This is a genomic window from Paraburkholderia bannensis (assembly GCF_014200455.1).
Lineage (GTDB): Bacteria > Pseudomonadota > Gammaproteobacteria > Burkholderiales > Burkholderiaceae > Paraburkholderia > Paraburkholderia bannensis_A.
Map to the genome: position 1 here is coordinate 229,116 of NZ_JACHBW010000006.1, position 55,477 is coordinate 284,592.

General features: G+C 63.1%; 58 protein-coding genes (1 of these 58 running past the window's edge). 23 read left to right on the forward strand and 35 right to left on the reverse strand.

The annotated features are described in order from the left end of the window. Window positions 1-33: 33 nt before the first annotated feature. Both F4827_RS12420 and F4827_RS12425 read right to left on the reverse strand, forming a co-directional pair. A complete protein-coding gene (locus tag F4827_RS12420) occupies window positions 34-2,436 on the reverse strand; it encodes a TonB-dependent receptor (protein WP_183724229.1) in 2,403 nt (800 codons plus the stop codon). Between the two features lie 221 nt (window positions 2,437-2,657). Then, the gene (locus F4827_RS12425; protein WP_183724230.1) at window positions 2,658-3,023 is read right to left on the reverse strand and encodes a DUF2946 domain-containing protein; all 366 of its coding nucleotides are present in this window, start codon (window positions 3,021-3,023) and stop codon (window positions 2,658-2,660) included. A 248-nt stretch (window positions 3,024-3,271) separates the two neighbouring features. Here F4827_RS12425 and F4827_RS12430 point away from each other — a divergent pair, with 248 nt between their 5' ends. After that, window positions 3,272-3,595: a hypothetical protein gene (locus F4827_RS12430; RefSeq protein WP_183724231.1), complete on the forward strand. Its 324-nt coding sequence runs from the start codon at window positions 3,272-3,274 to the stop codon at window positions 3,593-3,595. Window positions 3,596-3,600: 5 nt separating this feature from the next. Here F4827_RS12430 and F4827_RS12435 read toward each other — a convergent pair whose 3' ends face one another. From F4827_RS12435 to F4827_RS35825, 14 genes are all read right to left on the reverse strand, one after another. Continuing rightward, the gene (locus tag F4827_RS12435; protein WP_183724232.1) at window positions 3,601-6,924 is read right to left on the reverse strand and encodes a hybrid sensor histidine kinase/response regulator; all 3,324 of its coding nucleotides are present in this window, start codon (window positions 6,922-6,924) and stop codon (window positions 3,601-3,603) included. A gap of 144 nt (window positions 6,925-7,068) precedes the next feature. Next, window positions 7,069-8,106, reverse strand: coding sequence for a site-specific integrase (locus F4827_RS12440; RefSeq protein ID WP_183724233.1), 1,038 nt, complete (start codon window positions 8,104-8,106; stop codon window positions 7,069-7,071). A 186-nt stretch (window positions 8,107-8,292) separates the two neighbouring features. Next, window positions 8,293-8,724 carry a hypothetical protein gene (locus tag F4827_RS12445; protein ID WP_260175151.1) on the reverse strand — a complete coding sequence of 144 codons (432 nt, stop codon included), beginning with the start codon at window positions 8,722-8,724 and terminating at the stop codon, window positions 8,293-8,295. Then, on the reverse strand, window positions 8,681-9,298 hold the full coding sequence (locus F4827_RS12450; protein WP_183724234.1) for a hypothetical protein: 618 nt from the start codon (window positions 9,296-9,298) through the stop codon (window positions 8,681-8,683). The genes F4827_RS12445 and F4827_RS12450 overlap by 44 nt, the downstream gene beginning before the upstream one ends. Continuing rightward, window positions 9,298-10,263 (reverse strand): phage recombination protein Bet, encoded by a 966-nt coding sequence (gene bet / locus F4827_RS12455; protein ID WP_183724235.1) that lies wholly within the window; start codon window positions 10,261-10,263, stop codon window positions 9,298-9,300. Before bet ends, F4827_RS12450 begins: the two co-directional genes overlap by 1 nt. Before the next feature lie 18 nt (window positions 10,264-10,281). Continuing rightward, window positions 10,282-10,485 carry a hypothetical protein gene (locus tag F4827_RS12460; RefSeq protein ID WP_260175169.1) on the reverse strand — a complete coding sequence of 68 codons (204 nt, stop codon included), beginning with the start codon at window positions 10,483-10,485 and terminating at the stop codon, window positions 10,282-10,284. Window positions 10,486-10,785: 300 nt separating this feature from the next. Continuing rightward, on the reverse strand, window positions 10,786-10,977 hold the full coding sequence (locus F4827_RS12465; RefSeq protein ID WP_183724236.1) for a hypothetical protein: 192 nt from the start codon (window positions 10,975-10,977) through the stop codon (window positions 10,786-10,788). Continuing rightward, window positions 10,974-11,306, reverse strand: coding sequence for a hypothetical protein (locus F4827_RS12470; RefSeq protein WP_183724237.1), 333 nt, complete (start codon window positions 11,304-11,306; stop codon window positions 10,974-10,976). The genes F4827_RS12465 and F4827_RS12470 overlap by 4 nt, the downstream gene beginning before the upstream one ends. Window positions 11,307-11,323: 17 nt before the next feature. After that, a complete protein-coding gene (locus tag F4827_RS35220; RefSeq protein WP_260175152.1) occupies window positions 11,324-11,446 on the reverse strand; it encodes a hypothetical protein in 123 nt (40 codons plus the stop codon). Continuing rightward, window positions 11,446-11,667 (reverse strand): hypothetical protein, encoded by a 222-nt coding sequence (locus F4827_RS12475; RefSeq protein ID WP_183724238.1) that lies wholly within the window; start codon window positions 11,665-11,667, stop codon window positions 11,446-11,448. The genes F4827_RS35220 and F4827_RS12475 overlap by 1 nt, the downstream gene beginning before the upstream one ends. Then, entirely contained in the window at window positions 11,660-11,881 is a 222-nt protein-coding gene (locus F4827_RS12480) for a hypothetical protein (protein WP_183724239.1), read from the reverse strand. The genes F4827_RS12475 and F4827_RS12480 overlap by 8 nt, the downstream gene beginning before the upstream one ends. Next, window positions 11,874-12,038, reverse strand: coding sequence for a hypothetical protein (locus F4827_RS12485; protein ID WP_183724240.1), 165 nt, complete (start codon window positions 12,036-12,038; stop codon window positions 11,874-11,876). Before F4827_RS12485 ends, F4827_RS12480 begins: the two co-directional genes overlap by 8 nt. Before the next feature lie 135 nt (window positions 12,039-12,173). Beyond that, window positions 12,174-12,455 carry a hypothetical protein gene (locus F4827_RS12490; protein ID WP_183724241.1) on the reverse strand — a complete coding sequence of 94 codons (282 nt, stop codon included), beginning with the start codon at window positions 12,453-12,455 and terminating at the stop codon, window positions 12,174-12,176. Window positions 12,456-12,494: 39 nt separating this feature from the next. After that, a complete protein-coding gene (locus F4827_RS35825; protein ID WP_311673265.1) occupies window positions 12,495-13,457 on the reverse strand; it encodes a S24 family peptidase in 963 nt (320 codons plus the stop codon). A 72-nt stretch (window positions 13,458-13,529) separates the two neighbouring features. Between F4827_RS35825 and F4827_RS12500 the strand changes: the two genes are divergently transcribed. Further along, window positions 13,530-13,736: a hypothetical protein gene (locus F4827_RS12500; RefSeq protein ID WP_183724242.1), complete on the forward strand. Its 207-nt coding sequence runs from the start codon at window positions 13,530-13,532 to the stop codon at window positions 13,734-13,736. Window positions 13,737-13,754: 18 nt separating this feature from the next. On the opposite strand, the gene F4827_RS12505 is transcribed toward F4827_RS12500, so the two are convergent. Together F4827_RS12505 and F4827_RS12510 are read right to left on the reverse strand one after the other, a co-directional pair. After that, window positions 13,755-14,027 (reverse strand): hypothetical protein, encoded by a 273-nt coding sequence (locus F4827_RS12505; RefSeq protein WP_183724243.1) that lies wholly within the window; start codon window positions 14,025-14,027, stop codon window positions 13,755-13,757. 87 nt (window positions 14,028-14,114) lie between these two features. Further along, entirely contained in the window at window positions 14,115-14,432 is a 318-nt protein-coding gene (locus tag F4827_RS12510) for a hypothetical protein (RefSeq protein WP_221303665.1), read from the reverse strand. Between the two features lie 152 nt (window positions 14,433-14,584). Here F4827_RS12510 and F4827_RS12515 point away from each other — a divergent pair, with 152 nt between their 5' ends. The 7 genes from F4827_RS12515 to F4827_RS12545 all read left to right on the forward strand — a co-directional run bounded on the left by F4827_RS12515 (window position 14,585) and on the right by F4827_RS12545 (window position 18,635). Then, window positions 14,585-14,860: a DNA-binding protein gene (locus F4827_RS12515; RefSeq protein ID WP_183724245.1), complete on the forward strand. Its 276-nt coding sequence runs from the start codon at window positions 14,585-14,587 to the stop codon at window positions 14,858-14,860. Between the two features lie 86 nt (window positions 14,861-14,946). After that, window positions 14,947-15,120 (forward strand): hypothetical protein, encoded by a 174-nt coding sequence (locus tag F4827_RS12520; RefSeq protein ID WP_183724246.1) that lies wholly within the window; start codon window positions 14,947-14,949, stop codon window positions 15,118-15,120. Then, window positions 15,117-16,271, forward strand: coding sequence for a hypothetical protein (locus tag F4827_RS12525; protein ID WP_183724247.1), 1,155 nt, complete (start codon window positions 15,117-15,119; stop codon window positions 16,269-16,271). Before F4827_RS12520 ends, F4827_RS12525 begins: the two co-directional genes overlap by 4 nt. After that, the gene (locus tag F4827_RS12530; protein WP_183724248.1) at window positions 16,268-16,513 is read left to right on the forward strand and encodes a hypothetical protein; all 246 of its coding nucleotides are present in this window, start codon (window positions 16,268-16,270) and stop codon (window positions 16,511-16,513) included. Before F4827_RS12525 ends, F4827_RS12530 begins: the two co-directional genes overlap by 4 nt. Continuing rightward, the gene (locus F4827_RS12535) at window positions 16,510-17,136 is read left to right on the forward strand and encodes a hypothetical protein (protein WP_183724249.1); all 627 of its coding nucleotides are present in this window, start codon (window positions 16,510-16,512) and stop codon (window positions 17,134-17,136) included. The genes F4827_RS12530 and F4827_RS12535 overlap by 4 nt, the downstream gene beginning before the upstream one ends. 437 nt (window positions 17,137-17,573) lie before the next feature. Beyond that, the gene (locus F4827_RS12540) at window positions 17,574-18,164 is read left to right on the forward strand and encodes a YSC84-related protein (protein WP_183724250.1); all 591 of its coding nucleotides are present in this window, start codon (window positions 17,574-17,576) and stop codon (window positions 18,162-18,164) included. Between the two features lie 15 nt (window positions 18,165-18,179). After that, window positions 18,180-18,635, forward strand: coding sequence for a thioesterase family protein (locus tag F4827_RS12545; protein ID WP_183724251.1), 456 nt, complete (start codon window positions 18,180-18,182; stop codon window positions 18,633-18,635). A gap of 7 nt (window positions 18,636-18,642) precedes the next feature. Here the strand turns inward: F4827_RS12545 and surE are convergent, their stop codons facing one another. Beyond that, window positions 18,643-19,443: a 5'/3'-nucleotidase SurE gene (surE, locus tag F4827_RS12550; RefSeq protein WP_183724252.1), complete on the reverse strand. Its 801-nt coding sequence runs from the start codon at window positions 19,441-19,443 to the stop codon at window positions 18,643-18,645. Window positions 19,444-19,645: 202 nt separating this feature from the next. On the opposite strand from surE, the gene ydiK reads away from it, so the two are divergent. Both ydiK and F4827_RS12560 read left to right on the forward strand, forming a co-directional pair. Next, entirely contained in the window at window positions 19,646-20,716 is a 1,071-nt protein-coding gene (gene ydiK, locus F4827_RS12555) for an AI-2E family transporter YdiK (protein ID WP_183724253.1), read from the forward strand. A gap of 283 nt (window positions 20,717-20,999) precedes the next feature. Next, complete coding sequence (locus tag F4827_RS12560) at window positions 21,000-23,663, forward strand: ATP-dependent Clp protease ATP-binding subunit (protein ID WP_183724254.1); 2,664 nt, start codon at window positions 21,000-21,002, stop codon at window positions 23,661-23,663. Window positions 23,664-23,890: 227 nt separating this feature from the next. Here the strand turns inward: F4827_RS12560 and F4827_RS35230 are convergent, their stop codons facing one another. Beyond that, on the reverse strand, window positions 23,891-24,025 hold the full coding sequence (locus tag F4827_RS35230; protein ID WP_409258787.1) for a hypothetical protein: 135 nt from the start codon (window positions 24,023-24,025) through the stop codon (window positions 23,891-23,893). Between the two features lie 406 nt (window positions 24,026-24,431). On the opposite strand from F4827_RS35230, the gene opgC reads away from it, so the two are divergent. Next, window positions 24,432-25,520, forward strand: a complete 1,089-nt coding sequence (gene opgC / locus F4827_RS12565; protein ID WP_183724255.1) for an OpgC domain-containing protein — start codon at window positions 24,432-24,434, stop codon at window positions 25,518-25,520. Between the two features lie 18 nt (window positions 25,521-25,538). Here opgC and F4827_RS12570 read toward each other — a convergent pair whose 3' ends face one another. After that, complete coding sequence (locus F4827_RS12570; protein ID WP_183724256.1) at window positions 25,539-26,312, reverse strand: SDR family oxidoreductase; 774 nt, start codon at window positions 26,310-26,312, stop codon at window positions 25,539-25,541. Between the two features lie 331 nt (window positions 26,313-26,643). On the opposite strand from F4827_RS12570, the gene F4827_RS35830 reads away from it, so the two are divergent. Beyond that, a complete protein-coding gene (locus F4827_RS35830; protein WP_183724257.1) occupies window positions 26,644-27,636 on the forward strand; it encodes a ProQ/FINO family protein in 993 nt (330 codons plus the stop codon). Between the two features lie 107 nt (window positions 27,637-27,743). On the opposite strand, the gene F4827_RS12580 is transcribed toward F4827_RS35830, so the two are convergent. The 3 genes from F4827_RS12580 to F4827_RS12590 form a co-directional block, all read right to left on the reverse strand. Continuing rightward, window positions 27,744-28,481, reverse strand: coding sequence for a transglycosylase SLT domain-containing protein (locus F4827_RS12580; protein ID WP_183724258.1), 738 nt, complete (start codon window positions 28,479-28,481; stop codon window positions 27,744-27,746). 141 nt (window positions 28,482-28,622) lie between these two features. Continuing rightward, a complete protein-coding gene (locus tag F4827_RS12585; protein WP_183724259.1) occupies window positions 28,623-29,519 on the reverse strand; it encodes a fructose bisphosphate aldolase in 897 nt (298 codons plus the stop codon). Between the two features lie 173 nt (window positions 29,520-29,692). Then, window positions 29,693-31,108: a PLP-dependent aminotransferase family protein gene (locus tag F4827_RS12590; protein ID WP_183724260.1), complete on the reverse strand. Its 1,416-nt coding sequence runs from the start codon at window positions 31,106-31,108 to the stop codon at window positions 29,693-29,695. A gap of 172 nt (window positions 31,109-31,280) precedes the next feature. Between F4827_RS12590 and cyoA the strand changes: the two genes are divergently transcribed. Genes cyoA through cyoD form a run of 4 tightly spaced genes read left to right on the forward strand, consistent with a single transcriptional unit; the run spans window position 31,281 to window position 35,319 of the window. Then, window positions 31,281-32,303, forward strand: coding sequence for a ubiquinol oxidase subunit II (gene cyoA, locus F4827_RS12595; RefSeq protein WP_183724261.1), 1,023 nt, complete (start codon window positions 31,281-31,283; stop codon window positions 32,301-32,303). An 8-nt stretch (window positions 32,304-32,311) separates the two neighbouring features. After that, entirely contained in the window at window positions 32,312-34,315 is a 2,004-nt protein-coding gene (cyoB, locus tag F4827_RS12600) for a cytochrome o ubiquinol oxidase subunit I (RefSeq protein ID WP_183724262.1), read from the forward strand. A 3-nt stretch (window positions 34,316-34,318) separates the two neighbouring features. Next, window positions 34,319-34,927, forward strand: a complete 609-nt coding sequence (gene cyoC, locus F4827_RS12605) for a cytochrome o ubiquinol oxidase subunit III (RefSeq protein WP_183724263.1) — start codon at window positions 34,319-34,321, stop codon at window positions 34,925-34,927. After that, a complete protein-coding gene (cyoD, locus tag F4827_RS12610; protein ID WP_183724264.1) occupies window positions 34,924-35,319 on the forward strand; it encodes a cytochrome o ubiquinol oxidase subunit IV in 396 nt (131 codons plus the stop codon). Before cyoC ends, cyoD begins: the two co-directional genes overlap by 4 nt. A gap of 56 nt (window positions 35,320-35,375) precedes the next feature. Here the strand turns inward: cyoD and F4827_RS12615 are convergent, their stop codons facing one another. The 3 genes from F4827_RS12615 to F4827_RS12625 form a co-directional block, all read right to left on the reverse strand. Then, window positions 35,376-36,629, reverse strand: coding sequence for a helix-turn-helix domain-containing protein (locus F4827_RS12615; RefSeq protein WP_183724265.1), 1,254 nt, complete (start codon window positions 36,627-36,629; stop codon window positions 35,376-35,378). A 209-nt stretch (window positions 36,630-36,838) separates the two neighbouring features. Next, complete coding sequence (locus tag F4827_RS12620; protein WP_183724266.1) at window positions 36,839-37,954, reverse strand: NAD(P)-dependent alcohol dehydrogenase; 1,116 nt, start codon at window positions 37,952-37,954, stop codon at window positions 36,839-36,841. 10 nt (window positions 37,955-37,964) lie between these two features. Next, the gene (locus tag F4827_RS12625; protein WP_183724267.1) at window positions 37,965-39,437 is read right to left on the reverse strand and encodes a benzaldehyde dehydrogenase; all 1,473 of its coding nucleotides are present in this window, start codon (window positions 39,435-39,437) and stop codon (window positions 37,965-37,967) included. 264 nt (window positions 39,438-39,701) lie between these two features. Between F4827_RS12625 and F4827_RS12630 the strand changes: the two genes are divergently transcribed. Next, window positions 39,702-39,890 carry a CsbD family protein gene (locus tag F4827_RS12630; protein ID WP_183724268.1) on the forward strand — a complete coding sequence of 63 codons (189 nt, stop codon included), beginning with the start codon at window positions 39,702-39,704 and terminating at the stop codon, window positions 39,888-39,890. A gap of 201 nt (window positions 39,891-40,091) precedes the next feature. Here F4827_RS12630 and F4827_RS12635 read toward each other — a convergent pair whose 3' ends face one another. The 5 genes from F4827_RS12635 to F4827_RS12655 form a co-directional block, all read right to left on the reverse strand. Beyond that, window positions 40,092-41,426, reverse strand: coding sequence for a type II toxin-antitoxin system HipA family toxin (locus F4827_RS12635; RefSeq protein ID WP_183724269.1), 1,335 nt, complete (start codon window positions 41,424-41,426; stop codon window positions 40,092-40,094). Continuing rightward, the gene (locus F4827_RS12640; protein WP_183724270.1) at window positions 41,427-41,822 is read right to left on the reverse strand and encodes a helix-turn-helix transcriptional regulator; all 396 of its coding nucleotides are present in this window, start codon (window positions 41,820-41,822) and stop codon (window positions 41,427-41,429) included. A gap of 163 nt (window positions 41,823-41,985) precedes the next feature. Further along, window positions 41,986-42,924, reverse strand: a complete 939-nt coding sequence (locus F4827_RS12645; protein ID WP_183724271.1) for a phosphatidate cytidylyltransferase — start codon at window positions 42,922-42,924, stop codon at window positions 41,986-41,988. A 2-nt stretch (window positions 42,925-42,926) separates the two neighbouring features. Then, entirely contained in the window at window positions 42,927-43,541 is a 615-nt protein-coding gene (locus tag F4827_RS12650; RefSeq protein WP_183724272.1) for a lysophospholipid acyltransferase family protein, read from the reverse strand. Further along, entirely contained in the window at window positions 43,534-44,004 is a 471-nt protein-coding gene (locus F4827_RS12655; protein ID WP_221303666.1) for a hypothetical protein, read from the reverse strand. The genes F4827_RS12650 and F4827_RS12655 overlap by 8 nt, the downstream gene beginning before the upstream one ends. Here F4827_RS12655 and F4827_RS34925 point away from each other — a divergent pair. Continuing rightward, window positions 44,003-44,263, forward strand: coding sequence for a hypothetical protein (locus tag F4827_RS34925; protein WP_221303667.1), 261 nt, complete (start codon window positions 44,003-44,005; stop codon window positions 44,261-44,263). The genes F4827_RS12655 and F4827_RS34925 overlap by 2 nt on opposite strands. 236 nt (window positions 44,264-44,499) lie before the next feature. Here F4827_RS34925 and F4827_RS12660 read toward each other — a convergent pair whose 3' ends face one another. After that, window positions 44,500-45,453 (reverse strand): hypothetical protein, encoded by a 954-nt coding sequence (locus tag F4827_RS12660; RefSeq protein ID WP_183724274.1) that lies wholly within the window; start codon window positions 45,451-45,453, stop codon window positions 44,500-44,502. Between the two features lie 141 nt (window positions 45,454-45,594). Between F4827_RS12660 and F4827_RS12665 the strand changes: the two genes are divergently transcribed. From F4827_RS12665 to F4827_RS12680, 4 genes are all read left to right on the forward strand, one after another. Next, window positions 45,595-46,452, forward strand: a complete 858-nt coding sequence (locus F4827_RS12665) for a M15 family metallopeptidase (RefSeq protein WP_183724357.1) — start codon at window positions 45,595-45,597, stop codon at window positions 46,450-46,452. A gap of 323 nt (window positions 46,453-46,775) precedes the next feature. Further along, window positions 46,776-50,669, forward strand: a complete 3,894-nt coding sequence (tssM, locus tag F4827_RS12670; protein WP_183724275.1) for a type VI secretion system membrane subunit TssM — start codon at window positions 46,776-46,778, stop codon at window positions 50,667-50,669. Continuing rightward, a complete protein-coding gene (gene tagF, locus F4827_RS12675; RefSeq protein ID WP_183724276.1) occupies window positions 50,666-51,676 on the forward strand; it encodes a type VI secretion system-associated protein TagF in 1,011 nt (336 codons plus the stop codon). The genes tssM and tagF overlap by 4 nt, the downstream gene beginning before the upstream one ends. After that, window positions 51,660-52,622: an OmpA family protein gene (locus F4827_RS12680; RefSeq protein WP_183724277.1), complete on the forward strand. Its 963-nt coding sequence runs from the start codon at window positions 51,660-51,662 to the stop codon at window positions 52,620-52,622. Before tagF ends, F4827_RS12680 begins: the two co-directional genes overlap by 17 nt. A gap of 68 nt (window positions 52,623-52,690) precedes the next feature. On the opposite strand, the gene tssA is transcribed toward F4827_RS12680, so the two are convergent. Both tssA and tssH read right to left on the reverse strand, forming a co-directional pair. Continuing rightward, window positions 52,691-53,836 carry a type VI secretion system protein TssA gene (gene tssA, locus F4827_RS12685; RefSeq protein ID WP_183724278.1) on the reverse strand — a complete coding sequence of 382 codons (1,146 nt, stop codon included), beginning with the start codon at window positions 53,834-53,836 and terminating at the stop codon, window positions 52,691-52,693. Between the two features lie 2 nt (window positions 53,837-53,838). Next, on the reverse strand, window positions 53,839-55,477 hold the 3' portion of the coding sequence (gene tssH / locus F4827_RS12690; RefSeq protein WP_183724279.1) for a type VI secretion system ATPase TssH. 1,028 nt of this gene lie beyond the right edge of the window; 1,639 of the gene's 2,667 nt are visible here — the last part of the coding sequence; its start codon lies off the right edge, out of view — the gene reads right to left on this strand; its stop codon occupies window positions 53,839-53,841.

Genomic DNA, 55,477 nt, shown 5'->3' on the forward strand with positions numbered 1-55,477 from the left:
GGTTGATTCAATACGGCGAATACAAGCGATCGCTCAAATGCCGATCTTCGCTTCGACATAAAACGTGCGGCCGGGATAGGGGTGATAGACGAAGTAGCGCGCGTCGAACAGATTGTCGATACCCACGCCAATCTCGCTCTTTTTAGTGGGCCGATACGTGTACTTCAGATCGGCGACCGTATAGGTGCTGGTACCGCCGAATACGTTCGGATTCGTGTCGGTATTGGTGAGCGTGTTGTACTGCCGCCCCGAATAGCGGGCGGCGAGCGTCAGCGCGCTATGCGCGTCGAAGCGGTACGTCGCCACGGCATTCACGCGCCACAGCGGAATGCGATAGAAGTATTTGCCGACGCTTGCCGGGTTCTGCGCGTTCTCCAGGATCTTCGACTGCGTATAGGCCACGCTCGCCGAAAGATCGAGGCCATGCAGTACGACGTCCTCGCCCTGATAGCTCGTTTCCACGCCGCGCGAGCGCACCTTGCCGATATTCTGGAAGTTGGTGACGTTCGGAATCACCGTGGTATCGGTCTGGCTGAAGATGGTGTTCTTCACGTCGTCCTGGAACAGCGTGAAGCGGAACAAGCCGTTCCAGTGCGCCCATTCCGCCGTGAGCTCTTTCGATAGATCGTTTTCGGCCTTCAGATTGGGATTGTTGTTGACGATCGACGAGCCGTTTATCTGCCCCTGGAACAATTCGCCAACCGTGGGGAAGCGGTACGCGCGCGCAACAGAGGCACGTAGCGTGAGATCGTCGGTAACGTCGAAGGAGAGCGAAGCCTTCGGCGAGAAGTGGCGGTCGCCAACGCCCGCATAGGGCACTGTCGACGCGCCCAGAGACTGATAACCGTCGTAGGCGTGCCAGTCTTCGTAGCGCACGCCATAGACGAGCTTCCAGCGCGGCAGGAAACGCCACGCATCCTGCGCGTAGAAGGCCTGCGTTTCGGTCTTGCCTGCAAAGGCGTTGGCGAAGCTGCCCGCCGGGCCGTCGCGCCACGCAAGCGTTTGGTAGGTGCGGTTATCGACGGTGTAGTTGTCGTAGTGATAGCCGAAGGTTAACCAGTGCGCGCCCAGTCCCGCGTCGGGCCGTGGAGGCGTCCACGTGGTCTTGAGATCGAGCGTCTTCCAGCCGGTGCCGTCGCCGAGCGTCATGGTGCCTGCGCCATTGCCCGGGCCGCCCGAACTCGCCGTGCGCGCCACGCTGTTGCTAACGTCGTAGTACGAAGCAATTGCTTCGCCGTTCCAGCCGGTGGCCTGATGCGTACGCAGATTCACGCCGTAGAGCCAGTTCTCGCTCCAGCCGCGGCTTGGGGCCATGGCGGCAGCGGGAATGGTGTACTCGTAGCCGCCGATATTGACCTTGCCGCTGTAGACCGGGTTGCCGTGATCGTCGTAGAGAAAGGTCGAGGTCTGGCTGTTGTAGGTCTGATGCCAGTAGCCGAGCGTGAAGCCGCCCTGTACCGTAGGCGTGAAATCGTACTGCGTGCGCAACTTGAACTGGTCCTGCACCGTGTGCTCGATGCCCTCGCCGTTTACGCCCAGCACCACCGTACGCGCATTGGTCTGGTTGTTATAGAAATACGCACCGTGTACGGGCGTGTCGCCTGCCTTAGCGAGCGTGCTCGACTGCGCAAGCGTGGCGAATTGCAGCGGTTGGCTGGTGTTTTCCAGGTGATTGACGCCCAGCAACCACGAGAACTTGCCGATGCGGTCGCCAATCGACGCGCTCATTTCGCTGCCGTTGAAATTCTGGTTCACGCCGTAGAGGCTGAAATGCTGCGTGAACGCCTTGACATCGGCGTTGGCTTCGAATTTCGACGGCATGCGCGTGGTGATCAGCACAGTCGCGCCAAGCGAGTTGCCCGGATAGAGCGCCGAATACGGTCCATAGATCACATCGACCTGCTGGATCTGATCGGGGAACACCATCGACCAGCGCGGCGGAAACGCATAGCCGTTGCCCAGCAGATTCGACAGCAGCAAACCATCCGAATAGACAAGACCACGCGCACTCTGCGTATTGCTCGTGCCGCGCACCGCGATGATCGAATTCAGATCGCCGACAAAGCGCTTGCGCACCGCGAGATTTGGCAGGTACTTGAGCACGTCTTCGGTATTGACGACGTTCCAGTTGTTGAATTGCGCGGGCGTTACCGTTTCGACCGTGGCCGGCAGATTCGGATCGACGGCGGGTGTGGTGGCACTTTTCGTATCGGCGTTCGAGGCGCTCACGGTGACCGTGGGCAGCGTCGTGGTGGCCGTGCTGGCCGCATCTGCATCGGCGGCATGGGCCGATGCGGCGGCGAAAGTGGCGAAAGTCGCAAATGCGGCGACTGCAATTGGCGCCAGCAGGGACAGCGGTGCCAGACGGTGACGGATGTGCGGATACAACCGCGAGGACGAGCGCGGGCGCGCGCCGCGCGAGGCGGGCGTGAACATGTAAAGGTTTCCCCAGAGCGATAGACGTGCGGCCGCACGCATCTGCGCAGCAGGCATGTGCGAGTGCAAGGCGCGTCGTGATCCTGATGGCGCCGACGGGCTGATGAACCGTTGGACTCAGCCTTCGATCGGGCGGCCGTGCGCGCGAGCCATCAAAGGCACAGGCGAGCGCAGGCGATCATGCGAAACAGACGCAAACGGGCGGCCGGTGAGAGCTGCTATCAGGCCAGTACGGGTGGGGCGCGTGGACGGCCCGAAGGGAAGGCCCCGAAGGGCGTATGACGCGTGGAAAGCGGCGCGATGCGATCGACGGCAGCCACGAGCGCGCGTTGCGGTTCGGGTACCGCGATGCTGGGCATCGCGACGTGATGTTCGAGGAGATGGCAGTAGCCGCAGGCGCCGAACGCATCGTCGTGCGAAAGATGCGGGGCCGAAGATGCGGGCTGGAGCGCCGAGCAAAGTTCGGCGGTGGGCTCGTGCGCGTCATGCGCGGCAATCAGCTGACTCGCGAGCGGCGCAAGCACGATGAGCCACATCGCGACGAGGCCAAGCCATGCGGTCAGCAGAATGTGCTTGCGTAGTTTCATATTGGTGTGAGCGATTGCGCGGCGCAGTCTACCATGATGCGTCGCATTTGCGCACCCGTCCTCGCAGGCTGAAACTGGTCATAAGCAGTCCGGTATTGCTCGCGACGCGCAACGCCCGAACGCAATAAAGCGGCCTCAAACAAGGGCTTTCGAACTATTCCGATGGGCCGCTGGGACGGCGTGCGCGATCATGCTCGGCGTGTGCAACCCAACAATCGTGAGGGCCGCGTTCGCCGCGGCACGCCATCATGTCCGTTTCCCCTCTACGCCCTTCGCCCAGCCTGCGCTGGCTGGCCCGCACTACCGAACCCTGCGGGCAACGCATCAAGCACAGGACCTGTGACGGCACGCCGCAGGGGCATGTGCCGCTCGCGCGCGGCAGCGGCATCGATACGACGCGTTGCGGTCTGGAATTGCCGGTGGAGTTCGCACTGAAGCTCGCTGCGCGCACGCATGCCACGCCGCGCAATCCCGTGCTCTGCCCATTGAGCGACAGCGCGTTGCGGCAGTGGTGCGTGCACCTGCAAAGCGGGGCGTGCCCCAATCGCGCTCGCGAGGGCGAAACACCGTAAGCGGTTCAGGCGGAAAGCTGGCTCGCGGCCTGTTCGCGCAGCGCTTCCAGCTCGTGCGCGAGGGCGTGTGATAACGCTTCGACATCCTCGTTCCACTCGTCGCTTTCGCGTAGTGTCGCGCGTAGTTCGAGGCTCGTTTCATAGAGCATCGAAGCGCCGAGCACGGCGAGCCCGCCCGATACGCGATGCGCCCAGGCGCGCAGCTGTTCGAGGTCGCGCGTGGACTGGATGCGCGCGTAGTCGGCGATGTCGTGATCGGCCTGCTCGATGAAGATCGGTGCGATTGGGGGCGCCAATGCCGGAAAACGCGGTGCGTCGGTTTCATCGTCGGCGTCGGCGTGGTCCGGGGTTTCTGGCGGCATGGAGGCCTGCGTTTGCGCCGCCACGTCCGCCAGCACGCGCGCGAGCGCGGCGAGCGGCACCGGCTTGCTCAGATAATCGGTAAATCCCGACTGGCGTCCCTCGGCAATCTGCTCCGGCAAGGCGTTGCCGCTGATCGCGTAGACCGGCAGGGTGGCATGTTTTGCGCGCGCGGCGTGCAGCAATTGCTGGCCATTCATGCGCGGCATGTTGAGATCGGTGAGCACCGCGTCGATATGCGCTTCATCCAGCCGCGCAAGTGCTTCTTCGCCATCCCTGGCTTCGATCACGTTCGCGCCAAGCGTACGCAGCTGGTCGCGCAGCAGGCTGCGATTGAGCAGGTTGTCCTCGGCGATCAGCACATTGAGGCGCTGGAAATCGCTGGCTTGCGGCGGCTCGCGCGCGGCCGCTGGAGCGGGCGGCGTTGGCTCGGCGTCATCGCGCCCGGGCTGGGCGCGTAACATCTGCGTGGCGGTGCGGATGCCCGCGAGACTATAGAGGCTCACTTCCACGCTGCCGTCCGCGCGTGCGAGCGGCACGAGCGGACCATCCTGGCGCAGCCATACCACGTTCGCCGTGCCGTTCCACAGCCGGCTCACCTCGTCGGCGGAGAATTCGCCCGTGACCAGCAGGTAGTCGAGCGCGTTATGGTCGGGCGACAGCTGGGCTGAAGCGAGGTCCGTCGGCGGGCCCGCTTTGGGATCGAACAGATTCGTGAGCCATTCACGATTCTCCGGCGCGCGACACAAAATCGCCGCGCGCGCATCGGGCAGCGCCCATTCTTCGCCAGCGGTTCTGTCCGTATCGGTCTGCAACGGCAAGGTGACGATCACACGCGTGCCGACCCCCTGCGTGCTTTCCACCTCGCAGCGTCCATGCATCAGCTTGGCCAGACGCCCGCAGATCGACAAGCCCAGGCCCGTGCCGCGCGCTTCGGTCAGCCGATGAGCGTCGCCTTGCGTGAAGGGCTGGAAAAGCCGCGCCTTCAGCGACTCCGGCATGCCCACGCCCGAATCCGCCACGCTGATTTCGAGCGCATCGCCATGCCAGTTCGCACGCAGCACGATCTTGCCCGAGTGCGTGAACTTGAACGCGTTGCTGAGAAGGTTGTTCACGATCTGCGCGACGCGCACCGGATCGAAATGCAGCCGCGCGGGAATGGCGCGATCGATGACCAGATAGAAGGGCAATTGCTGCCGCACGGCCAGCGGCGCATGCGCGAGGGCGATGCGCACCAGCAGCGCGGCGATCGATTCGGATTCCTCTGAAAGCGTCATCGCTCCGACGTCGATCTTCGAAAAGTCGAGCACGTCGCTGACGATCTGCAGCAGTTCGGAAGACGAAATCTGCATCGCCTTCACGCGCGCCTCCTGTTCCGGTGCGAGTGCGCCGCGCGCCAGCAGCTCGATATTGCCGGTGAGCGAGGCGAGCGGCGTGCGGATTTCGTGACTCATTGCGGCGAAGAAGCTGACCTTGCTGCGCGCCGCCTCGTCGCTGGTGCGCTTGGCTTCGCGCAGCAGGCGTTCGGCTTCGTAGTGCTTCGACATATCCGCGAAGGCGCAGAACATCACGTCTTCGCGGCGCATGTTGGCGGGCGCGAACGTGATGTCCAGATGCACGCTCTGGCCGTCCTCACGCGTGAGCGAGAAGGGCAGGTCGTAGATCGGCATCTCGCCGTCGGCGGGCGGCGCATAGGGCATGCGCTTTTCGAATTCGACGCATAGTGCGCTGGGCAGACGGGTGGCTGCCGCGTCCAGACCCAGCAGATTGCGCACGATCTGATTCGCCACGACGATCTCGAAGTTTCGCTGGCGCACGATGCATAGTCCCACCGGCGTGGCGTGCACGAGCAGATGGTTGAGCAGTTCGCCTTCGAGCGCGCGGGTGGCTTCCGCGTAGGTGCGTTCGAGTACGTGGCGATTCCAGTAGCGCGCGAGGGCGGCGAGCAGCAAGAGGAGCGCAAGCGTCATTAGCGCGATGATGGCGAGCGGCACGCCGATCAACGCCACCAGGCTGGCCCACGAAACCGCCAGTGTGTAATGGCCGAAGTCGTATTCGAGCGCTTGCGCGCGCATCACCCAGCCAAAACGGGGCACCAGGTGGAAGCGATCGCGGGGCAGACCGGCCGCCTCCCGATCAACGTATTGCGCAGCGGCTGCGGGCAGCGGCCCTGAGAGCATCGCGCCGTCGCGGTCGAACAGGCTGGGCGTCACTGCGCGATCGCCTGGGGTCGAGACGCGCGCAAGCGTGTCCAGATCGACGGCCGTCAACGCAAGTGCGAAAGGTTTGCCATCCTTAAGAACGGTGCCCGCGCCGAGTACGAGCGAGGGCGCAAAGTTCAGGCTGGCCGGCGGACGAAACCAGGTCACCCTGCGCCAGCGGTTTTCGCCTGGCGGGTCGGCGCCACGCGTGCTCATGCGCAGCAGCACCGCATCGACCAGCATACGCGCCTGTTCCGCGCCGCCATGCAACGAGGTGTCGCGCCCGCCAGGCGCGAGCTGGAACTGCCAGGCGGCGCTGCCGTCGAGCAACACGAACAGCATCGGTTCGTCCGGGCTGATCGTCGTCGCGAACAGCGCAGCGTGTTCGCACACGGAGCGCAGTTCGGGCGATGCCGTGAGTCCTTCGAAGGCAGGCTTGCAGCGCTGCGGCGTGTTGCCTGCGCCCGACGCCGGCAACGCGAGCAGCTCGCGCTCGCTCAATGAAAGCATCAGGCGCAGCCCCGCCAGCAGATTGAAGCGCCGCAGCAACAGCGCGTTGGTCTGCGCCGTCACTGCACGCATCTGCACGGCCTGGCTCGCAAGCGACGACGCACCGATGCTGAAAACAGCCGTTGCTGCCGCGCACAATCCCGCAAATGCCAGCAGCGCGATCAGCATGCCGAACACGCGCCGCTCGCGCTTCAGATTGCTCTCCAGCGTCCTGAGCGCACTGAGCGGCGAAGCGAGCGAGGCGATGCGCCGTTCCATTATGCGAATCCGTGCTCGCTCGCGTAGCGGATCAAATCGGCGTTACTCAGGATCAGACAGAAACTCTCAAACCCTTATCCAGCTTGGCTTTCATCGATTTTCTTGAAAGCCTGATCAAGAATTGTGCCCAAAACGTGCCGCAACCTAACCGACTGCCGCGAGTTTCGGTGGCTCGTGCATCAAAACCGCGTTAGCATGCTGCGCAAGATGGTCGGGAGCAAGGTGAGCGTATTTTAGAACCATATCGAACGTCGCCCACCCACCCAGCTCCTTGAGCACCTGTAACGGCGTGCCGCCCTGCACATGCCAGCTTGCCCAGGTATGGCGGACATCATGGAACCGGAAATTCTTGATGCCCGCCTGCTTGCATGCCACTTTCCACCAGTACGCATCCCATCTGTCCAGCGGCTCACCAGCACTCACGAAAACGAACCTATCGCTCTTGCCGATCTGTCGGCGCAGGATCGTGAGAGCCTCCTCGTTCAGCGGCACACCGATGGGCTTGCGCGCCTTGGCCTGATCCGGATGAATCCACGCGCGCTTCGCTGGAAGATCCACCTGCGACCATTCCAGCTTCAGAATGTTGGCCTGGCGCAGCCCTGTCGCAAACCCGAATGCCGTGCAGTCCCGCATGCAGTCGTCGGCCAGTGCACGCAGCAACCGCTTGGCTTCCTCGCGCGTGATCCAGCGAATACGCACGCTCGGCTCCTCCAGTTCGGGCAGGCTAGGCGCATCCTCAATCCACTCCCATTCCTTCTTTGCGTCGTACATCAGCGCGCGGATCGTCGACAGATAGCGGTTGCGCGTGCCAGCCTTCAGCGGTGCCTTTCGACCTTTACGCACCGCATCAACTGGGATCGACTCCATGATCTCGGCCCGGGTAATCGAAGCCAAATCGCGACCGCCAAAGATGCCACGGAAGTAGAAAATCTTGGCTTCCATGTCGTCATATGTCGGCTTGCCTGCACGCTCTCTGAGAAACCGCACTGCGGCCTCGTCAAATGTATGCTTAGGCTTTTCCCCGAGCCTCGCCACGCGCCAAGCTTCATGCTTTAGCTTGGCTTCGAGCTCAAGCGCTTCCTTTCTGTTCGTCGTGCCTGAAGTCTGTCTAACTCGGCAGCCGCCTGGCGTGCGGAAATCGATATGCCAGACGTCGGAGCCTTTGCGCTTACGGATTGACATTGTTCACTCCTTGGTTCCGCTCGCGCCGGTCGGTCGGGATTGTACTCCGGCGCACCTTTCAATTTGTCTGGCCAGACACGCCACTGGCCGCCCACTTTGAAGAACCCCATTTCCACCTTGTGGGTGTAGACGGTGGTGTAGCAGACACCGAGGAGGGCGGCTGCCTCTTTGAGGGATAGGGCTTTTTCAGCCATGCGCTTCTGCCTGCGCTGCCGCTTCGCGCGCGGTGGCTTCGGCTGCCAGTCGTGCGCGCTCGTGCCGTGCAGCTTCTTCGAGGCGTGCCTGCTCGACGAGGCGTAGCCGCTCCTGCTCGCGGTCGTAGCCCTGGATCGCTTTCTTGAGTAGCGCTTCGGCTTGCTCGAGGTAATCGGTGGGTGCGCGGAACAGATCCATCACCGCCTTTTTCGCGGCATCGATCGGCTGCGTGATGCTCTTGCGCTTTGTGTCGAGATCCTTCTGCAGGCCCTTGATCTTCGTGAGGTCCTTCACGGCGAGGTCGCGCACCTCGGCGCAATCGACTGTGAACACCTTCGCGCTCGCGAGCGCGCGTTCAGCGCCCTTGAACAGTGCGTCTTCAGGCCTGGGCACTTGCAGATTCACCAGAGGTTGATTGTCCATTTTTGACCTTCCAGTTGCGGAGAGTGAGAAGCGACAGAAACACCGGCCAGTCGCCTTTGTCGGTAAAAGGCACCAGCCGGTAGGTGCCATCTGCGCGCAGCCCGAGGGCGTATCGGTCCTCGATCTGCGTGCCATTCTTTGCGAAGAGCTCGGCATACGCGGCCAGCTGCAGGCCGATCACGGGTCCGAGCGAGAGCATCTTCTTGATGTCGATCACTGCCCGCCGACCGTTGATGAAGCCCGAGCGATCGGGCGTGCCGGCAAAGCGCAGCACCGGGTGATAGAGCCGCTTTTCGATCGTCTCGGGCACGAAGCCAGACTCCGCGCGGAACTTGATCCATGCCGTGAGGTACGGCAGGAGCTCGTCGGCAAGGTTGTCCATGTCTAGGTCGTCGAGGTCGTAGAGCTCGGTCATGCGGTGCACAGCAGTTCCGAGCTTCTGCGCGCGCTCGAGCGTCTCGCGCGGCACCATGGAGTAGTCGACAAGCGGCGCGAGAATCTGCGTCACACTCGGCACCCGCTTGCCCGCGACGGTGTAGGCGTGCTCGACCGGATCGAAAAGCAGCTCGCTCATCACGCCGCCATCGGGTCTTCGACAAATTCAACGACCGCGTTGTAATTCGCAGTCGTCACGCCATCTAGATCGAAGCCGAACTTCTTGCGGATGTCCGCTTCGTTGATGCCGTTTTGCTCCATCTTCGTCTGCAGGATGCGCATGACGCTGTCGCTGACGGGCGTCGCGGGCGCGTCTTCGAACTTCTCCTGATCGGCACGCTGGGCGCGCGTGCGCGGCGCGGCCTGGCGCTCCTGCTGTTGCGCGGGCTTTTCGCTTCGTTGCACGGGTTCGGCATGGCGTTGCTCGGGCTGCTCGATCACACCGTCGGCGTCGGCCTGCTCGATCGCGGGCGTGGTGCGCGGCGCAGCTTGTTTCGCGCTCCGCGATTGCGGCTGCGGTACTTCTTCGGCGCGGCCCATGTCGCGCTCGACGATGCGCTGCGCTTCGTCTTCATCGAATACGCCCGCAAAGCCGAATGCGAGACGCGCGCCCTGGACAAACGTCTTATGACGCAGCATGCGATTCGGATGCGACTGCCACGGCTGCATGCTCCGACGCACGACCTCGTCGAAGTACTCGCGCACGACCACCGGGCGCTCGCGGTCCTTCCGATAGATGCGGACTTCCATCCATTCGGGGACCTGCTTGCCACTGAATTCGACCTTGTCGTCGGCATAGGCGAACTCGAAACCATTGCATTGCGGATGCTCGTTGACGATGCGCGCCCAGCCGTCGACACCGATCACCGGTACGATGCCGCCCTTGTCGGGGAATGCGTAGATCTCTTTCGTGAACGGGTTCAGGCCGTACTGGTCAGCGACGATCAGGAGTGCCGCCATTTGCTCGTTGGACACCTCCCTGTCGCCCTGCTGCTTGAAACAGGTGGACTTGAGCGTATCCATGAGCTTGCTAGGCTCAATGGAGTACTTGTCGGCGAACTTCGAGACGAGGCTCTGGCGCCCCGTGGTAACTGCTGTGGACATGGTCATCCTTTGTGGTGGTTAAAGGCGGGTGCTGCCGACGGCCGCGCCAACCTGGTTGAGATAAGCCGCGAGCGCCGTGCACGCGACTGCGATGAGGATTGCGACGAGGAATCCGAGGACCGGGCTGCGCTTGTGCAGGCGGTCGAGCATGTCGCCGAGAAAGTCGAAGGGCGTGCGCATTTCAGTCGTCGCATCCAGCGTATTTGCCCGCGCCGTCGTCATCGTTTCCAAAGTCGACTTCGCAAAGAGATTCGCCGCGCTGCACGCTGTGTTCGTCACCTTGTATGCCGCGCCATCTATCATCATCACAAGAGAGCATCAATGCTGGATCCCCTGGATTCCCGCCTCCGAAAACTCCGTCGTCGGTATATTTCCAATCAAAGTAAGGCGAAGGGCCCACCCACAAAAGCATTCGGGTTACTCGCTTACCTGCGCCTTCAAGGCGATTGCATTCATAGAGACCTTGACGCTCAGGCGCAACGCTTGCCGGAAACCATGGAGTGAGTTTTTGACGAGCCATGATTAACTCCCAAACACAATCGAATACCCGTACATCACGCCGACCACCACCGTCAGCACGATAGCCGCGCGCTTGTAGAGGCGCTCGACGCGGCGAATGTCCGCGAGCTTGAGCAGCTCGTTATCGCCGCGTGCGCGCGAAAGGCCAGCGGAGCTGATGCGCACGCTCACATGTTCGTCGTCGTGGATGATCACGATTGCGCTCCGGTGGAAGCGATTTTCTTGTGCCAATTGGCATCGAAATCTGCCATTGCCGCCTCGGGCGAATCACCGAATCCGCAGACGCCTTCCATGATGTTTTCGCCGTACAGGGCGCACCATTGATTCCCATCGCGCCCAACGCTCGGTCGATAGACTGCAGACGGACGCGAAAGCGAAAACGTCACTTCCTGCATGGCACAGCGAATAACGTTGTCTGCATTGCCAAAGGCTTCGCGCAGCGCAGATTCAGCGGCTTGGCCAATGTCGCTGCCGTGGATTCGACTGCGCACGGCGTCGTAAATTGCTTGATAGGAATCACTCATTTCCAACCCCGATTTAGTTAGCACCACACGACATCTTTGAAATCGACCGTGCGGCGATAGACCCATTTCTGCGACCAGCCTACGAACGTCATTTCCATGTAGCCGTTGGCCAGCAGGACGATTCGGTAGGAAAGGCGCATCACAACTCCGTCTTGGACAGCGCCAGATCCATCAGCGCGCGTTCGCCAGAGATCAGCGGGTTGCGCGAGGCGATCACGGAAAGGGCTTCGACCAGCGCATCGATCGCGTCAGCGGCCTGAGCCATCTTTCGCTCAGCGCCGATCGCGTTGCCGCTGGCGTTGCACGCACGCAGCTCGCGCGAGAGGTCGGTTTGCGGGCGGAGGTCTTGGGCGTCACACATGGCTGGCTCCTATCACTTCGTAGCGGAGGTCCGGAAAGAGCACCTTGAAATCACCACGCGGGCAGAGGACTTCCCAGCCGAGCTTTTCGTGTGGCACGCCATCGATTTCGAATTCGTCGACGACACCGAATTCGTAGACGTACTTGTCGTCTGCGACCATGTCGCCTTCGTTGGGCGCATCAAGGCACGCGCCTGCGGTCATGAATCTAGACATGGCTTTCCTCCAGCTCTTCAATGCATTCACGGCAGACCGGGTAGCCGTCCAAGTCCCGCGTGAAGAGCGTGCGGCGGCGGCATTCAGCGCACCACAAGCGCGGCGCGATTTCGACGTCGGGTGCGACATCAAATTCATCCCAGAGCACGACTCGCATTTGGTTTCCTCGCTGCGCCGTGGGTGGCGCGTTGAGAGGAATTATACGAAAGCGTATTGCTAAGTCAATACGTTTTCGTATTGCTCGGACCAAAAAAAATCCCGCCGAAGCGGGAGGGGTCAAGGCGCGAGGCGGCTATCTGACCTGCTTGACCTGTTGAGCATCAACCGTTTCCCCGTCCACATAGAGGACCGAGGATTCGAAGTCGCAAAAATTGTCCTTGAGAACCGTGACGCGGGAGCTTGGGTGAAAGAAGGCGAACGACTTGATCAGAATCTGCCCTGCGATCCCGCCGCTCAGCAGAATCGTATGGTTATCGAGGACTTGAAAGTTGGTTGCTTGCTTTGCGTTCAAAACGCAATCCGCATGTGCAGTTGCTGCGATCACAAGCAGCCATGCGACGACCATTTTCTTCATGGTTCCCCCGGCGTCTGGATTCTTTATTTAATGGATTTGTCATCCGAATAGCCACATCGACGGCTTTACGATGGCAGCGACGTAATGCAGCCTTTCAATCTGGTCCGAATTTATTGCGATCGGCGCGTGCGCGGTGTTGACCGACATCAGGTGGGTTCGACCTTGGGCTGCGTACAGATAGATTTTCACCATCACACGGCCATCCTTTGCCTTTACCAGCACCTCGTCACCGTGGTCGACCTTGCGATTCGGCTCAATCACGACAAATTCGCCGTCCTTGATGCGAGGCATCATTGAGTCGCCTTTGCAGCGTACTCCGTAGGCATCCTTGTCTTTGGAGGGGAAGTCTAGATAACCGTCCCCGTGGCCGACCGGATAGTCCAGCTCGGCCCAATGTCCGTCGTCTCCCAATTGTGCGGTCCCCACCACTGGAATGCGTCTGCCTGGGGGTAATGGAACAGGGTCGAATGGATCCTCTGGGTGGATGTTCGCCGAATTTTTTGCTCCTTTACCCATCACCAGCCAGACGGCGTTGTAACCGAATTTTTCCTGAATTTCTGCGGCATGCTCCAGCCGAATAGTAGCAACAGCGCCGTCCAGCCACTCACGAACCGTCTCCACAGGTACTTTCGCTGCCGCGGCCAGATCTTCGTCACTGGCGCCAGTCTCATTGAGGACAAGCGCTATGCGGCGCGCAACGTCAGCTCCAGTCGCCGGTTTCGGGGCGAGTGCGCGTTCTTTCAAGTCCGTGTACCGCAAATCCTGCAACGAGACGCCGAAGAAGTCCGCAAGCGGACGCACCGTCTCGTCGCGAGGGGTCAGGCTTTCGCCGTTCAGGATGCGGAAGATAGTAGCCTGCGGTGGCTTGTTGCCAACCTTTTCAGAAAGCGAATTTGGATTCAAACCGCGCTTTTCCATCAAAAATTGCAGGTTTTGAACCAAAAAAATAGATGTTTTCGACATGCGCTGAACATACGTAAAGGTATAAATCTGCGCAAGCACCTATACGATTCCGTTTGACAGTAATACGGAATCGTATAGAATCCGCTCTGATGACCATCGGGAGCGGTTTCCATGAAAAGTGCAAAGCAGCTTATCGACGAGCTGTGCGCGGACGGCTTTACGCAAGCTCGAATTGCCGAACTGGCGGAAGTGACTCAAGCGACTATCAGCCGTATGCAGGCTGGCGTTAGCGAGGGCCGCGCAGGCACTCTGCGCAAGCTGTTTGAGATCCACCAACAGCACTTTGGCGACAAAACTGCTGAGCAGGTGGCTGCGTGATGCGCCGCCCGTTGCCACTCACTCCGAAGCGCGGTCGTCTCGTTTCAGTGCGTCGAGGAACCAGTTTGCGTCTTTCATCTGCTGGGCACTGGCGTGCTCTGGGAGTGGCGCATCGTCTTGCTGGGAAAGCAGGTACTCCATCAGCTCGCGAAAGCGTTGTTCGACTGCAGGAGCTGATGGATGAACTTCTGCAAGCGCGCGAAGGGCAGCCTGCTGGACCTCGGTCTGTATCAGCAGACGCTGAACTTGCTGGGACAGCTCGATGAGCAGCTTCATTTCTTTCTCGTTCATGGGAATCCCCTTCGCCAAAGAGTTGCGTGGTGTGGAAGCCTGCAATTCTATGGTGGAGCGGGGTTCCCACCTCTACAGCGCTGGCAATCAGTCGCCAATGAGCGCCTGCAGCGCGATGTCGACCCCTTGGTCGTACACGGCGTGCGTATCCGGAAATTCCCGAACGGAATTCCCGCGCAGCCGTGTTGCCGCCTCGCGCAAGAGTGCCGCAGCTTCTTCCCGGTTCGGGTGTGTCCGCAACAACAAGCGCGTCGCTGCCATGTGCATGTCGATCCGCGCCTGGTGCTCGACGAGCATATCCCTGATGGCCGGCTCGACCTTGGGGCGTCTGAACTTGTGCCAATCGTTGCGCGTGAGAAAGACGACGAAGACAACGAGCGCCAGCAGCGCGATCCAGAAATTCATGTTTTCCCCCTCGGGAGGTCTGGTTTCGGTTTCCCGCAATTCTGACATGCATGGCGTTCCTCTCTTTTCCAGTTGGGTGCCGTCGATGAGCGCCACTTTATTTGTGCCCCGCAGCAACGGCACTCAAATCATTTTGGGAGGCATTGCCAGTCATGGCTAAGCCCAACATCGAACAAGCGCTGCGGGACCTGCTGACCGGTCCCGAACGAAAGCGCGCCGCTGAATTCATGGGGTGGGATGCGTCCGAGGTGAGCCGCTTTCTAAGCGGCCAGCGCGGCGTGATGATCACCGAGATCAACAAGGCAATCGAGGTCGCGGGCTTTGCGCTCGTGAGCCGTCCTTATCTCGACGCCATCGCAACACTGTGCAAGGTCGGAGCCGCGTGCGAGTGCGCACGCCAGGGCGCTGGCGAGTGCGGCGTGAGGTGACCACCCATGCTCGACCTCTGGATCGACCTGTATTTTCTGGGCGTCATCGTGGTGGCGTTTGGGTGGCCGTGGTGGCTGGTGAAGCCATGAGCCGTTGGACAACCACCGAGGTTGCACTGCTTGCGCACGTGGTTCCGGCCGCGCAGCGCCCCGAAGACCTGCGCCCGCTGTTCCCGCGCCATCCGCTCGGTGGCGTGCGCTGGAAGGCGTTGCGCTGCGGGTTGAAGTGGCCTACTCGTCGCCGCGCGAGGAAAGCATGACCGAACTCCCGAATCCTCTCACCCCGCCGGACTGCGATCTGCGCAATTTCCGCGAAATGCCGATTGATGTGCCGCGCTTGCTCGGATCCGATCTCGTGCACGACGAATCGCCTGAAGCGTGCTGGTCAGCAATGCTGCTCTGGTGTGTTTCCTGGCACGAGGTGCCCGCCGGCAGCATTCCCGACAACGATGAGTGGCTTGCGAAGCGCGCGGGCTATTGGCACAAGGGCAAGCTCGATCCCACGTGGCATGAGGTGCGCGATGGCGCATTGCATGGATGGATCAAGTGCAACGACGGTCGCCTCTATCACCCGGTGCTGGCCGAAAAGGTCAATGCGTCGTGGTTCTCGAAGCATCGCCATGCGCACGACAAACTCGGTGAGCGCATGCGGAAACGCAACAAGGCGAGGGTGGAAAAAGGCCAACTTCCGCTGGAAATGCCTGATCTCGAAGCATGGATAGAGATGGGTCGTCCGCTGGAACGCGAACTTTTTCCGGAGGAATTCCCGAATCTTTCCGCCGGAAAGACAACCGCTTCCGCCGGAAGCGTAGTCCAAAGCCAGCGGAAATCAAGTTACCTTCCGACGGAAACCGATGATTGTTCCGATGGAATTCCGCTGGAAAACGCTCTGAACAGAAATGAACAGAACGGAAATGAAATGAGCGGAGTGGAAAGGAACTTAAAAACCATAGGTTCTAACGACGGCAGCGCTACTGCTCCGCGTGCGCGCGAAATCGACGGAAAGCTGACCGCCGCCGGCGTTTCGATGAGCCTGATCGGCTGGGAGCGAGAACGGAACAAGGCTGCGCGGGGCATAACGGCTGCGAATCAGCAGGTGATCGACCTCGCGGCGCTGAGCGTTTCCGCCGACGAACTGCGCAAGGCCTACGAAGACGCTGTGGCTGACCGCCTGGCCACCGACGACCCCACGCCCGTGAACGCCGGCTTCGTCCGCACGTTTGTCGAGAAGCGAAGGCGTCCGGTGGTGAAGCGCGAGGACAACGCGTGGAAGCGCAGCGACAAGGGCATTGAATCGAAGGCATCGGAACTCGGCATCTATCCGCGCGCTGGCGAATCGCATGACGCGCTGCGCGAGCGCTGTGAGGCCGAAATCCGTCGACGTGCACAACCGCAGGGAGCAGCTGCATGAGCGAGACAATTTTCGGCGAAGTCATGTCCGACGAAAGGGCGAAGCTTCATCACGAAATTGCATTGCTGGCGATTTGCCTTCGGGCCTCAGAACTTCGCATAGCGGTGATGATCGCGACCGGCGATCAAGGATCTGGTCGTTCGACCCGTGCTGCGCTTGAAAAAAATATCGAGTCGAATCGAGAGGCGCTTGATGCGCTTATCGACGAATACCTCGAAAAAGGCCGGAAAGGTGAGCTATGAGCGAAGAACTCGGTCAGCCTTGGGGCATGTGCGCAGCGTTCGGATGCCCGTTGCTGGGTACCGTCGGCAGCGAAGGGCGCTGGTACTGCTTTTGCCACGTGAACAAGCCATCGAACTTCAACGATGCCATCACGCGCGAACTGCGCGACCGGCAAATGCCCATCGTCGAAGCCACGCTCTCCATCCGTCGGCATTTTTCGTCGTTCCATGACGTGCCAGAGGCGTATCGCGCGATTCAGCGCTTGCTGATCGACGCCGATCGGAAAGACCTGTTGCTCGGTGCTGGTGGCGCTGATTGCTCTCCGCACCGGCCCGGAAAGCCGATCGTGAAGATGTGGCTCACCCGCCGCTGCGCGCCGCACACTGGCGAGGCAAAACACCAGCGCCCACAGCGCCATCGTCCAGCCCAGCACGCTGGCCGCTGCAATCAGCCAGAAGGCGCTCTGCTGTTCGCGCCACAGCAGAAAAAGCGTGGCGAAAAAGGCCAGGTAGAACAGCGGCAGCAGATAGATGCCGATGCGGCTTGCCCATTCGCAGGTGCCCAGCAGCCACGACATCGGTGTGGAGAGCGTCGGATGGAGAGGGACGGCGGCGGACATGGCAAAGGCTCGGTCGGTAGTTAAGAAACATGGCCGCCTACGTCTAGCGGGCCACGATTCAACTTTATCGACCGGTACTGACAGAGAAAATCGGATGATTCTGAGAAATAAAGGAGAGGTAATGTAGGGATTCGTGTGGGGTAAGTCGTGTTCGCTGACAGGCGGGGTTTCCCCGAAGGGCAAGAACTCCATGAGCCGCGCATTGTCCTAACCGGCCAGGGAAGCGGGCGTGGCCGCCGCTGCCGCCGGTGCGAGGCGGCCTTGAATCGCGCATGACGTGCTCATGAGCGCATTTGTTACGTTTGTTGCGGCTTCGATTCACGGCCGGACGCTGCCGCCAGCCGCCACACGCGCTATCCTGTTGCGCCGCGCCATCAGCTTATTGCGTCATGACGCCCTCGCGTCTTTCGCAGGCCAAAGGCGCGGGGATCATCGAAGAACCGCTTCTACAGGAAATCTCCATGCGCCGACGTCAATTCCTTCTCAGTTCCAGCGCCGCGGTCGCCGCAGGCGGTCTCGCTCTCGCCGGCTGCACGACGACCCCGCTGGGATCGGGCAACAGCGCCGCCCAGAACGCGGCCAAGCGCAATTCGATCGACGCCAGCGTGGACGCCACGCTCACGCGGCTGTTCAACACGGTGACCGGCTCGCAGGAACTCATCTCGAAGGCGAGCGGCGTGCTGGTGTTCCCGAGCGTGATCTCGGCGGGCTTCTGGATCGGCGGCCAGTACGGCACCGGTGCGCTGCGCATCAATGGTCGCACCGACGGCTACTACAGCACGGTCGCGGGCTCGTTCGGCCTGCAGATCGGCGCGCAGTCCAAGGCCATTATCTTCGCGTTCATGAACCAGGGCGCGCTCGACGATTTCCTCAAGAGCCAGGGCTGGGCCGCGGGCGCGGATGCGACAGTCGCGGTCGTCACCGTGGGCGCGAACGGCAACGTCGATACGTCGACGGCCACCAGCCCTGTCGAGGCGTTCGTACTGACCAACGCCGGGCTGATGGCAGGCGTCTCGCTCGAAGGCGTGAAGGTCTCGCGTCTTGTGATCTGAACGGGCGCTTTCCGAATGAGCGAGACGCACAAGGCCGCGGCCGGCGCGCCCACCTTCAGCCGCCCGCACAAGATCCACTTTTCGGAATGCGATCCGGCCGGGATCGTGTTCTATCCGCAGTATTTCGTGCTGTTCAACGATCTGATCGAGTCGTGGATCGACACGCTGATGCCCGAGGGCTATCACGGCATCCTCGGCGCGCGGCGCGTGGGCATGCCCACGGTTCACCTCGACGTGGATTTCAAGGCAGTCAGCAAGATGGGCGATGCCGTCACGCTTGCGCTTTACGTGCAGCGCGTGGGGCAGGCGTCGCTGACGCTCGCGTGGGCCTGCACGGGCGCGGACGGCGTCCTGCGCATGAGCGCGACGCAGACCATCGTCACCACCTCGCTCGACACCCACAAGGCCATCGCCATCCCCGAGGACCTGCGCGAGGCGATCGTCGCCTCGGCAGCGCGCGCAGGCGCCTGAGGCGAAACTAGTCCGCCTGTCCCGGTGCGTTCTGCAGCGCGTTTTGCAGCGTGGCGAAGGTGCGCTCGTCGGTGCGGTCGAACTGCAGCGGCGTCACCGCAACGCGGCCCGAGTTGACCACGGCCGTTTCCGAGTCCGGGCCGTTTTCGCGCGGCCCGCGATGAAAGCGCAGCCAGTGATAGTCGATGCCGCGCGGGTCGATCTGCGGCACTACGTCGATGCCTTGCACGAGGCCCACGCCCTGGCGCGTAACGGTGAGCGGGCCGGCCGCGCTCGCGTCCACATCGGGGAAATTCACGTTCAGGCACACCGGCGCGTCGTGTGAAATGGCCGCCAGACGGCGGATCACATCGGGCGCGAGCGCGCGGGCGGTATCCCAGCGTACGTGTTCACGGTCGCGGAAGGTCTGGCTCAGCGCGATCGAGGGCAGGCCGAGCAGCAGGCCCGTCATGGCAGCGCCCACCGTGCCCGAGAACATCGTCTCCACCCCGAGGTTCGCGCCGCGATTGATGCCGGACAGCACCAGCGCAGGCGTCACGTCGCCCATCAGGTGGCGCACCGCCATCACCACGCAGTCGCCGGGCGTGCCCAGCACGCCGAAGCGGCGCTCGCCGCGGCGGCTCACGCGCAACGGCGAATGCAGGCTGATCGAATGGGACGTGCCGCTCTGATCGTGCTCCGGCGCGACCACCCACACTTCATGGGCGAGTTCGGCGGCGACGGCTTCGAGGACGGCGAGGCCGGGCGCGTCTATGCCGTCGTCGTTGGTCAGGAGCACGCAGGGGAGTTTCGCTTCGGATGCGGACATGGCAAGTCTCTTTCAGGGGTTCAAGGCAGACGGAATGCGGCAGTGGCCATTATGGGAGAAGGCGCGCTATTTCGCGACGGATCACGCCATATTGGAGATAGACTAACGCGCAGCAGTGGCGGCCTGCCGGTTTGCGCGCAGGCCGCGCCCTTCGTTTGATGCACCTGTTGCGTTGTTGCGGCGCCCGCCGCGAGGAGACTCCGTGAAGCCGCAAGAACTGCCAGATATCGCTCGCGCGCTGTTCGTCATCGCGATCCTCTGCGCGCTGACGGTCGGTTCCCTCTACGTCATGCGTCCATTCATTCCGGGCCTTATCTGGGCGACCATGATCGTGGTCGCCACCTGGCCCGCCATGCTCGCCGTCGAGCGGCGCTGCGGCAAACGGCGCGGCATCGCCACGCTCATCATGCTGCTGATCCTGCTGGTGGTGATCGTCCTGCCGCTCTATTCGGCGATCTCCACACTCGCCGAGCACGGCGGCGAGATCATGGGCCTGATCCGCAGCCTGCCCAGCTACACGCTGCCGCCGCCGCCGATGTGGATTCACGACCTTCCGATGGTCGGCTCGCGCATCGCCGGCGAATGGCAGACGCTTTCCGATGCCGGTCCCGGCGGTCTGCTCGCGCGTCTGGAGCCTTACGTGTCGATCGCCGCGCACTGGCTCATTGGCCATGCGGCCTCGGTGGGCGTGTTCGTGATGCATATGGTGATTACCGTCATCATCACCGGCATCCTCTATATGCAGGGCGAGAAAGCCGCTGCGTTCGTGGTGCGCTTCGCGCAGCGTGTCGGCCCGCGTTACGGCGAGGAAGCCGTGCGCCTCGCCGGCGCTGCCATTCGCGCGGTGGCGCTGGGCATCGTCGTGACGGCGGTGCTGCAGTCGGCGCTGGGCGGCATTGGTCTTGCGGTTGCGGGCGTGCCGGGCGCGGGTGTGCTGACCGCGCTCATGCTGATGCTGTGCCTCGCGCAGATCGGCCCTGGCCTGCCGCTGTTCGGCGGCGCGATCTGGCTGTTCGTACACGACTCGCATGTAGCGGCGATCCTGCTCGGCGTGTGGTCGGTGATGGTCGTCATGCTCGACAACTTCGTGCGCCCGGTGCTGATCCGCCGCGGCGTGAATCTGTCGATGCTGCTGATTCTTTCGGGCGTGCTGGGCGGCATGTTCGCCTTCGGCATCGTGGGGCTCTTTATCGGGCCGGTGATTCTGGCGGTCTCCTCCACGCTGTTGACCGCCTGGATCAACACCGCCGCGACGCCCGCCGCCGACGCCTGACGAGGCGCACAGCGCCGCCCATCGGGAACCGGGACGAAAACCGTCTCGATGGGCGATTCATCAGATTGTTCGTTGCCCCGCGTTTCCACGCCCCCCTTGGCAGGCAGGCAGTTAAACGACACGCCCGTTCATTCGACGTTACGATGACGGCTGGACTTCGCTTGGCTCTTGCGTTCTTCGCACTCACTCGCGCTTAACCGCGCCTGACTCGCTGCACACGTCGTCCCGTTTCCCCGGAGCGCTCGCGTGTCCGCGCGCGGCGCTGCGCTTTTCAGGAGGGGAAATGGCTCAGTTCAACTGCGACATATGCGGCGTGCGGCCCGCGAGCGTGCGGGTGGCCGTGTTGCAGGACGGCAGACGGCGCTTTCTCGATGTCTGCGATTATCACTACGCCCAGCTCACGCGCCATCAGCGCACGCTGAGCCCGCTCGAATCGCTGTTCCGCGCCGCGCAGCAGCAGGCCGAAGCCGCCCCCGGCCAGACGCCCACGCATACGATGGAAGCCGGCGACGGCGCCATCGTCGAGCGTCATTTCAGCGACGTCGCGCGCGAATTGCTGCAACGGGCCGCCGAGCGCGCGCTGCAGTTCGGGCGCCGCGAAGTCGATACCGAGCATCTGCTTTACGAACTCGCGGGCAACGAGGCGGGCGCGGCCATGCTCACGCGCCTGGGCATCGAGCCCACCGACGTGCGCGCCTTTATCGACGCCAATGCGCAAAAGCGCGACCCCGTCGCGGCCGGCGACGAAGGCCGCGTGGCCGTGTCGCCGCGTTTGAAGGGCGCGCTCGACCGCGCCTTTCTCATCTCACGCGAACTCGGCCATAGCTACGTTGCGCCCGAACACTTGCTGCTCGGCCTTGCGCAGGTGCCGGACAGCTTCGCGGGGCATCTGCTGGCGCGCTACGGCGTGACGCCGCAAAAGATGCTGCAAAGTCTCGTTGAAGCGCAGGGCGACCCGCGCGAGCGGCCCGCCGCCAAAGCGCCCAGCCCCACGCCGCAACTCGATCAATACAGCCGCGATCTCACTGCGCTCGCCAGCGACGGCAGGCTCGATCCCGTGATCGGGCGCTCCAGCGAGATCGAAACCGTCGTGGAAGTGCTCGCACGGCGGCGCAAGAACAATCCGGTGCTGATCGGCGAACCGGGCGTGGGCAAGACCGCGATTGCCGAGGGACTGGCCCAGCGCATGCTCAACGGCGATGTGCCCGAATCGCTGCGCGGGCGGCGTCTGGTCGAGCTGAATGTCAACGGCCTGATTGCCGGGGCGAAATATCGCGGCGAATTCGAGGAGCGCGTGAAGGGCGTGATGGAGGAAATCGCCGCGCAACGCGACAACCTTGTGCTCTTTATCGATGAAGTGCATATGATCGTCGGCGCGGGACAGGGCGGCAGCGAAGGCGGGCTCGATATCGCCAACGTTTTCAAGCCGGCGATGGCGCGCGGCGAGCTTAATCTGATCGGCGCGACCACCCTTTCGGAGTACCAGAAGTACATCGAAAAGGACGCCGCGCTCGAACGGCGCTTCCAGCCCGTGTTCGTCGCCGAGCCGAGCGTGGATCAGACCATCAACATCCTGCGCGGGTTGCGCGACAAGCTTGAGGTGCATCATCACGTGACGATCCGCGACGACGCGCTGGTCGCCGCCGCCGAACTTTCCGACCGCTATATCACCGGCCGCTTCCTGCCCGACAAGGCGATCGACCTCATCGATCAGGCTGCGGCGCGCGTGCATCTATCGGCCACTTCCCGGCCTGCCGCGATTCTCGAACTCGAGGCCGAACTCGCGCAGCTCAAGCGCGAGCAGGACTACGCGGCCACGCGCAAGAATTTCGAGCGCGCCCACGCTCTGGACGAACCGATCGCGGACAAGGAAAAGTCGCTCGTGGATGCGACCGGCGAATGGAAGGGGCGGCTGGGCTCGGTGACGTCCGACGTGACCACCGAACAGGTCGCCGAGATCGTCTCGAAGCTCACCGGTGTGCCCGTCACGCAACTCACCGCCGAAGAGCGCACGCGCCTGCTCGAAATGGAAGCACGCCTGCACCAGCGAGTGATCGGCCAGCAGCAGGCGATTACGGCGGTGAGCGACGCGGTGCGCCGTTCGCGCGCGGGTTTGCGGCGCGGCCGGCGGCCCACGGCGGTGTTCCTGTTCCTCGGGCCCACGGGCGTGGGCAAGACCGAACTGGCGAAGGCGCTGGCGGAAGTGGTGTTCGGCGACGAGGACGCGATCGTGCGCATCGACATGAGCGAATACATGGAGCGTCACGCGGTGTCGCGCCTGATCGGCTCGCCGCCGGGTTATGTCGGCCACGATGAAGGCGGCCAGTTGACCGAGCGCGTGCGCCGCCGTCCCTATAGCGTGATCCTGCTCGACGAAATCGAAAAGGCTCACCCGGATGTCTACAACGTGCTGTTGCAGGTGTTCGACGATGGCCGCCTCACCGACGGCAAGGGCCGCGTGGTCGATTTCAGCAATACGGTGGTGATCGCCACGAGCAATCTGGGATCGGAGTCGGTGTCGGGGCAGAAGCGCTCGGGACCGGGCTTCCTGACCAGTGCCGACGCCTCGATGCAGAGCGCGGTGCTGGGTGAATTGCGTCAGCACTTCCGCCCGGAATTCCTGAACCGCATCGACGACATCATCATCTTCAAGCCGCTCACCGACGACGAACTGCGCTCGATCGTGCGCCTGCAACTGGAGCAGGTGCAACGCATGGCGCGTAGCCAGGATATCGATCTGACGTTCGACGAGAGCGTGGTGGATTTCCTTGCCGCCGATGGCTATCGGCCCGAATACGGCGCACGCGAACTAAAGCGGCAGATCCAGCAGAGCGTGGAAAACGAACTGGCCAAGGAAATGCTCAAGGGCGAGGTGAAGGAGGGCACGAAGGTGGTGTGCCGCTATGACGCCGCGCAGAAGCAGTTGTTGTTTGCGACGCAGGGCTGAAGCGCGACGGGAGTTTTCACTTTATCGGATTGGAAACGGCGAACGCGGCGGCGAGACACGAAATCTCGCCGCCGCGTTTTATTTTGGGGTCTGCAATTTTAATTTGCACATTATATGAATAATGTCTAAATATTCAGGATATGACGTTAGATATTTGATGGTTTACGTTGTATTACGCGTCAAATTTTTGATTTTCGCATCGGAAATCGAGAAAACTTCCAGCCGCATCACAGCGTTTTCAGCGCCGAACGCTTGAGCTTCCCCGTTTCCGTACGCGGCAGGGCGTCGATAAACGCGTCCAGTCGCGGGTATCTGTACGCCGCCACCGCGCGCTTTACGAACTCCTGCAGGTCCGCCACCATCGCCGCGTCGCCCTTGAATCCGGAGGTCGGCGCGGTGAAGACGACGCTGGTGCGAAAACTGACGGGTGTCTTGCACTTCAGGCAGAAAGTGCAGTCGCTCCAACGACCATGCGATGCTGCATCCCGTCGGCGATCGATTTCAATACGCTTTAAAGCAGCGAGCGTTTAATCGGTGAGCTTGAGAGCTGGCATTGAATTCGCGTACGCAGTCGGGCCGCGTAATGAACAGAGCGCTTCTTTACGTGGCTTTCAAACGCATTCCGACACACGCAGTTTTCTGTCTATCGATCAGCCATCCTTACGAATCGATTCGCGCGCGAGCCTCGCGCCGATGCTTCGAGCAGCCGCAGTCCGGTCTTTTTCGTTTCTCAACCCTACGATCCGAATTGAGCGGGAGCCTTCATTGATGAGCCACACAGCGCAGCGATCGACCGAAATCGACTTCTTTCGCGGTTTCGCATTGATTGCGATTGCACTCGACCACATTCCTTCCAGCGTGCTTTCGCATGGCATGCTGCACACTTTCGCTTACTGTGATTCGGCGGAAGTGTTTGTCTTCGTGAGCGGCTATGTTTCGGCGGCGAGCTGGCTCGCGATTGCTGCGCGCAAGGGAGTCGATGCTGCAAACTGGCGCTTTTTTCGGCGCAGCCGGGAGATCTATGCCGCCTATCTGTGCGCGGCGGTGTTGATGCTGCTTTCTGGTGCGGCAGCCGTGGCCTTGCACGTGGATTCGCCGCTTGTGGAGGTGTCGGGTTTCGTGCGTTTCGCGGCGCATCCGTTGGCGATGCTCGGCAATATCGCGATCTTTCGCGATCAGCCGTATCTAGCGGGAGTCTTGCCGCTGTATGTCGTGCTCGTGCTCGCGTTGCCGCTCGTGATGCCGCTCGCGCGGCGCGCGCCAGCGGCCGCTTTGCTGGGCAGCTTCGCGCTCTGGTTCGCGAGCAGCTGGCTCGGGGGCTATCTGCCTTGCGTGCCCGGCTCGATCTGGCCGTTCAATCCTTTTGCGTGGCAGGCGATGTTCGTGCTGGGCCTGTTGTGTCGGCTTTATCCGGTCTCGAATACGTTTCAGACCTCGCGCGTTGGCCGCAGCCTGACGCTGCTCGCCTGCGTGCTGGTCGCCACGTTCGCGTTCGTGCGTCTGTGCGTCGAAGTCGATCCGCAGCCGGGCTATATGAAACAGAACCTCGCGAGCGTGCGCATCGTCAGCTTCGCCGCCGTGGCCTGGCTCGCGGCGCAGGCCACGCGCCTTGGCTGGGTCGGCTGGCTTGCGCAGCGCGTGCCGGGCATCGTCACGGTGGGTCAGCAGGGGCTCGTCTGCTTCGTGGGCGGCGCGCTCGCGTCGAACACGATCGATACGCTGATGCGCGCGACCCATGCGAACACGCTGTTGCCGGCGCGCCTCGCGGGCGACGCGCTCGCCATCGGCGCGCTGGTGATGCTCGCGGGTGGCGCGCGACGCTGGAAAGGCGTGCGGCCACGCGTTGCGCTTACGTAGCGCTCGTTGTCGCGTCTGTTACGACTGCGCGAGTTCGCGCACGTCGGTGGTGGGCGATGTTCCGAATGCGTCGCTCAACGCATAGTCGATCAATTGGCGGGCGGAATCCTCGGGCGTCGCGAGCTTGCCCGTCTGCTTGAGTTCTTCAAAACGCCCGCGCAACGGAAAATGTTCGACCGCGGTGGCGCGGATGGTCGCCTGCATGCCGGTGTCCACCACGCCAGGCGCCACGCTGCTGATACTCACGCCCGCAGGTGCGTCGAGTGCAACCGCCCGCGCATGATGATCAAGCGCGGCCTTGGTGGCGCAATAAACGCTCCAGCCCGCGTAGGCACTGCGCGCCGCGCCGCTGGAGATATGCACGATGCGGCGCTCCTCGGCCTGCACGGCGGCGAGGGCGTTGGCCAGCATCAGCGGCGCGGCGACGTTGAGCGTGACCGCGCGGGCAATCGCAATCGCCCCTTGCGCACCGAGCGGCGCGATGGGATCGACCATGCCTGCGTTGTTGAACAGCAGCACGCACTGCGCGCCTTGCGCGAAGCGCTGGAGCGCGCCGCTGGCGAGCCAGCTTTCGACGGCCTCGGGATCGGCGAGATCGAGGGATGCCTCTACAAATCGGGGCGCCGCTGCCAGGCGCTCATCTTTCGCCAGAGACGGATGCCCGCTGCGTCCCACGCCCAGCACGTCGATCTGGCGCTCGAACAGCAGTTCGGCCAGCGCGGCGCCCAGACCACGCGAATGGCCCGTGACGACCGCGCGTATGGAGGAGGGGGGAATACTGGTTTGAGTCATGATTTATAGGGGGAAAACAAGGGGGAAAACAAAAATCAGGAGCACGATGTGCTGGCTTGTCGGGCGAGCGCATCGTCGGCGGCTGGGGGGAATCGGGGGTCCGACGCGGCGTGATTCGGACACGCGAAATGCGTTTTTTTGCGCTGCACACGCACGAAATCAAGAGAATCAGGCAAATCGGCGGGCATTCATTTTCGCGTTTTATGCCTTCGGACAGGCATCAAAAGCCGCGCCAGATCTGGCGAATCGCGGCCATAAAACGCGACGAGACAGAAATGCGTCGCGCGATTCGGTATCATAGCGTCCGATCCAATAAGGAAGAGAGCTGGACGTGAAAGCCGCATCGCAACAACGCCGACCCCTGAGCCTCAAAGACGGGCTCCTTGAACTCAAGAAGAGCATGGGGCTGGGCACGGGGCAGCCGCCCGAAGAACAGGCGCAGTCGCCGCAAGGCAAGCACGCGCCCAAGGGCGCTCCGAAAGGCGCACAAGGCCAGCGACGCGCGCAAGGCGCGCCGGGCCACAAGGGCCCGAAGGGTCCTCGTCCGGCAGGCGCCGACGAGGCGCGCAATCGCGCCCGTCCCCAGCATGCGAAGGGTCAAGGCCAGGGCGCGGCTCAGGGCAAGCCTGCCGGCGAAGGCGGCAAGCCGCCGCGCCAGTCGCGCGGCCCGCGTGATGGCGAGCGTAATGAGCGCGGAGAACGCAGTGATCGCGGCGAACGCAGCAACAACCGCCAGCGTCCGGCCCGCGCGCAGCCGCAGATGGCTAATCTGAGCGAAGCCGAAAAGGCGCGCATCGAACGCAACCGCCAGCTGAACACGGTCTGGAACGTTTTTGCGAAGCTATATCCGGCATTCCGCGACCGTCTGCCGCTGAAGATCGGCGTCGCGGAAGACCTGGTCACGCGTCATCCCGACTACGAGCGCACGCTGATCGTCGCCGTGCTCAAGCGCCATGTGAACCATCCGCGCTATCACGAGCGCGTCGCCGCAGGCGGCTCGCGCTTCGAACTGGACGGCAGCGCCTCGGAAGGCCCCGGCATCGATCCGTCGCACGTTGGCCGCGCCAACGCCGCGCTCGCTCGCCAGAAGGCCAAGGCCGAAGCCCAGGCCAAGGCCCAGGAAGCCGCGAAAACGGCACAACCTGCTGCTGTCGAAGCAGCGGCACCGGCGCAACCGGAAGTGGCGGTGGAAGCTCCCGCTGCACCTGTGGCCAACGAAGCTGTTGAAGCTGCGCCGCAACCGGTCGAACCCGCCGCTGGCAACGACGCGGTGGCCCAAGGCACGGAAGGCAAGCAAGGCGCCACGCCCGCAGCCGACGCCTGAGCGTCAAGCGCCCGCGCGGCGCTCTGTCTGGACGACAGCAAACCGCCCGGCAAGATTCACTTGCCGGGCGGTTTGCATTCCTGCGTTCGGTTTAAACGTAGCCAGGTCTAGCGCTCACGCGTGCGGGAATAGTTGCGCACGGCGAGCGGATTGGCGGCTGAAGCGGCGGTGGTGGCTTGCGCAGGCGCAGACGTAGACCTGGACGTAGACGCGGACGAAACCGACGCGCCTTGCGCAGCCGCCGCGGCTACGTCGCTTGCCGCGCTCGTTGCCGCGATCGTCGCCGAGAAAGCCCCGTTGAAATCCGGCGCTGCGTCGTCGCTGGCTGCGCCGCCCGCCGGCGTGGCGCTTGCGCTGTCCAGCACGCGGTTGAACTCCGCGGCGCGCGTGCGGATTTTTTCCGCGTAGGCGCTGGATCCGCCGTAGTTCTTCATCGCCGCATCCAGATCGCCGCCCGCCGCGCGCTTGTAACCGTAGAGAATCGATGAGCCCACGTCGATATTGACGTCGGGATCGGTCAGATCCTTGACGTTGCGCAATAAATTGCGGTGCGCCGACGGCACGACCTGCATCAGCCCGGTGGCGTTGTTGCCGCCGCGCGCTTTCTCGTGGAAACGCGATTCAACCGAAATGATGGCAAGCAGCACAGCGGGCGGCAGCGAATATTTTGCGGCGGCCGTGGTGACCGCCTGGGAGATCTGCGCCGCCTTTTCCTTCGCCAGCCCGAACTTCTGGGTCAGATAGGTGGGAAGCTTCTTGTCGTCCCCTTGCGGGGGGGCCTGCTGCGCCGCTGCGTGTTGCACGAGACCGGGCAGCAAGGCGAGCAGGCAGAGTAGGCGCCTCATGGCCGGTGCGCGTCGTGAGCTATGGAAGGGGCAAAGTATAACCGGCCATGAAAAAGGACAGCCGGGATATGACCCTGACTGTCCTTCGCTCACATTACCGCAACTTCAGGCGATGCGATCTTTTGATCGCGCACAAAACCCTCAGTTTTTCTGTACCGACGCCTGGTAAATTTCGTCGATGCTCGCCGCCAGCGTGGCGTCGAAATCGGCGTCGTTCATCTGCTTCGTGAGGTCGTTGATGAGCGCGCGCGAGAAACTCGCGATCATGCCGTGGTTGTGCGTGAGGCGCTCGCAGGCGTCGCTGCGCGAATAGCCGCCCGACAGCGCGACGACGCGCACCACGCGCGGATGATCGATGAGCGGCTTGTAGAAGTCGGCCACATCGGGGATCGTCAGCTTGATCATGACGTTCTGCGAGGCGGGCAGGGCGTTCAGCCCCTTGAGCAGGGCGTCGCGCAGCAGCGCTTCGGCTTCGGCCTTGTCGGGCGCCTTGATCGAGACTTCGGGTTCGAGGATCGGCACAAGGCCCTTGGCGCTGATCTGCGCGCCCACTTCGAACTGCTGTTGCGCAATCGCCGCGATGCCCGACGCCGACGCGCGCTCGACCACCGAACGCATCTTGGTGCCGAAAATGCCTGCCTTCACGGCGCGATCGAGCAGGGCGTCCAGGCCCGGATTCGGCTTCATCAGACGCACGCCGTCGGCTTCACTCTCCAGCCCCTTGTCGACCTTGAGGAAGGGCACCACGCCACGATCTTCCCAGAGGAACGCGGGCACCGGCTTGCCATGCGCCTGGCCGTCCATGGTCTGCTCGAACAGGATGGCGCCGATCACCTTCTCGCCCGTAAACGCCGGCGCACTGATAATGCGCACGCGCATTTCGTGCATGAGGCGGAACATGTCGGCATCGCCGCTGTACTCGCTTTCGGGGATGCCGTATTGCTTGAGCGCGCCCGGCGTCGAGCCGCCGCTCTGGTCGAGCGCCGCGATAAAGCCAGGTTTGTCGCGCATCTGCTGCAACATCTTGTCGTTGGCCATCTTCCAATCTCCCGAAAAATAAGCGCCTGTGGCGCGATCCAGAAATCCGTTTTGTCGAGTTCTATCGAGTGTACCGGCGCTGCGTGACAGCGTCTGCGCCAACGTGCCGGCCACGCTCGCGCGTAGGTCAAACGATAGAGGGAAGCAAGCGCGATGCCAGGGGCGCGAAATTTTCAGACGATCACCTGCGCCTGGGCGGAACGATCGCTGGCCAGCAATGCCGACAAGCGCCGCAATGCCGATTGCAGATGCGCACGATCAGCCGCCGCTCCCAGCGAGATGCGGATCGCGTTTGCTGCATTGGCTGCACCGCCGCTGTGTTCGAATGCCGTGGACGGCGCAACCGCCAGACCCTCGGTGCTGGCCGCAGCGGCCAGTTCGCGCGCCTGCCAGTAGCTCGGCAGCGCGTACCAGAGGTGGATCCCCGCGTTCTCGCCTGCCGCCGGGCCAAGCAGTTGCGCGGCGAGACGCTGGCGCGCTTGCGCCTCCGCGCGCACGCCCTGGAAAATCTCGTCGGCGACGCCTTCTTCGATCCACTGCATCGCCAGCGCATTGGTAAGCGGCGCGGCCATCAGCGAAAACGAGCGCAGCGCGGCCAGCACGCGCGCATGTGCGGCGCTGTCGGGCAGCGTCAGAAAGGCCGTGCGCAACCCCGGCGAGAGTGTCTTGGAAAGCGTCGACAGATAGCAGACCTGCGCGGGCGCCATGCGTGCGAGCGGCGGCGGGGCGTCGGCCGCGAAGCGCCAGTACGGGTCGTCCTCGATGATGCGCACGCGGTGGCGCTGCGCCACGGCTAACAGATCGCGGCGGCGCGCTTCGGACAGCGTGGTGGCGGTGGGATTCTGCAGCGTGGGGTTCAGATAGAGCAGGCGTGCACTGTTAAGCCGGCACGCGGCGTCGAGTGCGTCCGGCAGCATGCCCTCGGCGTCTGTCGCGACGGTTTCGAGACGGCGGCCGAGTTGCGCCACCGCATGCGGCAGCCCCGGATAGACCAGCGGCTCACTCAGCACCACGTCGCCGGGCGCGGAGAAGGCGAGAATCAACGCGGCCAATGCCGATTGCGCGCCGGAACAGACCACCAGCCGCGCCGGATCGACCGCGCCCAGCACCGGCGCAAGCCACTTCGCGCCCGCTGCGCAATCGGCCGCTGCGCCGCCGCCGATGTGATACGTCATCAGCAGATCGGCATCGCTGCGCAGCAGGAGGCGCGACAGCCCCTCGCGTAGCAGCGCATCGGCGTCCAGACCCTGCGGCGGCGGCGGAATGTTCATGCTCAGATCGACACGCTGCGCCAGTTCCGCCCGCGGCGCGGCGATAAAAGTGCCAAGCGGCCCGCGCGCCTCGATCAGCCCGCGCCGCCGCGCCTCGTTGAAGCCGCGCGTGATGGTGGTCAGATCCACATCAAGCAGATCGGCCAGGGTGCGTTGCGCGGGCGCGCGCTCGCCGGGCGAGAGCGTGCCGGCGGCCACCGCGCGCTCGATGAAATCGACCAGCCGCAGATAGCGCGGCCCGTCGCCGCCTTGCAGCGCCGAGGCCCACGCCGAAGCGGCGTCCTTCTTGTCCGTATCGATGGGGTCTTTTCGCGTCATTCTGTCGCAGATGTATGTGTCATGTCTTACTCTAGCATGCGGACACGAAGCGCGTAAATACATACATATAGGCTATGTATGGGTCTTCGCCCGGCGTCCAGAGGGCGTCGACGCGAAGTCAAAGAGGGCACGTATGGATGGGTTTGCGCGATCGTCAACCATGGAACCCGACATGCGCAACCTCCACATCCGAAGAGGACCGGCCGTCGAAGCCGACCCGCCGCTTCCTCAACCACCCACACGCTCACACTCCTTGCTTCGCCGCGCTGCGCCAATCGCATCGACGGGCGCGCTCGCCTTGCTCGGCGGCTGTAGTTCCGTGCTGATGGACCCGAAAGGCGACATCGGCATGCAGGAGAAAAACCTCATCCTCATCGCGCTCGGCCTGATGCTGCTCGTGGTGATTCCAGTGATCGCGCTCACGCTGTGGTTTGCGTGGCGCTACCGCGCGTCCAACACCGGCGCCACCTATGCGCCCAAGTGGTCGCACTCGACCGCCATCGAAGTCGTGGTCTGGACCATCCCCTGCATCATCGTGGTGACGCTGGCCGCGCTGATCTGGAAAACCACGCACTCGCTCGATCCGTACAAGCCGATCGAATCGCAGGTCAAGCCGGTGCGCGTCGATGTGGTGGCGCTCAACTGGAAGTGGCTGTTCATCTATCCGGATTACGGCGTTGCTTCGGTGAACCAGCTGGCGATTCCCGTCGGCACGCCGGTGTCGTTCCGCATCACCGCCGAATCGCTGATGAACTCGTTCTTCATCCCGCAGCTGGGCAGCCAGGTCTACGCGATGTCGGGCATGGAAACAAAGCTGCACCTGATCGCCGATCACCCCGGCACCTACGCGGGCCGTTCGGCTGCATTCAGCGGCCCGGGTTTCTCCGACATGCACTTCGATACGCTCGCCACCAGCCGCGCCGATTTCGACGCCTGGATCGCGCGCGCCAAAGCCTCGCCCGCGACGCTCAGCCGCGGCGCTTACGAGCAGCTCGCGGTGCCGGGCGAGAAAGCACCGGTCGCGCTGTATTCGAACGTCGCGCCGGGCCTCTTCGAAGGCGTCGTCGACAAATACATGCGCGACGTGCACGGCAACCCGATCTGCGGCACGGGCACTGGCACGAGCGCCAGCGTTCCCGCGCTCACCATGAACAGCAGCGCGGCGCGTGCGAGCGCCAACCTGGCAGCGGAGTAAATCACATCATGTTCGGAAAACTCACGCTCGATGCCGTTCCCTGGCACGAGCCCATCATCATGGGCACCGGCGCCGTCGTGGCGCTCGGCGGCCTGGCGCTACTCGCCGCAATCACGCTCGCGGGCAAATGGGGCTATCTGTGGCGCGAATGGCTGACTTCGGTCGATCACAAGCGCATTGGCGTCATGTACATCATTCTCGCGATCGTTATGCTGCTGCGCGGTTTCGCCGACGCGATCATGATGCGCATGCAACAGGCCATCGCCTATAACGACGCAGCGGGCTATCTGCCGCCGCATCACTACGATCAGATCTTCACGGCGCACGGCGTCATCATGATCTTCTTCGTGGCGACGCCGCTGATCCTCGGCCTGATGAACGTGGTGGTGCCGCTGCAGATCGGCGCGCGCGACGTCGCGTATCCGTTCGTCAACTCGCTGTCGTACTGGCTCTCCGTGGTGGGCGCGGTGCTGGTGATGGTGTCGATGTTCGTCGGCGATTTCGCGGCGACGGGATGGGTCGCGTATCCGCCGCTTTCGGAGCTTGGCTACAGCCCGACTGTTGGTATGGATTACTACATATGGTCGCTGCAGATATCGGGGCTGGGCACCACGCTCTCGGGCATCAACTTCATCGTGACGATCCTGCGCATGCGCGCGCCGGGCATGAAACTGATGATGATGCCGGTGTTCGTGTGGACGGCGCTCATCACCAACATCCTGATCGTCGCGGTGTTCCCGGTGCTGACCGGCACGCTCGCGCTGCTCACGATGGACCGCTATCTCGACATGCACTTCTTCACGAACGAGCTGGGCGGCAACGCGATGATGTACATCAACCTGATCTGGGTGTGGGGCCACCCCGAGGTGTACATCCTGATCCTGCCGGCGTTCGGCGCGTTTTCGGAAATCATCGCGACGTTCTCGGGCAAACCGCTGTTCGGCTACAAGTCGATGGTGTATGCAACGTCCTCGATCGGCATTCTGTCGTTCTTCGTGTGGCTGCATCACTTCTTCACGATGGGTTCAGGCGCGAACGTCAATGCCTTCTTCGGCATCATGACGACGATCATTTCGATCCCGACCGGCGTGAAGCTGTTCAACTGGCTGTTCACGATGTATCGCGGCCGCATCCGCTATCACAGCGCGACGCTGTGGACCATCGGCTTCATGGTGACGTTCGCCGTGGGCGGCATGACGGGCGTGCTGCTGGCCGTGCCGGGCGCGGACTTCGTGCTGCACAACTCGCTGTTCCTGGTGGCGCACTTCCACAACGTGATCATCGGCGGCGTGGTGTTCGGCTGCCTCGCGGGCGTGAGCTTCTGGTTCCCCAAGGTATTCGGTTTCACGCTCAATGAGTTCTGGGGCAAGGTGTCGTTCTGGTGCTGGCTGATCGGTTACTGGCTCGCCTTCACGCCGCTCTACATCCTGGGCTTCGAAGGCATGACGCGCCGTATGAACCACTATTCGGAACCGGGCTGGCATATGTGGCTGGTGGTGGCGCTGGTGGGCGCGGTGTTCGTCGGACTGGGCATTTTTGCGCTGATCGTGCAGCTTTATGTGAGCGTGCGCGACCGCGATCTGAACCGCGACGTCACGGGCGACCCGTGGGATGGCCGCAGTCTCGAATGGTCGACGGCTTCGCCCGCGCCGTTCTACAACTTCGCCGTGATGCCCAAAATCACGTCGATGGAGCAGCACTGGGACAACAAGGAAGCCGGCACCGCCTATGTGCAGGCGCGCCAGTATGAAGACATCCATATGCCGCGCAACACGGGCGCGGGCTTCGTCATCGCGATGTTCAGCTTCGTGTTTGGCTTCGCGGCGGTGTGGCATATGTGGCCGTTCGCGGCGTTGGGTCTGATCGGCATGATCGGCACGTTCATCGCACGCACCTATAACCAGGATGTCGATTACTGGGTTCCGGCGGCGGAAGTCGAGCGCATCGAAAACGCCCGCTTCCAGCAGCTCAAGACAGCGCAGAAAGCGCTGGAAATGAAGGAGGTCGCGTAAGTCATGGCTAACGCTGCAACGACACATCACGGCCACGATCATGGCCACAGTCACGATGACAGCACCAAGACCACGTTAGGGTTCTGGATCTACCTGATGAGCGACTGCCTCATCTTCGCGACGCTGTTCGCCACCTTCGGCGTGCTCGCGAATGCCACGGCAGGCGGCCCGGGTGCGAAGCAACTGTTCGAACTCGATTATGTGCTGGGCGAAACGCTGTTGCTGCTGGCAAGCAGCGTGACGTTTGGTCTGGCGATGCTCGGCCTGCATTCGCAGCGGCGCGGCCAGGTGATTTTCTGGCTCGTGGTCACCTTCCTGTTTGGCGCGGGTTTTGTGGGCATGGAAGTCAACGAGTTCGCGAAACTCGTCGCCGATGGCGCGGGTCCGCATACGAGCGCGTATCTGTCGGCGTATTTCACGCTGGTCGGCACGCACGGTCTGCACGTGAGTGCGGGTCTGCTGTGGATCGCCATCATGATGCATCAGACCTGGAAGTTCGGCCTGACCGCAACGGTGCGCCGCCGCCTCGCGTGCCTGAGCCTTTTCTGGCACTTTCTGGATCTCGTGTGGATCTGCGTTTTCACCTTTGTTTATCTGCGAGGCATGCTGTGAGTCATTCCAACGTCTCTCATTCGTCTCACTCCGCCGGTCACGACGATAGCCACGACGATAGCCACGGCAGTTTCAAGGGCTACATGATTGGCACGGTGCTGTCGCTCGTGCTTACGCTCGCGTCGTTCGGCGTGGTCATGTTTCATGTGATTCCGCCCGCGCAAGGGCTGACGGCGATTGTCGTGCTGTGCGTCGCGCAGCTGGTCGTGCAGCTGGTTTATTTCCTGCATATCGGCGCGGCGCGCAGTCAGCGTGCGAATACCGGCATTTTTATCTGCACGGCGTTTTTGATTGCTGTGATCGTGGGTTTGTCGCTGTGGGTCATGCACAACGCGAACGTCAATATGATGCCATCGCAGATCAGCGTCGAGCGCGCCATGGCGCACGATTGAGGATAGAAAAAACCCCGCGTAGTTTGCGGGGTTTACTTTTGTCGGAAGGGACGGCGTCAATCCGCCTCGCCGCGCTCCCCAAACAATCCCGTTTCCATCCCCGTTTCCATCCCCGTTTCGCGCAGTTGCTTTAATCGCGCATAGACCGTCGTGCGCGACACGCGCAATTGCCGCGCGACCGCCGCCACGTTTCCGCCGTGTTCGCGCATGGCGTTCTGCACGGCGATCAAGGTCTGTTCTTCCAGCGTCGCCCCGTTCTGCGCGCCGCCCACAGAAACCGCAGGGGGCATGGTTTCATCGTCCGCAGCCAGCGGCATATCCATGCGTCGCGCCGTGCTGCGGTTGAGCGGCGCGCGCGCGTACTGCACCCACACATGACTGCCGTCCGCGCGCGCGAGACGCAGCGGATTGCGCTGCGGCCGCAGCAGACGACCCAGTTGCGCAAGCGGCGCTTCGTCGAACAGGTCGCGCAGGGCGGTACGGAGCAGGGGCGCGCCATGCGCGAGGCCGAACATGCGCCGCGCCATGCGACTCGCGCCACGCAGCGTGCCGTCTTCTTCCACGGCCAGCACGCCCGCCATCGGCGTGGCGAGCCAGCGCGGATCGTGCTGCACACGCAGCAGATGGCAACCGCGCAAGGTCGCGAAGAGACGCTGCTCGGCGGCCAGCGCCGCAAGCCGGAACTGTTCCCTGATCGGCGAAAGATCGCGCTGCCCCGTGCCGGTGAGATCGAGCGCGCCGATCACTTCGCCATTCAGCCCGTAAAGCGGCACCGCGATGCAGGACGCACGCTCGAATTCGTCGAGATAATGCTGGCCGTTCGCGACGGTCACTTCGATGCCCTCGTGCAGCACGCAACTCGGCGCGGTGGTGCCGATATGCGATTCGAGGATGCGGCGTCCCGCGATGATCGGCAGGATCAATTCGTCGTCGCAGGCGGGGCTGCGGCGCGCGTGGATCACCGTGCCCTGGGGATTGACGCAGAAGATGGTCCAGTCGTCGCCGCCAAAGGCATCCCACAACTGCTCGATTTCATCGACTACGCAACTGTAGAGCCGCCGGTCTTCGTGCGATTCGCGGGCGCTGCGCGCGCCTTTCAGCAGTTCGTACTCCGGCGCCTGCGAGGGCCGCACACCTGCGTCGCGTGAACGCGCCCACGATCGCGCGACGGAATCGGGCAGCAGGCCGCACGCGAGCGCGTCAGGTAAAAGCTCGCCGCCGCCAAAGCGCTCACGCACCGAATGCAGTTGAGCCAGCGCACTGTCCGTCGCGCGTTGCGCCCCGGATTGCGACGCGGATTTGCTCTTCATGCGGGCTCCCGTTCAGGCGATTTCATGCGATGGGCGATGGTTGCAGAGGGTTGTAGAGCGTTTTAGCGCGGCGTGCCGATGCGGCGACGGGCGGCACGACGCCGTTTGAAGGGCACAATGCCGCCCGTATGTGGCGCGGCTCACGCCGGGTAGTGCGAGCATAGCGCAGCCGCTGCGCGCCCGGCAGCGGGGATTACCGGAGGCCGGCATCAGGCATGCGTAAAGCGCAGGATGGGCTTGAGCGTGACGCCGCGCGTGCTGTCCTCGGCGGCTTCGTTGATCTGCTCGACCGGGTAGAACTTCACCAGCTTGTCGAAGGGAAAACGTCCTTGCTGATACAGCTCGACGAGTTGCGGGATGAAGCGCTGCGGCACGCTATCGCCTTCGACGATGCCGCGTATCGTGCGCCCGTTCAGCAGCAGGCCGTTGATGTCGAATTCGCCCTTGGTGCCCAGCGGCGGCGCGCCCACCACGCCGATTGCGCCCAGCGTGCCGAGCGCTTCGATCGCGCCGGCCAGCACCTGCGGATGCCCCGTCGATTCCAGTGCGAAATCCACGCCGCCGCCGGTGATGTCGCGGATCGCCTCGACCATGTCGACTTCGCGGCTGTTGACCGTGTGGGTCGCGCCCAGCTCCTTCGCCAGTTCGAGCCGCGACGGCACAATGTCGACGGCGATGATGGTCGATGCGCCCGCCACGCGCGCCGCCATCACGGCCGAAAGACCCACGGCGCCCGCGCCGAAGCTCGCGAAACGGCTGCCGGGCGTCACCTTCAGCGAATTGATGACCGCGCCCGCGCCGGTCTGGATGCCGCAGCCGAGCGGCCCCAGCAATTCGAGCGGCGCGTCCTGCGGCACCTTGATCGCATTGTTTTCGCGCGCGAGCGCATGGCTCGCGAACGACGACTGTGCAAAAAAGTGATCGTGCAGCGGACGGCCTTCCTCGTCCTCGATGGCGGTGCGGCCTTCCAGATCGCCGCCGCCGAAATTCAGCCCGAAGAAGTGGCTGCAATATGCGCCGTGGCCGCCCACGCAAGGCTGGCAATATCCGCAGGCACCGTAGGTCAGGACCACGTGATCGCCGGGCTTGAGGTTCTTCACGTTCGGGCCGACTTCCTCGACCACACCGGCGCCTTCATGCCCCAGCACGGCGGGCAGCGGCACCGGATAGAACTGGTCGCGCACGATCAGGTCGGTGTGGCACAGGCCGGTGGCGACCACGCGCACCAGCACTTCGTCGTCCTGCGGGCCCCGCAGACGCGCCTTCTGGATCGTGAACGGCTCGCCCTTGGCGCGCGCGACGGCCGCTGTAATTGCTGTGCTCATGTGTGTCTCCTCAGATCGGGTAGAGCGGCGCTTCGCCCTTGAGCGTGAGCCACTGCCATTGCGTGAATTCTTCCCAGTTGGCCGGGCCGCCGATGCTGGTGCCGTTGCCCGACGCGCCCACGCCGCCGAACGGATTGATCACCTCGTCGTTGACGGTCTGATCGTTGATGTGCAGCAGGCCGGTGCGCAGCCGTTCGCCCATGCGCAGTGCCCGGCCCACGTTCGCGGTGACGACCGCCATCGACAATCCGTACTCCGTATCGTTGGCGAGCGCGATGGCTTCCTCGTCGGTGTCGAAGGGGACGACGACCGCCACCGGCCCGAAGATTTCCTCGTTGAAGGCCGGGTTGTCCTGGGTCACGCCGCTCAGCACGGTCGGCTGGAAAAAGAGGTCGCGATAGCCGCCGCCGGTTTCGACCCGTGCGCCGGCCTGCTGCGCATCCGCCAGTACACGGGAGATATGGTCGCGCTGCGCCGCATTGATGATCGGCCCAAGGGCGACGTCGCCCGTTGCCGGATTGCCGACGGTGAGGCCCGAGGCCTTCTTCACCAGTTTTTGCACGAATTGATCGTAAATTTTACGCTGCACGAGCACACGGCCCGTCGCCATGCAAATCTGGCCCTGGTGCAGATACGCGCCCCAAGCCGTGTTGGCTACGGCGAGATCGATATCGGCATCGTCGAGCACGATCAGCGAATTCTTGCCGCCCAGTTCCAGCGAGACCTTCTTGAGATGACGGCCCGCCGCTTCGCCGACCTTGCGGCCTGCGCCGGTCGAGCCCGTGAACTGGATCATGGCGATGTGCGGGTCGCTCGTGAGCGCCGCGCCCGCGGCGCCGTCACCGGGCAGCACGTGCAGCACGCCGGCGGGCAGGCCGGCCAGTTCGAACAGGCGCGCAATGGCGAAGCCGCCGCAGATCGAGGTGCGCGGGTCCGGCTTGAGCACCACGGCGTTGCCGAGCGCGAGCGCCGGAGCGACCGCGCGCATCGCCAGATAGAGCGGGAAATTGAACGGCGAAATCACCCCGACCACGCCCAGCGGGCGGCGGCGCGCCAGCGACAGGCGGCCCGGCGCCGAAGGCAGCACCTCGCCCGCCGAGCGCGACGGCAAAGCGCTCGCTTCATGCAGCGCCTTGATGGTGACGTGCGTTTCGGCAGCGGCCTTGCCGCGCGTCGAGCCGCTTTCGCGCACGATCCAGCCGGCGATCTCGTCGGCGGCTTCCTCGGCCAGACGGGCGGCGCGGCGCAGCACGGCGGCGCGTTCGTCGTAGGGCAGCGCAGCCCAGCCCTGCTGCGCATCGAAGGCCGCCTTCGACGAAGCCGCGACAAAGGCGGCGTCGGCCATGCCGATGCGCGCGAGGCGCTCGCCAGTGGCCGGTTCGAGCACGTCGGCCGCCGAGGTGCCGTTGCGCCATTCGCCGGTGAAGACACGGCCGTGCCAGCTGTCGTTATCGAGGAGGCGGGTGGAAGAAGTAACGCTCATGCTGACTCCTGTGGGTTTCGTGCGAAAGCGGTGCGGATGCCGGGAAAGCGGGGGCAAGGACGCTGCAAAGTCGTCACGTTAGGGAATGAGGGCCAGCGTCGCAATCGGGAATAGTTCCCGGCGCTGGATCGCCTGTGTCCACGCGGCGTGACGCATAAAAGCGTTCAGTTGCTGAACACCCTGGCTTTCACGCGCGGTCTGGGCACGCCTCGTGCGCTAGCACGAACGTCGCGACACACCGTCGCTTTTACGTGGAGACGCACCATGAACAAGGACCAGGTGAAGGGCACGGCAGAAAAGATCAAGGGCAAGATCAACGAAGCCGTGGGCCGCGCCACTGACAATCCGCAGCGCGAACTCAAGGGCGACGTGCAGCAGGCTGCCGGCGAAGCACGCAAGAACTATGGCGACCTGAAAGAAGCCGCCAAGGACATGACGAAGCGTCGTCACTAAGCGAGGCTGCGGCCTCGACCCGACGTGATTCGCCGCGTGCCGTTCGTGCGGAGAATCACGCGGCGACCCACGCGTCACACGTCGGATCTCCTGCCGGATACTGCGGCTGTGACAGGGGTTGTGCAGCGCCGGACTGCTAGGGCCGGCGCTGTTTTGCGTGATTTCGAGCCGGCAAGGCCGAGCCGCGTCAGGCGGGCCTCGTCAGGCCGAACCTTCCAGAATCCGCGCCTGGCGCCGCATGCCAGCGAAGATGGCCTCGGCGACATCTAGCGGGAAATCGTCCGGCAGTTGTGCGCCGACTTCATCGATGACGCGCTCAGTCTGCTGAGCGAGCGTCGCCATCATCTCTTCGACTTCCTCGACGGAAAATCCCACGCGCTGTCCTTGCGCGATCCAGTGGCGCGGAAAAATCTGCGCGATGCGGTAATGAGCGTTGCGCCCGCGCACCGCCATGGCGAGGCTCGCGCGCTGTGCCGCGAGCTGGTTGCGCCCGCGCCCGATGATCGGATGCGCCGATAGCACATCGTAAAGCGGCGTGGCGACGTAACGGCTGCCGGGCAGATGCGCGATGCTGAAATTCTTGGCGTGTCCATCCGTGGCCGCGAGCAGCCAGAAAAGGATCTGCGCGAGAAAAAAATGCCGCCTGTCCTGCTCCGAATGCGACGAGCCGCCCAGCACCGCCATGACGGCGTTGATGCCGGGGCCGCCATCGGCCTCGTATTTGACGATGCCGGGGGTGCCTGTCGCCTGGCACAGATCCTCCTGCGGCAGGCGCACGATCCAGCGGCCGTTGCGCGCGAGGCGCCGGTCGAAACGCTCGACCACGAGCGCCTTGGTGTCTTCGAAATGCGCAATCTCGCACGGGGCGATCGGCAGCCCGAATGCGCCGACGATCTTCGCGCAGAGCCATTCGTTCTCCACCGAAGTACGCATATCGGCGCGCATATTGCCGACCAGCCCGAGCGGCAGCTTGAGGATGTGCGTAGTGGGCGTGCTGCCCGCGGGCAGCAGCCAGCGCCCGTTATGGCGCAGCAGCGCGGTTTTTTCCTGCGCCCCGGCAATCGAGAGGCGCAGATCGTCCACCGGCTCGTGCTCGCCGAAATGAGGCGTGGCGGTCGTATCGCGCAGCAGCCTGGCAATGGCGGCTTCGTCGAGCGAACGGCCTTCGATCGATTCGAGCCCGACCGGCGTTTCGCCCGCCGGCAGCAGTTGCAGCGCGCCCACGCAATCGCGCCCGAGCACCGCGAGCAGTTCGAACGGCGAGATGCCCGCCGTGCGGTAACGCGCGGCGATACGCCGCCGGATGCGTTCGCTATCGGGCAGCAGATTGTCGAAATAATCGGTGACGACAGGGCCGCGCAAGGGCTGGTTGCCCGGCGTGAACGGCAGCGAGAGCGAGAGCGGACGGCCTTGCTCGTCGTCGAGCCAGCTTTGCAGATAGACGAGCCGCTCGACGCCGCGCACGATCTCCCAGTAGCCGACGGGCAGGCCGTTCATCCACAGGTCGAGGCGGTTCGTCAGACGGGTGCGCGCCATTTACCAGTCCTCGCGCTGGGAAGATCTGGCGGCGGCTTTACGAGGAGCAGGGGATTGCTTCGATGCCTTTTGCGGGGCTTGTTTCACCACGGCCTTTTTTGCCGCCACCTTCCTCACTGCCGCTTTCTTCACGACAGTCTTCTTGACGGCAGTTGCGCGTCGAACCGGCGTGGTCTGCGTCGCCCCGGCGGCGAGATGCAGATCGACCGCGAGCAGTCGCAATACACGAAAGAGCCGGTCGAAACTTGCGGCGGCGGGATTCGCCTCAAATGCCGCGTAGCTTTGCTGGGAGATGCCAAGCCGCTGCGCGACGTCTTCCTGGGTCAGGCCAGCATTCTTGCGAAAGCCTAACAGCATGGGACGCAACTGGCTGACGGTCTTGAGCGGATAGTCCACGCGAAGCTCCGGCAGAGGAAATAGGGGAAAAAGGATGCTTACAGTCTATAGACTGTAAATGCAAAATACAACCTAAAAGCTGTAAATGAAAAATACAGCCTATAGCCTGTAAGCGGCTTCGCCCGCCGCGGCCGCGAGCGATGCTATCGGCCGCTGTCGGACTTCAGGCCGGCGACACGAAAAAATAGCGCGTGAGGTGAAAGAAGATGGGCGCAGCGAAGCAGATGGAGTCGATGCGGTCGAGCATGCCGCCGTGGCCGGCGATCATCACGCCCCAGTCCTTGGCGCCCATCGAGCGCTTGACGGCCGAGAGCACGAGTCCGCCGATAAAGCCGCCAATCACCGTCACCGCCAACATGAGCGCGGCCTGCCACACATTGAACGGCGTAAGGCCGTGCAGCAGGGTGCCCAGGCCGATAGCAAGCGCGCCGCCGCCGATCAGGCCTTCCCACGTCTTCGACGGACTCACGAGCGGCGAAAGTTTGCGCTTGCCCCAGAGCTTGCCGCATACATACTGGAAGACATCGCTCGATTGCACGACCAGCAGGAAGAACAGCAGCAGCGGCCCGTTGTTATCGAAGTAGTGCGGCAGCGGCAACAGAAGCAGGGCGGGCGCATAGCTGAACGAATACACGCAGACCATCAGTGCCCACTGGATCTTGGCGTTGCGTTCGAGAAACTCGGCGGTGTCCTGAGAAAAAGCCTCCGAGGCCGAGAGCACGAAGAACATGTACACCGGCATGAAAATCGCGAACAGCCCATACCAGTGCAGCGCAACGAGCAGAAACTGGCCGGGCAGCGCGACGTAGTACGCGAGCACGAGCGACCAGTAATCGGCGGGCTTGGTGGGCGTGAGCGTAATGAACTCACGCAACGCGAAGAACGAGCAGATGAAGAACAGGAACAGCGTCGCGTAAGGGCCGAGCCACAGCGCCGCCGTGACGACCGCGATCATGACCCACCACGCGGCAATGCGCTGGTTCATATTGGCGACGGTCGTATTGCCCGGGCCGAACCTCATGCGAAGCACCGCGCCCACCACGGTAAAGAAACAGAGCAGGGCGACCACGCCCACGATCGTGATCCAGAAGACGTGCGGCATCCTTATCCCCGTACCGAATTTTGAAGTTTGATCACGGCGTCGCGCGCCGTGGTGAGGAATGCTTCCTTATCGAGTTGCGCGGCGCTGGGCACCGCATCGCCGAACGACACGTTGCAGTTGATCGGCACCGGCAGCAGCTTGCCTTTGGGCATCGTGCGCATCAGATCGGACAGATGCACGGGCACGAGCCTGACATCGGGAAACTCGTGCGAGAGCCAATAAAGGCCGCTTTTGAACGGGCCGATTTCGCCGGTCTGGCTGCGCGTGCCCTCGGGAAAGAGAATGATCGACCAGCCCGATGCCAACGCCTCGCGCACCAATTGAAGCGGGTCTTCGCCTTCGCCCTTGCGCGTCACATACACCACGCCCAGCACGCGATTCGCGATAAAGCGGCGCAGGGGCGACGCGTCCCAGTAGTCACGGGCGGCGGCTGGGCGCACGCTCGCGCGCAGATCGGGCGGCAGCGCCGCCAGGATGGCCAGCGTATCGACATGGCTCGAATGGTTGGCGAAATAGATCGTTTGCTGCGCGCAAGGCGGCGTGCTCGCGTAGCGCCCACGCGCGCCCACCACGAGACGCACGACACCCAGCAGCCAGCGCTGCATCACGTTACGCATGAGTTTTTTCCTCTGTGATCCGATGAAGATCCTGCACCAGCGCGCGCGTGCGCGTCACGCAGGTGAGCGCGCTGCCGGCCGCGATGATCGCCAGCGCCGCGGCAAGGCAGACAGGATGCCGATGCAGCATGATTTCGACGATCGTCGCCACGCAGGCAAGCGTCAGCAGCGCCATGCGATGCTGCTTGGCCATCGGCCCGATAAAGCGCTGCGGCACGCCCACCGAGCCGCCGAATACGCGCACATACGCGGTGAGCGCCGCGAACAGCGCGGCGGCCCAGCCCAACGACGGCAGGCCCACGCCATACCCGGCGGCGACCAGCAGAACGCTGTCCGCAATGCGATCCGGAAATTCGTTGAAGATCGGCCCGGCGATGGATTTTTTACCGCCTTCGACGGCGACCAGCCCGTCGATGACATTGCATAGCAGACGCAACTGGATGCACGCGATCGCGATAATCATGTCGATCACGCTGTCGATGCGCAGCAGCGCCACCGCGCCGATCGCCGCGAAGACAGCGCTCGCGCAGGAAATCTGGTTAGGCGTCACGCTCGTGCCGGCCAGAAACCTGGACAGCGCCACGATCACCGTGTTGGAGCGCGATTTGATTGGGCGTCGGTTTTCGTCCATGAAGTTGAATTACGTCGATGGAATGTGGTTGGCCGGGACGGCCTGGAAGCTCGGCGTTATACAGCGCTGCGAGAGCCTGATGGCGCATTAGGCCACGGATTCTTGAGCGTCGCCAAAGGAGACATTTCTATTTAGCGGAAACCCGACATTTCTATTTAGGACCTACAAATTTAACTTCGATAATTTGCATTATGTAAAATCAAAAAGATCCAGCAAAAAAACTGCAACCGATGCCTGCCGTCGCCGGTAGCCCGAATGCCTGGCATGCCAAAGGATCCTTCGATCCCCCGGCAAACCCCATAACGGCCCAGGCATACCAACACGGCTTCAGTGTTCGCTACTCGCTTTTGCGGCCTGCGGGCACGCCGGGTCCTTGCCCCAATGGCCGTCGCAGACACGCCAGCGGCACAGTTGGTCCTCGAAGAAACCCCGCTCGCTGCACGCCTTGACCTGTTGCGCCAGCGAAGCGTTGCCGTCCGTTGCCTTGGCCGACGTCTTCGGGCCGTGCGTGCTGCCGCCTTGCTTCGCGTCCGCCGGTTTGGTGCGCGCCACCAGCACGGCTAGCAGATCGACATCGGAATCGTCGTGCTTGCCGTCGGCATGCGCTTTCTTCGATTGCGCCACCGCAGTCTTGCTATCGCTCTTATGCGCGTTGGCCTTTTCCTGTTTTTCCTGCTTCCCTTCAGTGGCGCTCTTGTGCTTCGCGGTGTTCTTTTCAGGCGTCTGAGCCTGCTGCACCGGCTTCGCCTGCGGTGCAACGGGTGCAGCAGTCGCGGCAGCGCTGCCGTCTGCCAGCGCACGTGAGATCCGGTCGCTGTCACCGGCCTTCGCATTCGCATTCGCTGCATCGTCGTCAGCAACGATGGTGGCCGCATGCGACGCGGAGGCGTCGCCAGTTTTAGATGCGTTCGCAACGATCACATGCGATGCAGGCACCGCCGACGCGGCCGCGACGGCACCTGCACGGGTCGCGCTGGCCGCTGTCGCCGCCACGCTGGACGCATTGGACACATTGGATCCGCCGGTTTGCGTACGCGACATCCAATGCCACGCCCCGAATGCGCCCGCCCCAATCACGAGCAGCGCCACCAGCCCTGCGGCTTTCGAGGACCGCTGCGTCTTGCCGGCGGGGGGAACTGGCGGCACCACCCGCCCTTCGAGATTCGCGAGAATGCGCGAGCCATTCTGCGCGCCGCTGGCAGGTGCGCCGGCCGGCTTTGCCGGGACATCGGCAAGCAGACTGGGAGGAGCTTTGGGTCGGGAATTGTCCGGCACACTCATTACTTTAGAGTCTCATTCGGATCGTGCACATTGAATCGGGCCTGTTTCGCCGTAATAATACGTATCGGCCCGAGTTCGGGCAGGCCTGATTCTAAAATCAAGCATTACAAAAAACAATTGCCTCAGTTCACGGGATCGCTTTTGGTTGCCATTGCACTCGTAGTCTATTTCGCCATTACCGTGCTGATAGCCGCAATTCTGCTGCTACCGGGCGTCCGGGCGTCTTTTTTCGACGCCGTATTCAACCTGCATAATGTGATCACGCGGCGTATTTCCGCGAGTTCCACGCAAGCGCGCAAGCATATTTCTAAATCGGCAAAATATTCCCAATCGACAATGGTCGATATGCAAAATTTGCTGATTAAGCGGCGCTTGCTGATTTTGTCGACGACAGGTATTCTTGCGACGCCGCCGCTGATCGCTATTGCGCTTCGCGGCCACCAGTTATTCCAATACGACGATACGCCTCGTGTGCCCGATGAAAAAATCGCGGCATTACTCAATGGCGAGCAGCTTGTTCCGCCGCCGCCATTGCCGCCCGAGGTGTTCGCCACACAGGAAGTCGAACAGATTCGTCCGGCCCTGGTGGACGCGAGCCGCGACTGGAATCTGCTCGATGCCGATTTCCGTACGCGTCTGTTGCTCGTTTATAAAATCATGCGCGAGCAATACGGTTACGAAATGGCTTTGCTGGAAGGTTATCGCAGCCCCGAACGGCAGGACAAGCTGGCAAGAATGGGTGGCAGCGTGACCAATGCCGCCGCGTTCCAGAGCTATCACCAATACGGCCTCGCGGCCGATAACGCGTTCCTGCGCGACGGCAAGCTCGTCATTTCAGAAAAAGATCCGTGGGCCATGCGCGGCTATCAGTTATATGGGCAGGTTGCCGAACAGGTCGGCCTCACGTGGGGCGGCCGATGGAAATTGATGGACCTGGGGCACGTTGAATATCACAAGCCCGGTTTCGTGCTGGGACGCAAACCGGCAGACGCAAAATGACATGCGCATGTAACAGCGGCGCAAGAATGGCAAGCCGCAACGGAAAACGCAAACGCGTCTATGCAGATTGGGCCGAAGCAAAACGCAAAGCGGACAATAAAGAGGATGGTTATGGGGCGTTCCTTGATTGCTTTGAGCGACATGACGCGGGGGCCGTGCACACCGTGCAATTCCTTTCCTGATCTCTCACATTTTTCACATCGACAGCCGATCCTGTACAGCACATGATCGGCTGCACGCGCGCGCCCTCCCCGCCGCGCGTCTTTGAACGCCACGCATGAAACACCAGAACAGCACTCAAAGCATCAGGATCTGACCGGCATATGCAACGCTTTCTCAACGTGTTGACTCACAAGCGCACGCTTTCCATCATCGGCTTCATTGCGCTGGCAGCCGTGCTCTATATCGCGGCCGACACGCTGCAAATCGGGCTCATCTGGGTCGCGGTCGTGCTCGGCGTGCTGCTCGCACTCTGGCTGGTCGTGTGGATCGTGCGCCGCATTCGCGTGCGCCGCGCCAACCGCAAACTCGGCGATATGCTGGAACAGCAGGCTCAGGCCGAAGCGCCCGCCGCTGTGACCGCGCGCGGCAGCCAGACCGAACTCGACGCCCTGCGCACGCGCCTGACCGATGCGGTCAAGACCATCAAGACGTCGAAGATCGGCCAGCTTTCGGGCGGCTCGGCGCTCTATGAACTGCCCTGGTATATCGTCATCGGCAATCCGGCTGCGGGCAAAAGCAGCGCCGTCATCAATTCCGGCCTGCAATTTCCTTTCGCCGATAAAAAAGAAGCCATCGTGCATGGCATGGGCGGCACGCGTAATTGCGACTGGTTCTTCACGACCGAAGGCATTCTGCTCGACACCGCGGGCCGTTATTCGATTCACGAGGAAGATCGCGGCGAATGGCTCGGCTTTCTCGGTCTGCTCAAGCGCTATCGTCCGAAAGCGCCGATCAACGGCATCATCGTCACGGCAAGCATTGCGGAACTCACCGGCAATCGCCCCGAATTCGCCATCAATCTGGCGAAAAACCTGCGCCAGCGCGTGCAGGAACTCACCGAAAAGCTCGAAGTCTTCGCGCCCGTCTACGTGATGTTCACAAAGGTGGACCTGATTACGGGCTTCACCGAATTCTTCAGCGCCAACGAGCGTCACGAATACGATCGCGTCTGGGGCGCTACCCTGCCCTACGAGCCGGACGAGAAGCGCGATGTGGTCGCGCAGTTCGACGAGCGTTTCGAAGAACTCTACGAAGGCCTCAAGGAAATCAGCATCGCGCAGATGTCGATCAGCCGCGGCAACGCGCTCACGCCCGGCCAGTTGAGCTTCCCGCTCGAATTCTCGACCATCAAGCCGGCGCTGCGCGCGTTTCTCGCCACGCTGTTCGAGAACAACCCGTTCCAGTACAAGCCGATTTTCCGTGGCTTCTATTTCACGAGCGCACTGCAGGAAGGCGAAACCAATAGCGCCGCCGCGCAGCGCATCGCCAATCGCTTCGCCCTTTCCGCCGACGGCCTGCCCAAGGCACAGCCTGCGTTCTCGAAGAACGGCTTCTTCCTGAAAGACCTGTTTTCCAAGGTGATTTTCGCGGACAAGCAGACTGTTCGCCAGTTCGCGAGCCCGGCCAAGACGCGTCTGCGCTACGCCACGTTCTTCGGCGTGGTGGCGGCGCTGGCGCTCGCACTGGGCGGCTGGACGTGGTCGGCCGTGAATAACCAGCAACTGGTGGCCAACGTGCAGGCCGACCTCGACAACGTCCAGCGTCTGCAGCAGAACCGCAACGATCTGCAATCGCGCCTCCAGGCGATGGACATTCTCGAAGACCGTATCGACCAGCTCGAACAGTTCCGCCGCGACAAGCCGGTCGCGGTGTCGCTCGGTCTGTATCAAGGCGACCGCATCGAACAGCATCTGCTTGAGGAGTACTACAACGGCGTGCGCCAGATCATGCTTACGCCGGTCTCGCAGAATCTCGCGTCCTTCCTCAAGGATGTCGATGCGCATCCCGACCAGCTTGCGCCGATGACGCACACGCCCGATTCGGGCGCCGTGCCGGTTTCCGCTCATGCGGCCATGGCGAGCACGAGCCAGGGCGGTCTCTACAGCGACGCCTCGCCGTCCAGCGTGGAAGACGCCTACAACGCGCTCAAGACCTACCTGATGCTGTCCGACAAGCGTCACGTCGAAACCGCTCACCTCACCGATCAGATCGCCCGCTTCTGGCGCGGCTGGCTCGAACAGAATCGAGGCACCATGCCTCGCGACGAGATGATCCGCAGCGCCGAGCGCATGATCACCTTCTATCTCGCGCGCGTGAACGACGACGACTGGCCGATGATCGACGCGAACCTTTCGCTGATCGATCAGACCCGCGAAAACCTGCGCCACGTGGTGCGCGGCATGCCGGCACGCCAGCGCGTCTATGAAGAAATCAAGGCGCGCGCCTCCACGCGTTTCGCGCCGATGACGATCGCGCGCATTGTCGGCGACGGCAATACGGCGCTGGTCGCAGGCAGCTACGCGATCCCCGGCACGTTCACGCGCGAAGCGTGGTTCCAGTACGTGCAGCCTGCCATTAGAGACGCGGCAACCAGGGAACTGCAGGCGAAGGACTGGGTGCTCAACACCTCGGCGTCCGACGACCTCACGCTCGAAGGCAGCCCGGAGCAGATCCAGAAGACGCTCGTCGGCATGTACAAGGCCGAGTACGCGCAGCACTGGCAGAAGTTCATGCAGGGCATTGCCGTGCAGGATTTCGGCAGCTTCGGTCAGGCCGTGGATGCGATGAACCGCCTGGGTGATCCGCAGGATTCGCCGATCCGCAAGATCCTTGAAACCGCCTACGACCAGACGTCGTGGGATAACCCGTCGCTCGTCAACAGCACCATCAAGCAGGCGCAAAGCGGCATCAAGGGCTGGTTCAAGAACCTGTTCTCGCGTGCCACGAAGGGCGCGGTGGAAGCGAATATCGACATCAACGGCAATCCGGTCGAAATCCCCATGGGTCCGATCGGCCAGACGTTCGCGGGGCTCGGCCGCATTGTCGTCACGCACGACAACGGTTCGATGCTCAAGGGCTATATGGATTCGCTCTCGAAGGTGCGCACGCGCTTCAACACCATCAAGAACCAGGGCGATCCGGGACCCGGCGCGCGTCAGCTGATGCAGCAGACGCTCGACGGCAACGGCTCGGAACTCTCGGATTCGCTCAAGTTCGTCGATGAGCAGATGCTCACGGGTCTGACCGACGATCAGCGCAAGGCGCTGCGTCCCCTGCTCGTGCGTCCGCTCATGCAGGCCTACGCCGTGGTGATCCAGCCGGCCAGCGTCGAAGTGAACAAGGTGTGGAACGCCCAGGTGTACCAGCCGTTCCAGGCGTCGCTCGCCAGCAAGTACCCGTTCGCGGGCACGGCGAAGGTCGAGGCCGGCGCGAGCGAAATCGCGCAGATGTTCGGCCCCGACGGCGCGATCTCGAAGTTCGTGAGCACCACGCTCGGGCCGCTCGCGGTGCGTCGCGGCGACACGCTGACCGCGCGCACATGGGGCGATATGGGCCTCGCGCTCACGCCGGATTTCACCGGCAGCTTCGCGCGCTGGGTCGCGCCGCTTGGCGGTGGCGCAGCAGGCGCCAGCGGCGGCTCCAGCGAACCGCAGACCGTGTTCCAGATCCTGCCGCAGCCTTCGACCGGCACGACGGAATACACGCTGGCGATCGACGGCCAGCAACTGCGTTACCGCAACACGCCGCCGCAGTGGACCAACTTCGTGTGGCCGAACCCGAACGGCGCGCCGGGCGCGACGCTCTCGGCGACCACCTTCGATGGCCGCACGATCCAGCTCGTCAACGAGCCGGGCCGCTACGGTCTGGAGAAGCTGATCAACTCGGCGCAGCGCAGCCGCCGTCCTGACGGCACCTTCGACCTCATGTGGACGCAAGGCAGCGTGTCGGTGTCGCTGAGCATGCGCATCATCAGCACCTCGCAGCCCACCGCGTCGAGCAACGATGCGCCGCAGCAGCAAGGGCTCAAGGGCGTGCAACTGCCGTCGTCGATCGCGAGCGTCGGCGCGGCGGGCAGCTCGCAGGTTGCACAGAGCGCACAGAACACGCCGGGCGCCAGCGCGCCCGCCAACGCCCAGGCGGCGACCAGCGCGCCGCAAACCACGGCGCCGGCGACCGTTGCTGGCTCAACCAACTCGCAGGGAGTTGCGCAATGACGCAAACCGTTCAGGCGCAGATCGCCTACTTCGGCAAAATTCCGTCGCGCGGCGACTTCGTGAAGAGCGCGCACAATCCGCAGTTGCTGCAGACGCTGGACAGCTGGATTGCCGAAGCGATGAACATGCTCACCGACGATCCGCGCTGGAAGATCGTCTACGAAGAAGCGCAACCGATGCACTTTGCGTTCCTTGGCTCGCAAAGCCGCCTGGCGATCGCGGGCCATATGGTGGCGAGCCACGACCAGTCGTCGCGGCGCTTTCCGTTTCTCGCCGCCACCGCGCTGGAAGTCGAGCAGCCGCTCGCGTTTCTCGCGCGCAGCCCGCTGGCCTTCGCGCGCCTCTGGTCGCGCGTGGCCTCGCAAATGCAGCCGCTGCTCGGACCGACCGAACCGGCGGGCGCGCTGCAGGCGCTGGGCGAAACGCATGTGCCGGTGGATGTGGGCGGCGCGGGCAACCCGCACGACGGCACCTTCGCGGATTTCATCGAGCATCAGACGTTGTCGGGCCTTGAACAGATGCTGCTGGGCAGCGGCCATCCTGTGCGCCTGAAAGGCGCGATGCTCGCGCTCGGTTCGCTGCTGCGCCCGGTCATGCAAAGCGGCACCGCGCATCTCGAACGCGGCCTCACGCTGCCGCTGCCGACGGACCCGTTCTATCGCAGCCTGGTGGGCGCGTTCTGGCTCGAACTGATCGCGCCATTCGTGTCGAAGGCCGATTTCGAACTGGCCATTTTCCTTGGCACCATCGCGCAGCGCGAGCGGCTCATCATCGGCTTCAACGGTGCGTCCGCGAAGACCCTGCATAGCGTGGTCGATCCGCAAACCTATTCAGCTCATAACATCGATATCGACGACCCGGAATGGGTTGACGATCATGCACAAAGCGACCATGGCATCAGCAAACTCGTCAGCTACCTCGATCAACCGCAACTCTCGCTGCGCGTCGCCATCGACACGTTCCGCGAAGTGTTCATCGGGGAGCCGGTCAATGGCCGCCGTGGCTAAACGCAGCGGCCTGGCCGCGGCAGCGGCGCTGAGCTTCGGCGCGCTCGCCTCGCTGTCGATGTTCGCCACGTCCGCGTGGGCCGACGACGCCAGCCCCGCGCGCGTCTCGCCCATCGCCAACAACGGCGCGACGGTGAGTGGCACGATCCCGCCCGCTTCTGCCACCGCGAGTATTCAGGCGAACGCCGCCACGCCGACCGCTTCTGCGCCGCGCAGCACGGTCACCTCCACGCCCGCGCCGGTGGACGCCACGCCGGGTCAGGTGGTGGCCGGCGGCAAGGTGCCCGACGAAGCGACGCACGCCGCCGTCCTGCAGCGTCTGCGCGATACCTATGGCGCGGGCAACGTGGTCGATCAGATCGAAGTGGGCGATGTTGCCACTCCGCCGAACTGGTCGTCGAACGTGCAGAAGCTGCTTGGCGCGCAGCTCAAGCAGATCCACAAAGGACAACTGAAGATCGACGGCACGCAGATCGACGTGCGCGGCGAAGTCGGCAACGAAGCGCAGCGTCAGCAGATCGCCAGCGATATGGCGAATGCGCTTAACCCCACCTACACGATTCGCAACGGTCTGCGCGTGAGCGCGTCCGAACAGGGTTTGCTCGATCAGACGCTCGCGAACCGCACGATCGAATTTGAAACCGGCAGCGCTACGCTCGCCCCCGAAGGCCGCGCGATTCTCGACCAGATGGCGGCGGTGCTCGCGAAGATGAACACGCGTACGGTGGAAATCATCGGTCACACCGACAATTCGGGTAATCGCGCTTCGAATATCGCGCTCAGCCAGGCGCGCGCGGATGCGGTGAAGGGTTATCTCGTCGGCAAGGGGATTTCACCGCAGCAGTTGACGACCAACGGCGTCGGCCCGGATCAGCCCGTGGCCTCGAACGACACCACAGACGGCCGCGCCCGCAATCGCCGCATTGAATTCCGCGCGGGTCTTTAAACCTCGGCTACGGAATGCAAAAAGCCCTGCGTTTGCAGGGCTTTTTCTTTCTGGCTCAGTCGTTTAAGTCAGTTTTCCGACTTCACACCCAGCATCTCGCGGATATGCGAGAGCGTGCCATCGTCTTTCACGACGGTCGCCAGCCATTCATGCAGTGGCATGCCGGCCCATTCGGCGGCCTTGTCGGCAAGATAGGCAACGGGGCTATGCGGTTCGGTGGCGCGGAAATAATCAGCCACGGCGCGAAGTTGCGCGACCGCATCCGCGCGGCTCTGGATGCCGCCATGTGCGCGGCTGGGTACGCGAGTCGGAGTCTGCACAAAACCCTCATCGGACAAATGCGGCGCCAAAGGCGTCTTGAAGCTCGGCTCGGAACGCTCGTCCGTGGGTGGCGCGCCGATCAGGCTTTCCGGCGCGGTCCGCGACGTTTCGGGCTGCTTGAGAACGGCGTCTGGATCGACACCCACGTCGCGGGCAAAACGCTCCGCAAGCCGATACACGGTTTCGAACGCTTCGCGCGTCTGGCGAAAGCTCGGTGCGGAATCTCCGGCCTTGCGTTCCAGTTCGTCGTCGAGCGCGGCAAGCGCCTTTTCGAAGTCCTTGAGCTGCACGATCAAGGTCTCGTAGAACGCACGCGAGGTTGCGCGGCGCGACGCATCGATCTGTTCGACCGAAGGCTTGCCACGCGCAATATCGTGGGCATTCTCGGGATCGCGTTTGACGGTCTGGGCAACGTGTTGCGCCACGTCCCAGTCGAGCGTGCTGAACGCCGTGTCCGACTGCGTGAGCGGCACCGCGCGCAGCAATTCCGCCGAGCGTCCCGCGAGCCACGCCACGTTGCCCAGCCGCGATTCGACATCGTCGCCTTCGGGCAGCGGGTGAACCTGATCCCAGAAACGCTCGATCAGCCCGGTCAGCACGGCGTAGCCCTGCGTGAGGCCGGGTACGCCCTCCTGGATCGCGAGCGCCTCGGTCAGCCACACGGCCACGCGCAGATCCTTGGTCTGGGTCGCGAGCAGCGCCGAACTGCGCTCGACCACGAAGGGCCAATCGGCTTCCTTGATTTCCGTGACCCACTCGCCCTGATCGAGCGACGGATCGTCGAAGCGGCGCGCGTGGGCGATCGCATCGAAATCGGCGGAAAACAGCAAATCCTCGCCGCACGGCGAGCTTTCATTGATGGGCGCCAGCAGCGCGGTGTAATCGGTCGACATGGTCAATTCACGGTGTATTCGAACTCGCCTGCTTCGTTCGCACGCACATTGACGCTTTGCAGCGCGGTGCCTTCCGCCATGCGTTCGAGCACCTGTTGCGCGAGTTCGGGCAGCAGCGTGCCGTTCAGGATGTGATCGACATTGCGTGCCCCCGAATCCACTTCGGTGCAGCGAGCCAGCACGGCTTCGACGAGCGAATCGTCCCACTCGAAGACCGCGCCGTGGTTCGCCTCGATGCGGCGACGGATGCGTTCGAGCTTGAGTTCGATGATCCCGGCGAGCACGTCGTCCGAGATCGGGTAATACGGCACGACCTTCATGCGCCCAAGGAACGCAGGCTTGAAGGTCTTGTACAGTTGCGGGCGCAACAATTCGGCGAGCGCGTGAGCATCGGGCAACTCTTCGGCCGCTTTGTTCAGGCAGGCCTGCATCACCGCCTGCGAACCCACATTCGACGTCAGGATGATCAGCGTATTGCGGAAGTCGATCGCACGGCCTTCGGCATCGTCCATGGTGCCTTTGTCGAAGATCTGGAAGAACATTTCCAGCACGTCCGGATGGGCCTTTTCGACTTCGTCGAGCAGCACCACCGAATAGGGATTGCGGCGCACCGCCTCGGTCAGCACACCGCCCTCGCCGTAACCCACATAGCCCGGCGGCGACCCCTTGAGGCCCGACACGCTATGCGCTTCCTGGTACTCGCTCATATTGATGGTGACGAGCTTGCGCTCGCCGCCATAAAGAATGTCAGCGAGCGCAAGCGCGGTTTCGGTCTTGCCGACGCCCGAGGGTCCCACGAACAGGAACACGCCGCGCGGCTTGTTGGGATCTTCGAGGCTGGCATTGGCGGTACGCACGCGCTGCGCAATGGCGTCGAGCGCATGATCCTGCCCGATCACGCGCTCGGAAAGCAGCGGGCTCAGGTTGAGCACCGTCTTGATTTCGTCCTTCACCATGCGGCCCAGCGGAATGCCGGTCCACGACGCCACCACTTCGGCGACGACATGGCCGTCCACCTGGAGCGGCACCATCGGGCCGTCGCCCTGCAAGGCGTGCAATTGCGCAACCAGCGCGGGTAACGCTTCGCGCGCGGCGTCCGCGTCGCGGGCGAGATCAGCCGATGCACCCTCCTCACGCGCCGCGTCGATGCGATTGCGCAGCGCCGCGATCTGCGCCACGAGTTCGCGCTCCTGCGCGTAGCGCGCTTCGTCTGCGGCCACTTCGGCAGCGGCTTCGGCGCGTTGCGTACGCAGATCCGCGAGGCGTTCGTGGTGCGCCGCGCCGTTGGCCGCTTCACGTTCGAGCGACGCAATTTCCGCGTCGATGCGTTCGATATGACGCTTGCCGTCGTCGATCGTGCCCGGCGTCGAGCTATGCGCGAGCGCGACCTTCGCACAGGCCGTATCGAGTACGCTCACGGCCTTGTCCGGCAGTTGGCGCGCACTGATATAGCGATGCGAAAGACGCACGGCTTCGGTAATCGCCTCGTCGAGAATGCGCACATTGAAGTGGCGTTCCATCAGCGCGGTCATGCCGCGCAGCATCGCGGCTGCGAGCGTTTCGCCCGGCTCTTCGATCTTCACCACCTGGAAACGCCGCGCGAGCGCCGCGTCTTTTTCGAAGTACTTCTTGTACTCGCTC

Excerpts from the sequence above, each read along its gene's own strand:
- F4827_RS12420 (WP_183724229.1), bottom strand. The coding sequence starts at position 2,436 with ATGTTCACGCCCGCCTCGCGCGGCGCGCGCCCGCGCTCGTCCTCGCGG.
- F4827_RS12425 (WP_183724230.1), bottom strand. The coding sequence starts at position 3,023 with ATGAAACTACGCAAGCACATTCTGCTGACCGCATGGCTTGGCCTCGTC.
- F4827_RS12430 (WP_183724231.1), top strand. The coding sequence starts at position 3,272 with ATGTCCGTTTCCCCTCTACGCCCTTCGCCCAGCCTGCGCTGGCTGGCC.
- F4827_RS12435 (WP_183724232.1), bottom strand. The coding sequence starts at position 6,924 with ATGGAACGGCGCATCGCCTCGCTCGCTTCGCCGCTCAGTGCGCTCAGG.
- F4827_RS12440 (WP_183724233.1), bottom strand. The coding sequence starts at position 8,106 with ATGTCAATCCGTAAGCGCAAAGGCTCCGACGTCTGGCATATCGATTTC.
- F4827_RS12445 (WP_260175151.1), bottom strand. The coding sequence starts at position 8,724 with ATGGACAATCAACCTCTGGTGAATCTGCAAGTGCCCAGGCCTGAAGAC.
- F4827_RS12450 (WP_183724234.1), bottom strand. The coding sequence starts at position 9,298 with ATGAGCGAGCTGCTTTTCGATCCGGTCGAGCACGCCTACACCGTCGCG.
- bet (WP_183724235.1), bottom strand. The coding sequence starts at position 10,263 with ATGTCCACAGCAGTTACCACGGGGCGCCAGAGCCTCGTCTCGAAGTTC.
- F4827_RS12460 (WP_260175169.1), bottom strand. The coding sequence starts at position 10,485 with ATGACGACGGCGCGGGCAAATACGCTGGATGCGACGACTGAAATGCGC.
- F4827_RS12470 (WP_183724237.1), bottom strand. The coding sequence starts at position 11,306 with ATGAGTGATTCCTATCAAGCAATTTACGACGCCGTGCGCAGTCGAATC.
- F4827_RS35220 (WP_260175152.1), bottom strand. The coding sequence starts at position 11,446 with ATGCGCCTTTCCTACCGAATCGTCCTGCTGGCCAACGGCTACATGGAA.
- F4827_RS12475 (WP_183724238.1), bottom strand. The coding sequence starts at position 11,667 with ATGTGTGACGCCCAAGACCTCCGCCCGCAAACCGACCTCTCGCGCGAG.
- F4827_RS12480 (WP_183724239.1), bottom strand. The coding sequence starts at position 11,881 with ATGTCTAGATTCATGACCGCAGGCGCGTGCCTTGATGCGCCCAACGAA.
- F4827_RS12485 (WP_183724240.1), bottom strand. The coding sequence starts at position 12,038 with ATGCGAGTCGTGCTCTGGGATGAATTTGATGTCGCACCCGACGTCGAA.
- F4827_RS12490 (WP_183724241.1), bottom strand. The coding sequence starts at position 12,455 with ATGAAGAAAATGGTCGTCGCATGGCTGCTTGTGATCGCAGCAACTGCA.
- F4827_RS12500 (WP_183724242.1), top strand. The coding sequence starts at position 13,530 with ATGAAAAGTGCAAAGCAGCTTATCGACGAGCTGTGCGCGGACGGCTTT.
- F4827_RS12505 (WP_183724243.1), bottom strand. The coding sequence starts at position 14,027 with ATGAACGAGAAAGAAATGAAGCTGCTCATCGAGCTGTCCCAGCAAGTT.
- F4827_RS12510 (WP_221303665.1), bottom strand. The coding sequence starts at position 14,432 with ATGAATTTCTGGATCGCGCTGCTGGCGCTCGTTGTCTTCGTCGTCTTT.
- F4827_RS12515 (WP_183724245.1), top strand. The coding sequence starts at position 14,585 with ATGGCTAAGCCCAACATCGAACAAGCGCTGCGGGACCTGCTGACCGGT.
- F4827_RS12520 (WP_183724246.1), top strand. The coding sequence starts at position 14,947 with ATGAGCCGTTGGACAACCACCGAGGTTGCACTGCTTGCGCACGTGGTT.
- F4827_RS12525 (WP_183724247.1), top strand. The coding sequence starts at position 15,117 with ATGACCGAACTCCCGAATCCTCTCACCCCGCCGGACTGCGATCTGCGC.
- F4827_RS12530 (WP_183724248.1), top strand. The coding sequence starts at position 16,268 with ATGAGCGAGACAATTTTCGGCGAAGTCATGTCCGACGAAAGGGCGAAG.
- F4827_RS12535 (WP_183724249.1), top strand. The coding sequence starts at position 16,510 with ATGAGCGAAGAACTCGGTCAGCCTTGGGGCATGTGCGCAGCGTTCGGA.
- F4827_RS12540 (WP_183724250.1), top strand. The coding sequence starts at position 17,574 with ATGCGCCGACGTCAATTCCTTCTCAGTTCCAGCGCCGCGGTCGCCGCA.
- F4827_RS12545 (WP_183724251.1), top strand. The coding sequence starts at position 18,180 with ATGAGCGAGACGCACAAGGCCGCGGCCGGCGCGCCCACCTTCAGCCGC.
- surE (WP_183724252.1), bottom strand. The coding sequence starts at position 19,443 with ATGTCCGCATCCGAAGCGAAACTCCCCTGCGTGCTCCTGACCAACGAC.
- F4827_RS12560 (WP_183724254.1), top strand. The coding sequence starts at position 21,000 with ATGGCTCAGTTCAACTGCGACATATGCGGCGTGCGGCCCGCGAGCGTG.
- F4827_RS35230 (WP_409258787.1), bottom strand. The coding sequence starts at position 24,025 with ATGGTGGCGGACCTGCAGGAGTTCGTAAAGCGCGCGGTGGCGGCGTAC.
- opgC (WP_183724255.1), top strand. The coding sequence starts at position 24,432 with ATGAGCCACACAGCGCAGCGATCGACCGAAATCGACTTCTTTCGCGGT.
- F4827_RS12570 (WP_183724256.1), bottom strand. The coding sequence starts at position 26,312 with ATGACTCAAACCAGTATTCCCCCCTCCTCCATACGCGCGGTCGTCACG.
- F4827_RS12580 (WP_183724258.1), bottom strand. The coding sequence starts at position 28,481 with ATGAGGCGCCTACTCTGCCTGCTCGCCTTGCTGCCCGGTCTCGTGCAA.
- F4827_RS12585 (WP_183724259.1), bottom strand. The coding sequence starts at position 29,519 with ATGGCCAACGACAAGATGTTGCAGCAGATGCGCGACAAACCTGGCTTT.
- F4827_RS12590 (WP_183724260.1), bottom strand. The coding sequence starts at position 31,108 with ATGACGCGAAAAGACCCCATCGATACGGACAAGAAGGACGCCGCTTCG.
- cyoA (WP_183724261.1), top strand. The coding sequence starts at position 31,281 with ATGCGCAACCTCCACATCCGAAGAGGACCGGCCGTCGAAGCCGACCCG.
- cyoB (WP_183724262.1), top strand. The coding sequence starts at position 32,312 with ATGTTCGGAAAACTCACGCTCGATGCCGTTCCCTGGCACGAGCCCATC.
- cyoC (WP_183724263.1), top strand. The coding sequence starts at position 34,319 with ATGGCTAACGCTGCAACGACACATCACGGCCACGATCATGGCCACAGT.
- F4827_RS12615 (WP_183724265.1), bottom strand. The coding sequence starts at position 36,629 with ATGAAGAGCAAATCCGCGTCGCAATCCGGGGCGCAACGCGCGACGGAC.
- F4827_RS12620 (WP_183724266.1), bottom strand. The coding sequence starts at position 37,954 with ATGAGCACAGCAATTACAGCGGCCGTCGCGCGCGCCAAGGGCGAGCCG.
- F4827_RS12625 (WP_183724267.1), bottom strand. The coding sequence starts at position 39,437 with ATGAGCGTTACTTCTTCCACCCGCCTCCTCGATAACGACAGCTGGCAC.
- F4827_RS12630 (WP_183724268.1), top strand. The coding sequence starts at position 39,702 with ATGAACAAGGACCAGGTGAAGGGCACGGCAGAAAAGATCAAGGGCAAG.
- F4827_RS12635 (WP_183724269.1), bottom strand. The coding sequence starts at position 41,426 with ATGGCGCGCACCCGTCTGACGAACCGCCTCGACCTGTGGATGAACGGC.
- F4827_RS12645 (WP_183724271.1), bottom strand. The coding sequence starts at position 42,924 with ATGCCGCACGTCTTCTGGATCACGATCGTGGGCGTGGTCGCCCTGCTC.
- F4827_RS12650 (WP_183724272.1), bottom strand. The coding sequence starts at position 43,541 with ATGCGTAACGTGATGCAGCGCTGGCTGCTGGGTGTCGTGCGTCTCGTG.
- F4827_RS34925 (WP_221303667.1), top strand. The coding sequence starts at position 44,003 with ATGTCGATCACGCTGTCGATGCGCAGCAGCGCCACCGCGCCGATCGCC.
- F4827_RS12655 (WP_221303666.1), bottom strand. The coding sequence starts at position 44,004 with ATGATTATCGCGATCGCGTGCATCCAGTTGCGTCTGCTATGCAATGTC.
- F4827_RS12660 (WP_183724274.1), bottom strand. The coding sequence starts at position 45,453 with ATGAGTGTGCCGGACAATTCCCGACCCAAAGCTCCTCCCAGTCTGCTT.
- tssM (WP_183724275.1), top strand. The coding sequence starts at position 46,776 with ATGCAACGCTTTCTCAACGTGTTGACTCACAAGCGCACGCTTTCCATC.
- tagF (WP_183724276.1), top strand. The coding sequence starts at position 50,666 with ATGACGCAAACCGTTCAGGCGCAGATCGCCTACTTCGGCAAAATTCCG.
- F4827_RS12680 (WP_183724277.1), top strand. The coding sequence starts at position 51,660 with ATGGCCGCCGTGGCTAAACGCAGCGGCCTGGCCGCGGCAGCGGCGCTG.
- tssA (WP_183724278.1), bottom strand. The coding sequence starts at position 53,836 with ATGTCGACCGATTACACCGCGCTGCTGGCGCCCATCAATGAAAGCTCG.